Origin of the sequence: Agrobacterium sp. 33MFTa1.1, from assembly GCF_004328495.1 — a bacterium.
Taxonomy (GTDB): domain Bacteria; phylum Pseudomonadota; class Alphaproteobacteria; order Rhizobiales; family Rhizobiaceae; genus Agrobacterium; species Agrobacterium pusense.
The window spans coordinates 848,633-904,178 of record NZ_CP036358.1 but is presented as its reverse complement, the minus strand read 5'-3'; the positions used below and the strand labels follow the sequence as shown (position 1 = coordinate 904,178).

The 55,546-nt window shown below is 58.4% G+C and carries 56 protein-coding genes, 5 tRNA genes and 1 pseudogene (1 of these 62 only partly in view); 32 read left to right on the top strand and 30 right to left on the bottom strand.

The features are described 5' to 3' along the window. The 7 genes from EYD00_RS04605 to EYD00_RS04575 all read right to left on the bottom strand — a co-directional run. Positions 1-1,089, bottom strand: the 5' portion of a protein-coding gene (locus EYD00_RS04605; protein ID WP_004441317.1) for an NADH-quinone oxidoreductase subunit D. 102 nt of this gene lie to the left of the window's left edge; the window shows 1,089 of its 1,191 coding nt (coding positions 1-1,089); its start codon is at positions 1,087-1,089; its stop codon lies off the left edge, out of view. A 1-nt stretch (position 1,090) separates the two neighbouring features. Continuing rightward, positions 1,091-1,519: a GFA family protein gene (locus EYD00_RS04600; RefSeq protein ID WP_004441314.1), complete on the bottom strand. Its 429-nt coding sequence runs from the start codon at positions 1,517-1,519 to the stop codon at positions 1,091-1,093. Continuing rightward, complete coding sequence (locus tag EYD00_RS04595; protein WP_004441311.1) at positions 1,516-2,118, bottom strand: NADH-quinone oxidoreductase subunit C; 603 nt, start codon at positions 2,116-2,118, stop codon at positions 1,516-1,518. Before EYD00_RS04595 ends, EYD00_RS04600 begins: the two co-directional genes overlap by 4 nt. Before the next feature lie 20 nt (positions 2,119-2,138). Next, entirely contained in the window at positions 2,139-2,723 is a 585-nt protein-coding gene (locus EYD00_RS04590) for a NuoB/complex I 20 kDa subunit family protein (protein ID WP_003496467.1), read from the bottom strand. After that, a complete protein-coding gene (locus EYD00_RS04585) occupies positions 2,714-3,079 on the bottom strand; it encodes an NADH-quinone oxidoreductase subunit A (protein WP_003496469.1) in 366 nt (121 codons plus the stop codon). The genes EYD00_RS04590 and EYD00_RS04585 overlap by 10 nt, the downstream gene beginning before the upstream one ends. A gap of 435 nt (positions 3,080-3,514) precedes the next feature. Continuing rightward, positions 3,515-3,591, bottom strand: a tRNA-Asp gene (locus EYD00_RS04580). 41 nt (positions 3,592-3,632) lie between these two features. After that, positions 3,633-3,709 (bottom strand) — tRNA-Asp (locus tag EYD00_RS04575). Positions 3,710-4,156: 447 nt separating this feature from the next. Between EYD00_RS04575 and EYD00_RS04570 the strand changes: the two genes are divergently transcribed. Continuing rightward, positions 4,157-4,232 (top strand) — tRNA-Val (locus EYD00_RS04570). Between the two features lie 322 nt (positions 4,233-4,554). After that, a complete protein-coding gene (locus EYD00_RS25850; RefSeq protein WP_006697989.1) occupies positions 4,555-4,692 on the top strand; it encodes a hypothetical protein in 138 nt (45 codons plus the stop codon). A 192-nt stretch (positions 4,693-4,884) separates the two neighbouring features. Here EYD00_RS25850 and EYD00_RS04565 read toward each other — a convergent pair whose 3' ends face one another. The 5 genes from EYD00_RS04565 to clpP form a co-directional block, all read right to left on the bottom strand. Beyond that, the gene (locus tag EYD00_RS04565) at positions 4,885-7,083 is read right to left on the bottom strand and encodes an esterase-like activity of phytase family protein (RefSeq protein ID WP_004441305.1); all 2,199 of its coding nucleotides are present in this window, start codon (positions 7,081-7,083) and stop codon (positions 4,885-4,887) included. Positions 7,084-7,424: 341 nt separating this feature from the next. Next, positions 7,425-7,700, bottom strand: coding sequence for a DNA-binding protein HupB (hupB, locus tag EYD00_RS04560; protein ID WP_003502360.1), 276 nt, complete (start codon positions 7,698-7,700; stop codon positions 7,425-7,427). Positions 7,701-7,985: 285 nt separating this feature from the next. Continuing rightward, entirely contained in the window at positions 7,986-10,403 is a 2,418-nt protein-coding gene (gene lon / locus EYD00_RS04555) for an endopeptidase La (protein WP_004441301.1), read from the bottom strand. A gap of 414 nt (positions 10,404-10,817) precedes the next feature. Continuing rightward, on the bottom strand, positions 10,818-12,095 hold the full coding sequence (gene clpX, locus EYD00_RS04545) for an ATP-dependent Clp protease ATP-binding subunit ClpX (RefSeq protein ID WP_003521528.1): 1,278 nt from the start codon (positions 12,093-12,095) through the stop codon (positions 10,818-10,820). 292 nt (positions 12,096-12,387) lie between these two features. After that, positions 12,388-13,020: an ATP-dependent Clp endopeptidase proteolytic subunit ClpP gene (gene clpP, locus EYD00_RS04540; RefSeq protein WP_004441299.1), complete on the bottom strand. Its 633-nt coding sequence runs from the start codon at positions 13,018-13,020 to the stop codon at positions 12,388-12,390. A gap of 447 nt (positions 13,021-13,467) precedes the next feature. Here clpP and EYD00_RS04535 point away from each other — a divergent pair, with 447 nt between their 5' ends. Together EYD00_RS04535 and EYD00_RS04530 are read left to right on the top strand one after the other, a co-directional pair. After that, positions 13,468-14,715 (top strand): GGDEF domain-containing protein, encoded by a 1,248-nt coding sequence (locus tag EYD00_RS04535; protein ID WP_004441298.1) that lies wholly within the window; start codon positions 13,468-13,470, stop codon positions 14,713-14,715. A 78-nt stretch (positions 14,716-14,793) separates the two neighbouring features. Continuing rightward, on the top strand, positions 14,794-16,041 hold the full coding sequence (locus EYD00_RS04530) for a cytochrome P450 (protein ID WP_004441295.1): 1,248 nt from the start codon (positions 14,794-14,796) through the stop codon (positions 16,039-16,041). Between the two features lie 12 nt (positions 16,042-16,053). Here the strand turns inward: EYD00_RS04530 and EYD00_RS04525 are convergent, their stop codons facing one another. After that, complete coding sequence (locus tag EYD00_RS04525) at positions 16,054-16,824, bottom strand: SDR family NAD(P)-dependent oxidoreductase (protein ID WP_162471989.1); 771 nt, start codon at positions 16,822-16,824, stop codon at positions 16,054-16,056. Between the two features lie 89 nt (positions 16,825-16,913). Here EYD00_RS04525 and EYD00_RS04520 point away from each other — a divergent pair, with 89 nt between their 5' ends. Continuing rightward, a complete protein-coding gene (locus EYD00_RS04520) occupies positions 16,914-17,228 on the top strand; it encodes an ArsR/SmtB family transcription factor (RefSeq protein ID WP_004441293.1) in 315 nt (104 codons plus the stop codon). 23 nt (positions 17,229-17,251) lie between these two features. On the opposite strand, the gene EYD00_RS04515 is transcribed toward EYD00_RS04520, so the two are convergent. The 3 genes from EYD00_RS04515 to EYD00_RS04505 all read right to left on the bottom strand — a co-directional run bounded on the left by EYD00_RS04515 (position 17,252) and on the right by EYD00_RS04505 (position 19,403). Continuing rightward, positions 17,252-17,596 carry a cupin domain-containing protein gene (locus EYD00_RS04515; protein WP_004441292.1) on the bottom strand — a complete coding sequence of 115 codons (345 nt, stop codon included), beginning with the start codon at positions 17,594-17,596 and terminating at the stop codon, positions 17,252-17,254. Positions 17,597-17,611: 15 nt separating this feature from the next. Beyond that, positions 17,612-18,895: an O-acetylhomoserine aminocarboxypropyltransferase gene (locus tag EYD00_RS04510; RefSeq protein ID WP_004441291.1), complete on the bottom strand. Its 1,284-nt coding sequence runs from the start codon at positions 18,893-18,895 to the stop codon at positions 17,612-17,614. 73 nt (positions 18,896-18,968) lie between these two features. Then, positions 18,969-19,403 carry a CoA-binding protein gene (locus EYD00_RS04505; protein ID WP_004441290.1) on the bottom strand — a complete coding sequence of 145 codons (435 nt, stop codon included), beginning with the start codon at positions 19,401-19,403 and terminating at the stop codon, positions 18,969-18,971. Between the two features lie 895 nt (positions 19,404-20,298). On the opposite strand from EYD00_RS04505, the gene EYD00_RS04500 reads away from it, so the two are divergent. The 6 genes from EYD00_RS04500 (at position 20,299) to EYD00_RS04475 (ending at position 25,264) form a co-directional block, all read left to right on the top strand. Further along, on the top strand, positions 20,299-21,135 hold the full coding sequence (locus EYD00_RS04500) for an EamA family transporter (RefSeq protein WP_004441289.1): 837 nt from the start codon (positions 20,299-20,301) through the stop codon (positions 21,133-21,135). A gap of 251 nt (positions 21,136-21,386) precedes the next feature. After that, on the top strand, positions 21,387-21,851 hold the full coding sequence (gene rplM, locus EYD00_RS04495) for a 50S ribosomal protein L13 (protein ID WP_004441288.1): 465 nt from the start codon (positions 21,387-21,389) through the stop codon (positions 21,849-21,851). A 2-nt stretch (positions 21,852-21,853) separates the two neighbouring features. After that, positions 21,854-22,321 (top strand): 30S ribosomal protein S9, encoded by a 468-nt coding sequence (rpsI, locus tag EYD00_RS04490; protein ID WP_003521540.1) that lies wholly within the window; start codon positions 21,854-21,856, stop codon positions 22,319-22,321. A 130-nt stretch (positions 22,322-22,451) separates the two neighbouring features. Next, the gene (gene speB / locus EYD00_RS04485; protein WP_034495766.1) at positions 22,452-23,405 is read left to right on the top strand and encodes an agmatinase; all 954 of its coding nucleotides are present in this window, start codon (positions 22,452-22,454) and stop codon (positions 23,403-23,405) included. A 70-nt stretch (positions 23,406-23,475) separates the two neighbouring features. Further along, positions 23,476-24,408: an N-acetyl-gamma-glutamyl-phosphate reductase gene (gene argC, locus EYD00_RS04480; protein WP_004441284.1), complete on the top strand. Its 933-nt coding sequence runs from the start codon at positions 23,476-23,478 to the stop codon at positions 24,406-24,408. Positions 24,409-24,418: 10 nt separating this feature from the next. Next, positions 24,419-25,264, top strand: coding sequence for an aminoglycoside phosphotransferase family protein (locus EYD00_RS04475; RefSeq protein ID WP_086133883.1), 846 nt, complete (start codon positions 24,419-24,421; stop codon positions 25,262-25,264). 6 nt (positions 25,265-25,270) lie between these two features. Here EYD00_RS04475 and EYD00_RS04470 read toward each other — a convergent pair whose 3' ends face one another. Continuing rightward, complete coding sequence (locus tag EYD00_RS04470; protein WP_168183784.1) at positions 25,271-26,374, bottom strand: COX15/CtaA family protein; 1,104 nt, start codon at positions 26,372-26,374, stop codon at positions 25,271-25,273. 140 nt (positions 26,375-26,514) lie between these two features. On the opposite strand from EYD00_RS04470, the gene EYD00_RS04465 reads away from it, so the two are divergent. After that, positions 26,515-26,727 (top strand): DUF2842 domain-containing protein, encoded by a 213-nt coding sequence (locus EYD00_RS04465; protein ID WP_004441278.1) that lies wholly within the window; start codon positions 26,515-26,517, stop codon positions 26,725-26,727. A 97-nt stretch (positions 26,728-26,824) separates the two neighbouring features. After that, positions 26,825-28,057 carry a polysaccharide biosynthesis GNAT family N-acetyltransferase UppA gene (gene uppA, locus EYD00_RS04460; RefSeq protein ID WP_004441276.1) on the top strand — a complete coding sequence of 411 codons (1,233 nt, stop codon included), beginning with the start codon at positions 26,825-26,827 and terminating at the stop codon, positions 28,055-28,057. Between the two features lie 8 nt (positions 28,058-28,065). Here uppA and uppB read toward each other — a convergent pair whose 3' ends face one another. Next, on the bottom strand, positions 28,066-30,333 hold the full coding sequence (gene uppB / locus EYD00_RS04455; protein WP_004441272.1) for a polysaccharide biosynthesis protein UppB: 2,268 nt from the start codon (positions 30,331-30,333) through the stop codon (positions 28,066-28,068). Positions 30,334-30,543: 210 nt separating this feature from the next. On the opposite strand from uppB, the gene uppC reads away from it, so the two are divergent. The 6 genes from uppC to EYD00_RS04425 all read left to right on the top strand — a co-directional run bounded on the left by uppC (position 30,544) and on the right by EYD00_RS04425 (position 36,340). Beyond that, entirely contained in the window at positions 30,544-31,116 is a 573-nt protein-coding gene (gene uppC, locus EYD00_RS04450; RefSeq protein WP_004441270.1) for a polysaccharide export protein UppC, read from the top strand. Positions 31,117-31,132: 16 nt separating this feature from the next. Then, positions 31,133-32,275 carry a polysaccharide biosynthesis type 4 glycosyltransferase UppD gene (uppD, locus tag EYD00_RS04445; RefSeq protein ID WP_034496223.1) on the top strand — a complete coding sequence of 381 codons (1,143 nt, stop codon included), beginning with the start codon at positions 31,133-31,135 and terminating at the stop codon, positions 32,273-32,275. 220 nt (positions 32,276-32,495) lie between these two features. Then, on the top strand, positions 32,496-34,049 hold the full coding sequence (gene uppE, locus EYD00_RS04440) for a polysaccharide biosynthesis glycosyltransferase UppE (protein ID WP_034496225.1): 1,554 nt from the start codon (positions 32,496-32,498) through the stop codon (positions 34,047-34,049). Then, complete coding sequence (gene uppF / locus EYD00_RS04435; protein WP_004441266.1) at positions 34,046-35,287, top strand: polysaccharide biosynthesis O-antigen ligase family protein UppF; 1,242 nt, start codon at positions 34,046-34,048, stop codon at positions 35,285-35,287. The genes uppE and uppF overlap by 4 nt, the downstream gene beginning before the upstream one ends. Positions 35,288-35,364: 77 nt before the next feature. Next, positions 35,365-35,514 carry a hypothetical protein gene (locus tag EYD00_RS04430; RefSeq protein ID WP_004441264.1) on the top strand — a complete coding sequence of 50 codons (150 nt, stop codon included), beginning with the start codon at positions 35,365-35,367 and terminating at the stop codon, positions 35,512-35,514. A gap of 175 nt (positions 35,515-35,689) precedes the next feature. Then, positions 35,690-36,340 carry a hypothetical protein gene (locus EYD00_RS04425; RefSeq protein WP_004441261.1) on the top strand — a complete coding sequence of 217 codons (651 nt, stop codon included), beginning with the start codon at positions 35,690-35,692 and terminating at the stop codon, positions 36,338-36,340. Positions 36,341-36,403: 63 nt separating this feature from the next. Here the strand turns inward: EYD00_RS04425 and EYD00_RS04420 are convergent, their stop codons facing one another. Next, a complete protein-coding gene (locus EYD00_RS04420; protein ID WP_004441259.1) occupies positions 36,404-36,940 on the bottom strand; it encodes a DUF1269 domain-containing protein in 537 nt (178 codons plus the stop codon). Between the two features lie 230 nt (positions 36,941-37,170). Between EYD00_RS04420 and EYD00_RS04415 the strand changes: the two genes are divergently transcribed. The 3 genes from EYD00_RS04415 to EYD00_RS04405 all read left to right on the top strand — a co-directional run bounded on the left by EYD00_RS04415 (position 37,171) and on the right by EYD00_RS04405 (position 38,060). Next, positions 37,171-37,247 (top strand) — tRNA-Pro (locus tag EYD00_RS04415). Positions 37,248-37,385: 138 nt separating this feature from the next. After that, the gene (locus EYD00_RS04410; RefSeq protein WP_004441257.1) at positions 37,386-37,646 is read left to right on the top strand and encodes a hypothetical protein; all 261 of its coding nucleotides are present in this window, start codon (positions 37,386-37,388) and stop codon (positions 37,644-37,646) included. Positions 37,647-37,856: 210 nt separating this feature from the next. Further along, entirely contained in the window at positions 37,857-38,060 is a 204-nt protein-coding gene (locus EYD00_RS04405) for a hypothetical protein (protein ID WP_004441254.1), read from the top strand. Positions 38,061-38,252: 192 nt separating this feature from the next. Here the strand turns inward: EYD00_RS04405 and EYD00_RS04400 are convergent, their stop codons facing one another. Both EYD00_RS04400 and EYD00_RS04395 read right to left on the bottom strand, forming a co-directional pair. Then, positions 38,253-38,807 (bottom strand): dual specificity protein phosphatase family protein, encoded by a 555-nt coding sequence (locus EYD00_RS04400; protein ID WP_006697968.1) that lies wholly within the window; start codon positions 38,805-38,807, stop codon positions 38,253-38,255. Between the two features lie 138 nt (positions 38,808-38,945). Next, on the bottom strand, positions 38,946-39,533 hold the full coding sequence (locus tag EYD00_RS04395) for a YqaA family protein (protein ID WP_004441250.1): 588 nt from the start codon (positions 39,531-39,533) through the stop codon (positions 38,946-38,948). A 513-nt stretch (positions 39,534-40,046) separates the two neighbouring features. On the opposite strand from EYD00_RS04395, the gene EYD00_RS04390 reads away from it, so the two are divergent. Then, positions 40,047-40,691 carry an exopolysaccharide biosynthesis protein gene (locus EYD00_RS04390; protein WP_004441247.1) on the top strand — a complete coding sequence of 215 codons (645 nt, stop codon included), beginning with the start codon at positions 40,047-40,049 and terminating at the stop codon, positions 40,689-40,691. Positions 40,692-40,696: 5 nt separating this feature from the next. Here the strand turns inward: EYD00_RS04390 and EYD00_RS04385 are convergent, their stop codons facing one another. Continuing rightward, a complete protein-coding gene (locus EYD00_RS04385) occupies positions 40,697-40,969 on the bottom strand; it encodes a hypothetical protein (protein ID WP_004441246.1) in 273 nt (90 codons plus the stop codon). Positions 40,970-41,146: 177 nt separating this feature from the next. Between EYD00_RS04385 and EYD00_RS04375 the strand changes: the two genes are divergently transcribed. Next, positions 41,147-41,221, top strand: a tRNA-Asn gene (locus EYD00_RS04375). Between the two features lie 99 nt (positions 41,222-41,320). On the opposite strand, the gene EYD00_RS04370 is transcribed toward EYD00_RS04375, so the two are convergent. Continuing rightward, positions 41,321-41,725: a DUF2934 domain-containing protein gene (locus EYD00_RS04370; protein WP_004441244.1), complete on the bottom strand. Its 405-nt coding sequence runs from the start codon at positions 41,723-41,725 to the stop codon at positions 41,321-41,323. 170 nt (positions 41,726-41,895) lie between these two features. Here EYD00_RS04370 and EYD00_RS04365 point away from each other — a divergent pair, with 170 nt between their 5' ends. Further along, entirely contained in the window at positions 41,896-42,135 is a 240-nt protein-coding gene (locus EYD00_RS04365) for a hypothetical protein (RefSeq protein ID WP_004441242.1), read from the top strand. Between the two features lie 49 nt (positions 42,136-42,184). Here EYD00_RS04365 and EYD00_RS04360 read toward each other — a convergent pair whose 3' ends face one another. The 3 genes from EYD00_RS04360 to EYD00_RS04350 all read right to left on the bottom strand — a co-directional run bounded on the left by EYD00_RS04360 (position 42,185) and on the right by EYD00_RS04350 (position 43,703). After that, the gene (locus EYD00_RS04360) at positions 42,185-42,628 is read right to left on the bottom strand and encodes a TIGR02594 family protein (protein ID WP_004441240.1); all 444 of its coding nucleotides are present in this window, start codon (positions 42,626-42,628) and stop codon (positions 42,185-42,187) included. A gap of 113 nt (positions 42,629-42,741) precedes the next feature. Then, on the bottom strand, positions 42,742-43,299 hold the full coding sequence (locus EYD00_RS04355; RefSeq protein ID WP_004441238.1) for a methylated-DNA--[protein]-cysteine S-methyltransferase: 558 nt from the start codon (positions 43,297-43,299) through the stop codon (positions 42,742-42,744). A gap of 134 nt (positions 43,300-43,433) precedes the next feature. Then, positions 43,434-43,703 carry a DUF982 domain-containing protein gene (locus EYD00_RS04350; protein ID WP_004441235.1) on the bottom strand — a complete coding sequence of 90 codons (270 nt, stop codon included), beginning with the start codon at positions 43,701-43,703 and terminating at the stop codon, positions 43,434-43,436. Between the two features lie 188 nt (positions 43,704-43,891). Between EYD00_RS04350 and EYD00_RS04345 the strand changes: the two genes are divergently transcribed. The 4 genes from EYD00_RS04345 (at position 43,892) to sseA (ending at position 48,679) form a co-directional block, all read left to right on the top strand. Continuing rightward, complete coding sequence (locus EYD00_RS04345) at positions 43,892-45,331, top strand: cryptochrome/photolyase family protein (RefSeq protein ID WP_034495773.1); 1,440 nt, start codon at positions 43,892-43,894, stop codon at positions 45,329-45,331. A 122-nt stretch (positions 45,332-45,453) separates the two neighbouring features. Beyond that, positions 45,454-46,491: a cysteine synthase A gene (locus tag EYD00_RS04340; protein WP_004441231.1), complete on the top strand. Its 1,038-nt coding sequence runs from the start codon at positions 45,454-45,456 to the stop codon at positions 46,489-46,491. A gap of 12 nt (positions 46,492-46,503) precedes the next feature. Continuing rightward, positions 46,504-47,241, top strand: a complete 738-nt coding sequence (locus EYD00_RS04335) for an alanyl-tRNA editing protein (protein WP_004441230.1) — start codon at positions 46,504-46,506, stop codon at positions 47,239-47,241. Between the two features lie 16 nt (positions 47,242-47,257). Then, positions 47,258-48,679: a 3-mercaptopyruvate sulfurtransferase gene (gene sseA, locus EYD00_RS04330; protein ID WP_004441229.1), complete on the top strand. Its 1,422-nt coding sequence runs from the start codon at positions 47,258-47,260 to the stop codon at positions 48,677-48,679. Between the two features lie 70 nt (positions 48,680-48,749). Here sseA and EYD00_RS04325 read toward each other — a convergent pair whose 3' ends face one another. Both EYD00_RS04325 and EYD00_RS04320 read right to left on the bottom strand, forming a co-directional pair. Next, a complete protein-coding gene (locus EYD00_RS04325) occupies positions 48,750-49,394 on the bottom strand; it encodes a dihydrofolate reductase family protein (protein ID WP_004441228.1) in 645 nt (214 codons plus the stop codon). Between the two features lie 54 nt (positions 49,395-49,448). Beyond that, positions 49,449-50,336: a DUF4344 domain-containing metallopeptidase gene (locus EYD00_RS04320; RefSeq protein WP_004441227.1), complete on the bottom strand. Its 888-nt coding sequence runs from the start codon at positions 50,334-50,336 to the stop codon at positions 49,449-49,451. Between the two features lie 162 nt (positions 50,337-50,498). Between EYD00_RS04320 and EYD00_RS04315 the strand changes: the two genes are divergently transcribed. From EYD00_RS04315 to EYD00_RS04305, 3 genes and pseudogenes are all read left to right on the top strand, one after another. After that, positions 50,499-50,966, top strand: a complete 468-nt coding sequence (locus tag EYD00_RS04315; RefSeq protein WP_004441226.1) for a DUF1203 domain-containing protein — start codon at positions 50,499-50,501, stop codon at positions 50,964-50,966. 99 nt (positions 50,967-51,065) lie between these two features. Further along, positions 51,066-51,401, top strand: a complete 336-nt coding sequence (locus tag EYD00_RS04310; protein ID WP_004441225.1) for a PilZ domain-containing protein — start codon at positions 51,066-51,068, stop codon at positions 51,399-51,401. 207 nt (positions 51,402-51,608) lie between these two features. Continuing rightward, a pseudogene (locus EYD00_RS04305) lies at positions 51,609-53,597 on the top strand (bifunctional 2',3'-cyclic-nucleotide 2'-phosphodiesterase/3'-nucleotidase). Between the two features lie 42 nt (positions 53,598-53,639). On the opposite strand, the gene EYD00_RS04300 reads toward EYD00_RS04305, so the two are convergent. Together EYD00_RS04300 and EYD00_RS04295 are read right to left on the bottom strand one after the other, a co-directional pair. Then, the gene (locus tag EYD00_RS04300; RefSeq protein WP_034495776.1) at positions 53,640-54,182 is read right to left on the bottom strand and encodes a DUF2087 domain-containing protein; all 543 of its coding nucleotides are present in this window, start codon (positions 54,180-54,182) and stop codon (positions 53,640-53,642) included. A 273-nt stretch (positions 54,183-54,455) separates the two neighbouring features. Further along, on the bottom strand, positions 54,456-55,424 hold the full coding sequence (locus EYD00_RS04295; RefSeq protein WP_004441221.1) for a LysR family transcriptional regulator: 969 nt from the start codon (positions 55,422-55,424) through the stop codon (positions 54,456-54,458). Positions 55,425-55,546: the final 122 nt, after the last annotated feature.

Here is a 55,546-nt window from a genome sequence, read left to right as displayed (position 1 = left end):
GGCATAGCCCGGAGCGCGGATCTTGCAGCGGTAAGGCTTGTTGGAACCATCGGCAACCACATAGACGCCAAACTCGCCCTTTGGCGCTTCGACGGCGGCGTAAACTTCGCCAGCGGGAACGTGGTAACCTTCGGTGTAGAGCTTGAAGTGGTGGATCAGCGCTTCCATCGAACGCTTCATCTCACCGCGCTTGGGCGGAACCACCTTGCCATCCAGCGAGGAGACCGGGCCGATGCGGTGCTTGCCGGACAAAAGCTCGACGCACTGCTTCATGATCTTCACGGATTCGCGCATTTCCTGCATGCGGATCAGGTAACGATCATAGCAGTCGCCGTTCTTGCCAACAGGGATGTCGAATTCCAGATCGGAATAGCACTCATAAGGCTGCGAACGACGCAAATCCCAGGCAGCGCCGGAACCACGCACCATCACGCCCGTAAAGCCCCAGGCAAAGGCATCTTCCAGCGAGACGACGCCGATATCGACGTTACGCTGCTTATAGATGCGGTTATCCGTCAGGAGGCCCTCGATATTGTCGAGGACGGTGATGAAGGGATCGCACCACTTGCCGATATCGTCAACCAGTTCCGGCGGCAGGTCCTGGTGAACGCCGCCCGGACGGAAATAGGCCGAGTGCATGCGCGCGCCACAGGCGCGCTCATAAAACACCATCAGCTTTTCGCGCTCTTCGAAGCCCCAGACCGGCGGCGTCATCGCGCCCACGTCCATGGCCTGCGTGGTCACGTTCATGATGTGCGAGAGGATGCGGCCGATTTCCGAATAGAGAACGCGGATCAGCTGGCCGCGCATCGGGATTTCGAGGCCGAGCAGCTTTTCGACGGCGAGCGCGAAAGCGTGCTCCTGGTTCATCGGCGCGACGTAGTCGAGACGATCGAAGTAAGGAACGGCCTGCAGATAGGTCTTCGTCTCGATCAGCTTTTCGGTTCCGCGATGCAGAAGACCGATATGCGGATCAACGCGCTCGACGATTTCGCCGTCCAGTTCCAGAACCAGACGCAGCACGCCGTGCGCGGAGGGATGTTCCGGACCGAAGTTGATCGTGAAGTTGCGGACGTTATGCTCAGTCATTCTAGTGCTCCGCCGAGGTGATCATGGCGATGAATTCGGGGCCGGTCATGTTCTGCGTGATCTCAGCGAAGGAATAGCTCGAAGGCTTTTCATCCGTGAAAATCTGCGACGCGAACCTGAAACTGGAAGGGTTGTCAAAAGCCTGCAGCGACACGGCAAAATGCTTGCCATCCTTGGAACGCCACATCAGCGTGCTGCCGCAATTCTTGCAGAAGCAGCGCTCGCCCCACTCCGACGAGGAATAGACGCCGAGGCTCTCTTCGTTTTCGACGGAGATATCAGCGCATTCGACAGCCAGAAACGCGCCGCCGGACCAGCGGCGGCACATGGAGCAATGGCAAACGCCGAATTCGCGGGCGCCGATGACGGCCTCAAGGCCGACGGCGCCGCAAAGACATTGCCCATGTTCTGTCGCGGAGACCTGGCTCATTGCTTGGCCTTTTCGTCGCCAGGAAGAACGTAATCGGTCCCTTCCCAAGGGGAAAGGAAGTCGAAGTTACGGAATTCCTGCTTCAGCTCGACCGGCTCATAAAGCACGCGCTTCAGAACGTCATCGTAACGCACTTCAACAAACCCGGTAACCGGGAAATCCTTGCGCAGCGGGTGGCCTTCGAAACCGTAATCGGTGAGAATGCGGCGAAGGTCCGCATGGCCCTCAAACGGAATGCCATACATGTCCCAGGCTTCACGCTCGAACCATTCCGCACCCATGTAGACGGAGGTCGCAGAAGGAACGCCCTCGTCCTCCTCCACCTGCAGCTTGACGCGGACGCGCAGATTCTGGCGCGGCGACAGCAGGTGATAAACGACATCGAAACGCTTTTCGCGCTGCGGCCAGTCAACGCCGCAGATATCGATGATATTGACGAATCCGCACTGCACATCGTCGCGCAGGAAGGTCAGAAGCGCGATTACGCTTTCAGGCGTCGTGTTCAGCGTCAGCTCGCCATAGGCGATATCGGCCGACACCACGAGTGAACCGCGCGCTTCCTTAACGTAAGCAGCAAGATCGTTGAGAGCTTCGCTCATTCTAAATCCGTCCTTTGCCCTTAGCGCTCGATCGTACCGGTACGCCGGATCTTTTTCTGCAGCAGAAGCACGCCGTAAAGCAGCGCTTCAGCCGTGGGGGGACAGCCCGGAACGTAGATATCCACCGGCACGACGCGATCGCAGCCGCGCACGACGGCGTAGGAATAATGGTAATAACCGCCGCCATTGGCGCAGGAACCCATGGAGATGACGTAACGCGGCTCAGGCATCTGGTCATAGACCTTACGCAGAGCCGGAGCCATCTTGTTGGTCAGCGTGCCGGCGACGATCATCACGTCCGACTGGCGCGGCGAGGCGCGCGGGGCGACACCGAAGCGCTCCATGTCGTAACGCGGACCGGAAGCCTGCATCAGTCCTTCGACGGCGCAGCAGGCGAGACCGAACTGCATCCACATCAGCGAGCCGGTACGGGCCCAGGTGATCAGTTCGTCAGTCGAGGTGACGAGGAAGCCCTTGTCGGCCAGCTCGTCGTTGATTTCCGTGAAGTAGGCATCGTTGCTGCCAACCGGCTTGCCGGTGGAGGGGTCGATGATCCCCTTCGGCTGCGGCGCGACGAGCGTGCTGTTGTTCTGGCTCATGCCCATTCCAGCGCTCCCTTCTTCCACTCATAGATAAAGCCGATGGTGAGAACGAGGAGGAACACCATCATCGACCAGAAACCGAACCAGCCCATCTCACCGAAAGACACCGCCCATGGGAACAGGAACGCGACTTCGAGGTCAAAGATGATGAACAGAATCGACACCAGATAAAAGCGGATATCGAACTTCATGCGGGCATCGTCGAAGGCGTTGAAACCGCACTCGAAAGCAGAGAGCTTTTCCGGGTCCGGCGCCTTGTAAGCGACAGCGAAAGGCGCGATCAGAAGCGCCAGGCCGATGACAAGAGCGATACCGATGAATATTGCGATCGGAATGTAGGAACTGAGGAGTTCAGTCATGGTCTCTTCCCTGCCCGGCCGGGTGCCGGGCCTGCCTTTGTGACCTTAGTCTCAAAGAGCGGACAAATATGTTGCAACGCCAAAGTGGTTAGCGCAGCCGCGCCCTCTCTGCAAGAGTTTAGGCACCATTTCAAGACACCTGCCGCATTGATTGGCAACAATATTGCCGGAATTGACGCAAATTTGGGCCACATTTCCGACCTAAGCCCCTCAAATACAATAATAATCGATTGAAGGACGCAACCGCAAAAAAGTCACACGATTTTTACGCCCAAACGTTGGCGAAGTGACGATATCGGGAAATCGAAACTTGACTAATAAAAGCAGGAAAAATCCCGCGGGAAACGGCCGGAATCAGAGACCGGAATCGCCGAAGACAAAGCCGCGCAGACCGCGCATCGATTGTTCAGATGGAGACATTTCAAGAAGGAGAAATGGCGCGAGTGACGGGGCTCGAACCCGCGACCTCCGGCGTGACAGGCCGGCACTCTAACCGACTGAGCTACACCCGCGCTCCACAGACATTCATCTGCGTTTTTTCCGAGGAACAGGATGGCGCGAGTGACGGGGCTCGAACCCGCGACCTCCGGCGTGACAGGCCGGCACTCTAACCAACTGAGCTACACCCGCTTATCCTGACGGACAGAACCTTGGTTCCGCCGTACGAACCAGCCTCGGCTGTTCGTTGAGCGGCTAACTACGGCGTTCGTGCGGGGGTGTCAAGCAGGTTTCACGACAAAAGAATAAGCTTTTTCATTTTGATCAGGAAAAACCCTGGGGCCTTTTATCGACGCTCCGGCAAATGCCCTGTTTTGCGGGCTTTTCCCAACGAAAACAAAAAACTTGTCCACAGCCAGCCGCTTTATCAACGTCATTTCTACGGGGCCGTCATGACGTCATTGGTTTCTGAATTTACCAAAAAGCCCGCAGTTCCCGGCTTTTTACCCCTCCCCTTCGGTGGAGGGAAAAACCTCCCCGAAAAAAAACAAAAAAACTTCACAAAAGCCCTTGCGGTTTTTTTCCGATCCGAATACATCACGGCCACCGACGCGGCGGACATGATCCGCAAGACGCGAAGGGCGATTAGCTCAGTTGGTAGAGCGCCTCGTTTACACCGAGGATGTCGGGAGTTCGAGTCTCTCATCGCCCACCATTCCTTCTCACAGTGATTTAAAGCAGCCGCGCCGATCGCGGTTTGAACCGTACGCGGTTGCGCTTCACCATGTATGCTTGGCTTCGATGCGCAGCCCCTGCCCTCGGTGGCATGGAAGGGGCCATGGTCGCGCGTTACTGCGGTGTAGAATCACATTTCCCAGTTGCCGCGCCGTGCCAAACCGGGACTTTCGTTTCAGATTCGCACAGCCGCAGCCATCCCTGTTTCACCCCGCAACATACCGAAAAATAAGCAGATTTAGAATTTTTAAAGAGATTTGGGGCATTGTTTTCAGGCCGTTTCATGATGAGCGGTGGAACTGATGGATGAAACCATGTCACTCGACGCGTTTGTTACACTCGCGCTTATTGCGCTGCCTGTTTACATTTTTTTCCGCTGGGTCCAGCAGGATTCGGAGAAACCAGATATTTCCAAAAACAAGAATTCCATGGGGCGGTGATCCGGGCGCTGGGATCGCACCATTATCCCGGACGACCTCCGGAGAGAACTTTCGATCACCGATGCGAAGCGGCAATACCTTTTGAGGGCTTGCATATGACGTATCGTATAAACGCCCGGCATTCAGACCCATACCGCATTAAAAAAGCCGGGCTATGCCCGGCTTTTTCCGTTGCGGCGCTGTCGTGTGCAATCAGTTGATCGCCTTCATCTCGACCTTGAAGAACAGCGTCTCGCCGGAAGAATCATCGACGCCGTCATTATCTGTCACGGCATAGGCCGTTCCCGCCTTGTCGAAGGTGAAGCCTTCCAGCTTGTCGACGACATAGCCGTTGGTCTGGGCCTTGAGGTCCGGCAGGAAGTCATGGGCTTCCTGCTTGGTGACCAGCGGCAATTCGCCACCGATCTCGCCCGGCTTCAGGTCAGCAATCGCCACGCGGTAGAGCTTCTTGATCTTGGCCTTGTCACCGATCTGGTTGTCGCGCTCGACGATATAGACATTGTCGCCCTGTGCGGTGATTTCGGACAGGCCGACCCAACCGGCTTCGGTCTTATCGAGCGGGTAGCGCACGGCGCCCCATTCCTTGGATTTCGGATTATAGGAGACGAGCTTGACGAAGCCCTTCTCGTCGGTGCCCCATTCGCGCTGCACGGCCATCCACAGCGTCGCGTCATCGCCCTTGCCGATCATGGTAACGCCTTCGAAACCGAAGCGGGTATCGCCGGCGAGCAGTTCCTTTGGCAAGGCGATTTCGGCCTTGATTTCGCCCTTGGCATTGACGTTGTAGAGCGCATGCGGAACAAGCTTGGCGCTGTCGCCTTCGGAGGCCAGCCAGAACCCGCCCTTGCCATCCAGCGTGATGCCTTCGATGTCAAGCTTCTGCGCCGCAATGCCGTCGCGCTTGACACGCAGCACGTTGGTGATGGTGGCGGGCTTCTTGGTCGCGTCGATGGTGTAGATCGACGGCTGGTTACCATAGACCGAGTCGGACACGGCATAGAGGATGCCAGGCTTCTCGGCATCGCCTACCAGACCCGAAAGAGCGCCCCAGCCGATAGGCGCACCATCGACAGTGGCGGATACCAGCTGCGGATAGGCCAGCTCGCCCTCGGCGCGTTCATAGATCATGACATGCGAGCGGGCGCCGCCGTCTTCCACCAGATCGGCCTCATTGGCCGTGACGAGGAGGTTGCGCGCGGGGATGGCGACAGCGCCTTCCGGCGAAATGCCTGAAGGCAGGAGCTGCGTTAGCTGCGGCTCTGCGCCGGTATCCTTATAAACAGCGGCAATGGAAGCGCGCTCGGCAAGCACGAAGAAGTACTTTTGACCATCAAAGGTCGCCGTTTCCAGACCCTCCGGCTCGATGCCCTTGGCCTTAGAGCGTTTTTCCGGATAGTGGCCAATGGCCGCTACCGCGTGCTCGAGCAAAGCGCCGGCTTCATAAAGGAGCTTGCCGGTCTTGTCGAAAATGGTGAAGCCGCGTGCACCGCCCTGCCAGTCGCCCTCGTTGGCGATGACGATACGGTCATTGTCCAGCCACTTGACGGCGTCAGGTTCGCGCTTGCGGCCTTCCTGCTTGTCGGTGAATTTCAGCTGGCCATCGGTCTTGGTGTCGATGCCTTCCAGATTGACGGTGCCGGCAGAGAAATGCGTCTTCACCGTGCCGGTCTTGCCGTCGATGATGATGATATGGTTGTTTTCCTGCAGCGTCAGAGCGATCTCGCCATTGGCATTGATCGAGACGAATTCCGGCTCCGGATCCTCAGGGGAAATCTCGGCGAGACCGGTAACGTCGATCTTCTTCAGCGTCGCGCAGTCGGCAACGCCGTCCTTCAGGCCGACGGTGACGAGATAACCGGCTGGCATCTGCGGCAGAGCGCCTTCGTTCACCTCTTCATCACGTTCGTTTTCGATAGCGATGGCGGCAAAGGTTTTATCCGGAGACACCGCGACCGAATCCGGTTGACCGCCGAGATCACAGCTCGCCTCGATCTTCTTGGCAGCGATATCGACAGTCACGAGCTTGCCGGAGGGCTTGGCGCGGTTTTCCGAGGTATTGACGCCGGCGAGAACCTTGAGACCGGCCACGGCAACGGAGGTCGGCTCACCTTCCAGCAGCAATGCGCCGCCGGCCTTGGGAGCCTTGGCATCGGTGATGTCGATGAAGCCAATGCCCCCGAGCGGGCTGTCCGAATAGATCAGCGTCTTACCGTCTTCGCTGGCGGTGATGATTTCAGCCGAGGTCAGGGACTTGGCGTCCTTGTCCGCGGGCAGGTTCTTCGCTACCGGGAAAGAAGCAATGCGGTTAAAAACCGGCTCTGCGGCCGCCGGAAAGGCTGCAGATGTAAGTAGAGCCGCGGTCAAGGCCATCTGAGAAAATCGGAACGCCATTTTATCCCCCTTGGGTCCAGAAATATCCCAAGGCTTCTGCGTCACGGACATGACAGTGGCATGACACTTCATGGCCCGGAATCAAAAAGCCCGGCCGCAAAGGCCGGGCTTTCGTGTTTATGCGCATATTCCGTATATCGAAACGCCGTGTGTCCGGATGGAGGCTACACAGGCACGCCCGACTTTCATTCCATACCATTCGGCATAAACGGCGCCGCTCGAAAGAACTTTCGAAAGGCACGCTCCTTAGACCGGTTGATGGCGTGAGCGCGTCAAAACATGCTTCCTCGTGAACCTGAAAAGCCGCCGCCCGCCGCGGGCGTTACGGCTTTCCGGAAACCTTACGAGTTGACGGCGTCCTTCAGGCCCTTGCCTGCGGAGAACTTCGGAACGTTGCGAGCCGGGATATCGACTTCAGCACCCGTGGAAGGGTTACGGCCCTTGGAGGCTTCACGACGGCTGACGGAGAAGCTGCCAAAGCCGGCGAGGCGGATATCGCCACCGTTCTTCAGTTCGCTCTGTACGGTTTCGAATACGGCATCAACAGCGGAAGCAGCATCTGCCTTCGTGAGACCAGCCTTTTCGGCAACAGCAGAGACGAGCTCGTTCTTGTTCATGTTTCCACCCCTTTCAATGGTTTGAAACGACTCAAATTAAGCCGGCGCAGAATACGTTCGTATCCGCGCGCAGCAACTCAAAAGCGCTGGAATCGCCTGAAAAACAAGGGGTCTGCGGTTTTTTTCACAAAAAAGGCCGACATTTCTGCCGGCCTTCCCCATAATCGTGCCAATTTCGCATCACTTGCGCCGACCTGAAGCCGTATCTTCGTCGTGAAGCCTAACGCATTGAATCTACGCAGGACCTGTCGCGAGCACCGATTCCGGCCCTCGCGACGACGCGTCTCAATGCGCGATGGTCTGGCTGCCGTCATCAACGCCTTCGACCGTTGCGATCACCGGCGTCTCGATGCTGCCATCCCACTCGATGGGCTCCGGCTGGCGGATGAGGGCGTGCTTGATAACCTCGCCCATGCGCGACACCGGAATGATTTCCATCTCGTTCTTCACATTGTCCGGAATCTCCGCCAGATCCTTGGCGTTTTCTTCCGGGATCAGCACCTTCTTGATGCCGCCGCGAAGCGCTGCAAGCAGCTTTTCCTTCAGGCCACCGATCGGCAGAACGCGACCACGAAGCGTGATCTCGCCTGTCATCGCCACGTCCTTCGAGACCGGAATACCGGTCATGATGGAGACGATCGCGGTTGCCATGGCAACACCGGCGGACGGACCGTCCTTCGGGGTTGCCCCTTCCGGAACGTGCACGTGGATGTCGCTCTTGTCGAAGCGCGGCGGCTCGATGCCGAAGTCCACTGCGCGCGAACGGACATAGGATGCCGCCGCCGAAATGGATTCCTTCATCACTTCCTTGAGGTTGCCGGTAACCGTCATGCGGCCCTTGCCCGGCATCATCACCCCTTCGATGGTGAGCAGCTCACCGCCGACTTCCGTCCAGGCAAGACCCGTTACGACACCGACCTGATCCTCGCGCTCGGCCTCGCCGTGGCGGAACCGCGGAACGCCCAGATAATCCGGAACGTTTGCTGCGGTAACCTCAACAGACTTGACCTTGCCCTTGATGATCTCGGTGACAGCCTTGCGCGCCAGCTTCATCAGCTCGCGTTCGAAGCTGCGCACGCCCGCCTCGCGGGTGTACTGCTGGATGACAACCATCAGGGCATCATCGGTGACCGAGAATTCTTCCGGACGCAGGGCATGTTCCTTGATCGCCTTGGGCAGCAGGTGACGCTTTGCGATTTCGCGCTTTTCGTCTTCCGTGTAACCGGCGATGCGGATCACTTCCATACGGTCCATCAGCGGGCCGGGAATGTTCAGCGTGTTGGCCGTGGTCACGAACATCACGTCGGACAGGTCGTATTCCACTTCCAGGTAGTGATCCATGAAGGTGGAGTTCTGTTCCGGATCGAGAACCTCGAGCAGTGCCGACGACGGATCGCCACGGAAATCCATGCCCATCTTGTCGATTTCGTCGAGCAGGAAGAGCGGGTTTGCCTTCTTGGCCTTCTTCATCGACTGAACGATCTTGCCCGGCATGGAGCCGATATAGGTGCGGCGGTGACCGCGGATTTCCGCTTCGTCACGAACGCCACCCAGCGCCATGCGCACATATTCGCGGCCGGTCGCCTTGGCGATCGACTTGGCGAGCGAGGTCTTGCCGACGCCGGGCGGGCCGACGAGGCACAGGATCGGGCCACGGATCTTCGTCGCACGGGCCTGCACGGCCAGATACTCGACGATACGCTCCTTGACCTTGTCCAGACCGAAATGGTCCTGATCCAGGATCTTCTCGGCATTGTTGAGGTCCGCCTTGATCTTGGACTTCTTGCCCCAGGGCAGACCAAGCAGCCAGTCCAGATAGTTGCGCACGACAGTCGCTTCCGCGGACATCGGGCTCATCTGGCGCAGCTTCTTCATTTCCGCTTCGGCCTTTTCCTTGGCCTCCTTGGAAAGCTTTGTCTTGGCGATGCGCTCTTCCAGCTCGGCCATCTCGTCACGGCCGTCCTCGCCGTCGCCGAGCTCCTTCTGGATCGCCTTCATCTGCTCGTTCAGGTAATATTCGCGCTGGGTCTTCTCCATCTGGCGCTTGACGCGCGAGCGGATGCGCTTTTCGACCTGAAGAACGGAAATCTCGCCTTCCATGAAGCCAAGCGCCTTTTCAAGCCGCTGCTTCACGCTGACGGTTTCCAGCATTTCCTGCTTTTCGGTGATCTTGATCGACAGGTGCGAAGCGACCGTGTCGGCGAGCTTCGAGTAATCATCGATCTGACCGGCAGCGCCGACAACCTCGGGCGAAATCTTCTTGTTGAGCTTCACATAGCTCTCGAATTCCGAAACGACCGAACGCGAGAGCGCCTCGATCTCGACCGGATCTTCGGCAGGCTCCTGCAAAGGCGTCGCAGACGCTTCGTAGAAATCCTCGCGACCGGTATAGCTGTCGATCTGGGCGCGGCCCTTGCCTTCCACCAGCACCTTCACGGTGCCATCGGGAAGTTTCAGAAGCTGCAGGACATTGGCGACCGTGCCGACCTTGTGGATGGCTTCAGGCGCCGGATCGTCGTCGCTGGCGTTGATCTGGGTAACAAGCATGATCTGCTTGTCGGAGCCCATGACTTCCTCGAGCGCACGGATGGATTTTTCCCGCCCGACGAACAGGGGAACGATCATATGCGGGAAAACGACAATGTCGCGCAGGGGAAGTACCGGATAGGTACCGCCAGATGCCGCAGACGTGATGTTCGTCATATCATTTCCTTTCCATGGTCCCTTTCGGGACACTTTGCCGAACGTCTTGGGGGCGTCCGGCATATTCATTTCTCGAGACTGAAAGTGGAGTTTCGAAACACCGATTTCAAGTCGTCGGAGCAGACGGCCTTACGCGACGGCAGGACCGTGAAATTCAACAAAACTCAGCGCTGGCTAATACTACCGACATTTCCGGTTATCCTCGAGGGCTCAGGAACCGGGTCGCCGACGAAATTCACATTTCCGTCATATCGCGCTGCAAATCAGTTGTAAGACTTTATCAGCAAAGCGCAATCCGCTCCAAACGCAAAATCGGGCTTCGTCAAGTTAGCCGCAAGTTTCGTAAGACCCATCTAATAGAAAAGGCCCGCACGGATGCGGGCCTCTGATTTCATCAAACATCACAGCAGCCGATTACGCCGAGACGTTGGTCTTTTCTTCCTGACGGTCCGCATAGATGTAGAGTGGACGCGCAACGCCGCTGACGACGTCATTGGAAATGACCACTTCGCGCACGCCCTCCAGCGTCGGCAGTTCGAACATGGTGTCCAGCAGGATCTTTTCCATGATCGAGCGCAGGCCACGGGCACCGGTCTTGCGGGTGATCGCCTTGCGGGCGATTTCGCGCAGCGCGTCCTCGTGGAAGGTCAGCTCGACGTCTTCCATCTCGAACAGGCGCTGGTACTGCTTGACCAGAGCGTTCTTCGGCTCGGACAGGATCTGGATCAGCGCATCTTCATCCAGGTCTTCCAGCGTCGCCAGGACGGGCAGACGGCCGATGAATTCCGGAATGAGGCCGAACTTCACCAGATCTTCCGGCTCCAGCTCGCGCAGCACTTCGCCCACACGACGGTCGTCTTCCGCCTTGACGGTCGCACCGAAGCCGATCGAGGTTTTTTCGCCCCGGGCCGAGATGATCTTGTCGAGGCCGGCAAAAGCGCCGCCGCAGATGAACAGGATGTTGGTCGTGTCCACCTGCAGGAACTCCTGCTGCGGATGCTTGCGGCCGCCCTGCGGCGGAACGGAAGCGACCGTGCCTTCCATGATCTTCAGAAGCGCCTGCTGAACGCCCTCGCCCGATACGTCGCGCGTGATGGACGGGTTGTCCGACTTGCGGGAAATCTTGTCGACTTCGTCGATATAGACGATGCCGCGCTGGGCGCGCTCGACATTGTAATCCGCCGCCTGCAACAGCTTCAGGATGATGTTTTCCACGTCCTCGCCGACATAACCGGCTTCGGTCAGCGTCGTTGCGTCCGCCATGGTGAAGGGAACGTCGATGATGCGGGCGAGCGTCTGGGCAAGATAGGTCTTGCCGCAGCCCGTCGGGCCGACGAGCATGATGTTCGACTTCGCCAGCTCGACATCGCCATTCTTGGAGGCGTGCGCGAGGCGCTTGTAGTGGTTATGAACGGCCACGGACAGGATTTTCTTCGCCTGCTTCTGGCCGATGACGTATTCGTCGAGGATCTTGATGATGTCCTGCGGGGTGGGCACACCCTCGCGCGACTTCACCATAGACGTCTTGTTCTCCTCGCGGATGATGTCCATGCACAATTCGACGCATTCATCGCAGATGAATACCGTCGGTCCGGCAATGAGTTTCCGGACTTCGTGCTGGCTCTTGCCGCAGAATGAACAATAGAGTGTATTCTTAGAGTCGCCGCCGTTGCTGCCGCTGACTTTGCTCATATCTCTTTCCTTCCAGCACGCCGCAGGTCCGTCAAACGGATCGCGGTCAACTTACCGCCCGCAGATACGGCCGCCCTTGGGGTGCATCGCCGTATCCGCCTCGTTTCCCGGGGTACTAACCGTATCAGATACAGGAGCTGATAACCGGCGGCAACGAATTCCCCATTAAACCAAAGGCCGCGTCATAAAAAATCAACATAGCCTTTATATATACTAATATCGCTTTCTGTTCCGGTTGAAAGCCCCGAAATTACTTTTGCGGGGTCAAACAAACGTCAAAAAGCGTCGCGCCTCAATTCGCGACGGCGCCTTCGATTTCCTGGCGCGAGGTCAGGATCTTGTCGATCACGCCCCAGTCCTTCGCCTCGTCTGCATCCATGAAATGGTCGCGATCAAGGGTTTTTTCAACCTCTTCGAGCGTGCGGCCGGTATGCTTCACGTAGACTTCATTGAGGCGGCGCTTCATCTTGATGATGTCGCGGGCGTGGCGTTCGATATCCGAAGCCTGACCCTGGAAGCCGCCCGATGGCTGGTGCACCATGATGCGTGCGTTGGGGGTGGCGAAACGCATTCCCTTTTCACCGGCAGCGAGAAGCAGCGAACCCATGGAGGCAGCCTGGCCGACGCAGAGCGTGGAGACCGCAGGGCGGATAAACTGCATCGTATCGTAGATCGCCATGCCGGCGGTCACGACGCCACCTGGCGAATTGATGTAGAGCGCAATTTCCTTCTTCGGGTTCTCGGCCTCGAGGAACAGCAGCTGCGCGCAGACGAGCGACGCCATCTGGTCTTCCACCGGGCCGGTGAGGAAAATGATGCGTTCCTTGAGAAGACGGGAAAATATGTCGTAGGAGCGTTCGCCGCGATTGGTCTGCTCAACGACCATCGGCACCAGAGCCATGGCGGTATCAACTGGATTTTTCATGTCCGTCCTTTGTCAACTCTGCCCGTTGCGGAAACCGCCCCGGAATCACTTCTAACCTTCATACTCCCTACATAGAGTGTCCCTGCCCCGTACTTCAAGACACGAAGCCGCATATCCTTAACGGCTCAACAGCGTTTGCAGGGCTTCGGAGGCCGGCCGCGGCGGGCTTTTGCACCCGTTCGTCCCGGCCGCAGCCATTTGTCTCCCCGCCATCAATTTTTTACCAAGACTGGCGAGGACCAAAAAAATGTACTTCATGCACAGATATAACTTCTAACCGGCAAGAACTCGTTAGTATTTGCTGCTGATACTGAAAAACGAATTTCGGTTCCCATCGGCGAACAGCCCTATCCGGGCGAAATGGCAGCTCAACAATTCAGCGGGAATAACGCACGTCGTGCGAGCTTCTCCGCTTTTGCCGCATGATGGCGCAGATAGGATTTTGCAATGCTGGATGCAAAGACGAGCACGCTACTATGGGCGGCGGAGACGTTCACCCTTGCCGTGCTTTTGGGAACGCTGTGGCTGCACCGCCCTTCCCGCCGGCACAATCTCTATTTCGCCGCCGGCTTTCTCGCCACCGGCTTCGGCACCGTCATGGTGGCGTTTCGCGGAGATATTTCCAGTTTCCTGTCCATTCAGGTCGGCAACGCGCTGGCGCTTTCCGCCTTCGGCTTCTGGCTCGCGGGCCTCTTGTCCCTGGAGAAGCGCAAGCTCGCTGGCTGGATTGCCATTCCGGCCCTCCTGTGGATCGCCGGAATGTTCGTCCCACCCGTGCGAGAAAACATGGTGGCCCGGATCCTGCTTTATCACGCCAGTGCGGCCACGGGCTATTTCATGCTCGCCGGTGTGCTTCTGGCAAATGGCGAGCGCAGGTCGCGCAGCAGAAAAGTTCTGGCGACGATTCTGATCCTGCAGGCTTTTGCCGGCGCCGTCGTCGCCTCCATTGTCATCCCGGCCAATGCGGCCGCGCCCAACGCCATTCCGCTGACATCGGCGCTCGCTTTTTCCGGCATGCTCGGCTTCACGGCCATCATCATGATCAGCGCCAAGATCATCATGGAGGATACGGAGCTTCGTCTCCACCGGCTCGCCATGACCGATCACCTGACCGGTGTCCTTAACCGGCGTGGTCTGCTGGAGGAGTTCGACCGCATCAAGAAGCGCTCACACGGCTCCAGCCGATATGTCGCGCTTGTTCTCTTCGACATCGACCATTTCAAGAAGATCAATGACAGATACGGCCACCAGTCCGGCGACGCCGTCCTCGTGCATTTCTGTCAAATCGCGCAACGCGCGATCGGCGACCGCGGCCTTTTCGTGAGGATGGGCGGCGAAGAGTTCGCGCTGGTGGCGGAGGTCGAAAGCCCCTCCAGCACCGTCACGCTTGCCGAATCCATCCGTAACAATCTGCTTCTTTCGAAAATCACCTCACGCGGCGAACCCATCAAGGTGACGACCAGCGTCGGCATATCCGAAGCGATGATCAAGGACGCCGAGCTGAATGTGATGATGACCGAGGCCGACCGAGCGCTTTATGCCGCAAAGAAAGCCGGGCGCAATCGGACCGTAATCCACGTAAATTCGGCCAATGTCGTCGTGCCCGCCTCGGACCGTGACGAAAACCCTATGGATAACAATGCCGACCGGCAGGTCGCGGCGCTGAACCGGATATCCGCAATTGCCAGCCGGTGAAGGTGTAACCATTTGGTGACATATGAAGGAACGCCTGCCGCCCTTCCCAAAGCGCCAAGCGCGGAATAAACCATCAGCATGACAGCGACGTTTCCCTTTCTCAAAATCGATTCCGCCACCCGCCACGTTTCACTCGATGCGCGCGACCCAGCTTTTTACAACGATCCGAACCCCGTCTACGCCGCCCTGCACGCGCAATGTCCCACTTTCTACTGGGAAGAGCAGCGGCAATGGTTTTTCACCTCTTATGACCATGTCAGCTCGCTACTGCGCGACCGCCGGTTTGGACGACAGATCCTGCATGTGGCAAGTCGTGAAGAGATCGGCCTGCCAGAGCCGCTTGAGCATGTGAAGCATTTCGACCTGGCCGAGCAGCATTCGCTTCTGGAACTGGAGCCGCCGGAGCATACGCGGCTGCGCACGCTGATCAACCGCGCCTTCGTGTCACGGCATGTCGACAAGATGAAGCCGGAGATCGAGGAACTCGCCAACCGGCTGATTGACGCTTTCGAAGAGAAGGGCGAGACGGAACTGCTTTCCTCCTACGCCGATATCATCCCGGTAACGATGATCGCCCGGATGATCGGCATTCCCGAGGAAATGGGGCCGCAGCTGCTGAAGTGGTCGCATGCCTATGTCGGCATGTACATGTTCAAGCGCACACCGGAAGACGAGCTTCTGGCCGACAGGGCTGCGAAGGAATTTTCGGATTATGTGCGCAGCGTGATCGCCGAGCGGCGGGCCAAGCCTGAGGACGACCTGCTGAGCCACATGATCCATACCGAGCACAAGGGTCAATATCTGACCGACGACGAGCTGGTGTCCACCACCATCGTCCTGCTCAACGCGGGCCATGAAGCGACCGTTCATCAGATCGGCAATTCCGTGCGTATCATTCTGGAGAGCGGGATATCGCCGCAGACCTTGTTCAGCGACGAGGCCGCCACGGAACGCACGGTGGAGGAAACCCTGCGGATCTGCGCGCCGGTGCACATCTTCCAGCGATGGGTTCTGGAGCCGGTCGAGATTGACGGCGTGCAGTTCAAGCGCGGCGACAAGGTGAGCCTGATCCTGGCTGCGGCCAACCTCGATCCGTCAAAATTCCCTGATCCACTGACCTTCCGGCCGGAGCGCAACGAAGGCGCCAATGTCTCCTTCGGCGCCGGCATTCATTTCTGTATCGGCGCGCCATTGGCAAGACTGGAACTGAACCTTGCCCTGCCACTGCTTTTCAAGCGCCTGCCGCGCCTGAAAATTGCCGAGCCGCCCAAGGTCAAGGATGTCTATCATTTCCATGGGCTGGAGCGGCTCGATCTCAGCTGGTAGCGTGTGCAGGCCTTAAATCTGGGCCAGACCGCCATCGACCGAAAGCTCGACGCCGGTGATGTAACTGGCCTTTGAAGAGGCCAGAAACAGAACGGCCTCAGCGATCTCGTCGGGGTCGGCCATCCGGCCGATCGGCGCGGCATCCTTCAGATAAGCCTCGAAACCGGCGATCTTTTCTTCATCAAGCTTCAGGCCGTTTTCCATGATCGGCGTGCGGGTCACGCCCGGGCTAACCGTATTGACGCGGATGCCCCGCGCCTTGAGGTCGTTGGCAAAACTGCGGGCGAATGAGCGAACGGCCGCCTTGGAAGCATTATAGGCGCTCAACCTCTCCAGGCCCTTGTTGCCGACGATCGACCCGGTGAGCACGATCGAGCCGCCATCGCGCAGGACCGGCAGCAATGTCTGCACGGTGTAGAAAACGCCCTTGACGTTGATGTCGAAAATCCGGTCGTACAGCGCCTCGTGGGTATCACCGAGGTCATTGTTCTCGGCGATGCCGGCATTGGCGACGAGCACGTCCACCTTCCGGCCATCGGCTTCAATGCGCGCCTTGAGCCGCTCCAGATCGGAGAGCTTGGCAACATCGGACGCGAAGCCGATCGCCCCCTGCCCGAGCCTGGCGACCGCTGCCTCGAGATTGGCGGTATTGCGGCCTGTCACGTAAACGGCGGAGGCTCCGCCTTCCAGAGCCAATCTCGCGACGGAAAAGCCGATTCCAGTCGACCCACCGGTGACGACCACGACCTGCCCACTGAATAATCCAGACATTGCAAACTCCATGAATGTCGTAATTTCCGAATAACCATAATTCGGTATTTCGGTTTTATTGAAATATTGAAGCTTGTCAATCCATGTGCTAGAGGCGGTCCATGGCTCAGTTTTTTCATCCCGCACGCGAAGACATTTCGCTCACGGCCGTGCTCGCCGCTCTTGGCGAACCGGCACGCATGGGCATCATCCGAAAATTATGGGGCTCCGAGACCGGACAGAATTGTGGAGCCGCAGCACCCTGCCAGGACATGCCGCGTTCAACCCTTTCCAGCCATATGCGGATCCTGCGGGAGGCAGGCTTGATTCGAACCCACAAACAGGGTGTCGAGAATATCAGCGTCGTCCGTGTCGACGATTTGGAAGCCCGCTTTCCCGGGCTCCTTCAATCCATCATCTCGTTCGACCAGCTATAGCGTGACCGAGCGGATTTCCGCCGTCACAGCCTGATGACATAGTCTTTTCGTGTTGTCTCCACGACTTCCCAGGTGCCGGTAAAGCCGGGCCGCAGCACAAGCCTGTCGCCCGGTCTGAGGTCACGCGGGGGCCCGCCATCCTCGGTCAGGATGGAATGGCCCTCGAGGATGCTGAAATATTCCCATTCGTCATAGACGACACGCCATTTTCCGGGTGTGGATTGCCAGATGCCGGCATAAATTCCGCCCTGCGCTTCCTCCAGATTCCATGTGGTGAATTTGGGGTCGCCGGAGATCAATCGCTCCGGCGCTGGCGCACCATGCTCTGCTTCGAGGGGAGCATCTTCGAATGTCAGTAGGTTGCTCATCGCGACGCCGACCTCTCAGACTTTTGCAAGCGATTGTTCAAGATCGGCAATGATGTCGTTGACATCCTCGATTCCGACGGACAGACGCACCACATCCGGACCGGCGCCGGCCGCCGTCTGCTGCTCCGGCGTCAGCTGGGCATGGGTGGTGGAAGCCGGGTGGATGACAAGCGAGCGCGTGTCACCGATATTGGCGAGATGGGAGAATAGCTGCAGCCCTTCGACCAGTGCCTTGCCGGCCGCATAACCGCCCTTGACGCCAAATGTAAAGACCGAACCCGCGCCCTTCGGCGAGTAACGCTGCTGGAGGGCGTGATTGTCGCTTTCCTCCAGGCCGGCATAATTCACCCAGCCGACCTTGGGATGTGCCTTAAGCCATTTGGCGACGGCAAGCGCATTGTCTGAATGGCGTTGAACGCGCAGCGGCAGGGTCTCAATTCCCGTGAGAATGAGGAAGGCGTTGAAGGGCGAAATCGCCGGGCCGAGATCGCGCAGGCCAAGCACGCGGCAGGCGATGGCAAAGGCGAAATTACCGAAAGTCTGGTGGAGCACGACGCCGGAATATTCGGGCCGGGGCTGTGACAGGGCCGGAAACCGGTCAGTTGCCGACCAGTCGAAGGTTCCGCCGTCAACGATGATGCCGCCCATGGAATTACCGTGGCCTCCGAGGAATTTCGTCAGCGAGTGCAGTACGATGTCTGCACCGTGTTCCAGCGGTCGCAGCAGATATGGGCTTGCCATCGTGTTGTCGACGATCAGCGGCAGGCCGTGCCGATGGGCAACTTCGGCAATTGCGGCGATATCCACAAAGGTGCCGCCTGGATTTGCAAGGCTTTCTATGAAGACGGCGCGCGTGCGCTCATCGATCTGCTGTTCGAAACTGGCGGGATCGGTGGCGTCGGCCCAGCGAACCTGCCAGTCGAAACCTTTGAAGGCGTGGCCGAACTGGTTGATCGATCCGCCGTAAAGCTGACGGGCGGCGATGAAATTGTCGCCGGACTGCAGCAGCGTATGAAAAACCAGCAATTGTGCGGCGTGGCCGGAGGCGACGGCAAGCGCTGCGGTACCACCCTCAAGCGCGGCCACACGCTCTTCCAGAACCGCCTGAGTGGGGTTCATGATGCGGGTGTAGATATTGCCGAACTCTTTCAGCCCAAACAGGGCGGCGGCATGATCCGCATCACGGAAAGCGTAGGCCGTCGTCTGATAGATGGGTGTCGCCCGTGCGCCGGTCGTAGGATCAGGCTGTGCGCCCGCATGGATGGCCAGCGTTGAAAAACCGGGATTGCTGCTCGGCATGATGTTTCCTCCAATGGAATTCTGGAGGGATCATAATGCCTTGACGCCAAATGATAAGCCCAATCCGTACCAACTATCGTGCGATATTGAGACGCGGATACTCAATTGCCGGGCAACGGTTCATCACCACGTCAATGCCATAAGCCTCGGCCTTGGCGGCGGCATTATCGTCCCGCACGGATAGCTGACCCCAGATCACCTTTGGGCGTTGCGGCAGCAAGATCGCCTCGTCGACAATCGCGGAAAGATATTCCGGCGCACGAAACACATCGATCATATCAACAGCCTCGGGAATATCGGCCAGCCGGGCATAGACCGCCTGTCCCAGTATCTCCTTGCCCGCCTGACCCGGATTGACCGGAAACACGCGATAGCCCTTGGACAGCAGGAAGCGCATGACGCCATGGCTCGGCCGATCCGGATTGGGCGAAGCTCCCAGCAGGGCGATGGTTTCGACATTCGCCAGGATTTTCCTGAGGTAATCCGCTTCGTAAGTATCATGCTGCATGTCAACTTATTCCTTTGGCATACCACCTGATCCAGAGAGGCGCAGGCGTCTGGAGCGTTGCTTCAATGCCCACCAGCCTCTCCTCTCCCGCATGGTTCCAGCGCCGGCAACCTTCACGCCGTTTCATGCGATGCCATTCTCATCTGGGACGCTCCGGTCTTCTCCGGAACCCCGAAAGCGCAACAAACAATATCTCCGCCGGATCGGCACTCTGCAACCCCGTTTTCATCCACGCAAAATGATTTCACAAAATCGCGCACACACCGGATGTATTGAGTATTTTCATCCACTTTTCAAAAATTGCGCCGAACGGCCATCGAAACAGGGGAAAACAACATTAGCGTGCATTCCATGCGCTCTTCGTCTCCTGTTTGTTTTCATTCCGTTCACCGGTTATTTAGCCGCGACTAATTTTCAAAAAGTTATTTCGTAAACCAACCATTCTATAAGTCTGCAACGTTATAGTGGAGTTTCGATGGGGATTCTGAAATTTATTTTCATTGATGATCATACGATTTTAGTCGCCCGCACGCTCATTTGAAACGCCAGGCGCAATACCGACAACTGGGATAAATGGTGTGCTCTGTCATTTTTCAAGGAAATCCGCAGCGCGAGGCAGAGCCGCAAGCCGTGCATCAGACGTTATTTTCCGGATTAAATCAGAAGCAGGAAAGCGTGTCTCATGCGCGATATTGGATCTCGTTTTTTCATGACGCATAGAAATCAAAAATTTGACGCGTGTCATAATCCATAAAAACAAGCCCGTAGGCACGGGATTGGGGACGACCTCGGCGAGGCAATTGAAAGCGTACACCTACCCGTCCGGAAAATGACTTCCAGTTTCTGAGGCCAATGCTGTAGATTGCCCGAAAAGCCCGCGAGCGAGTCTCTGACTGTGACATTCGACATTCTTATTCTGGTGCTTCTGGGCGCAATGCTGCATGCCGGATGGAATGCGCTGGTCAAATCCGGTTCCGATAAATCGCTGGACGCCTCGTTGATTGCGGCGGGGGCTGCAGCCTGTTCGCTGCCGTTTCTGCCTTTCCTGCCGTTTCCCTCGCCAGTCGCCATTCCCTTCCTGATCGCCTCAGCCGTCCTGCAATTCGCTTATTTCCGCCTTGTCGCCGCCGCCTATACGATCGGCGACATCGGCCTTGTCTATCCCGTCATGCGCGGCGTGGCACCCTTGATCGTGGCGGCGACGAGCAGCCTGTTCCTGAGCGAGATTTTGAGCCCGCTGGCGATTGCGGGCATCGGCGTCATCTCCGCGGGGATCCTGACGCTTGCTTTCGAGGCAAGGCGCGGGGGCGGAAAGGCGATCATGGTCGCCCTGCTCAACGCTTTCGTGATTGCATCCTACACCTTCGTCGACGGTGTCGGCGCAAGGCTTTCCGGCAACGCCATCTCATACACGCTCTGGATGTCTCTGCTGCCACCCGTGCTGCTGTTCGGTTTCGCGTTTTACCAGCGGGGCGCTGGCCCCGTCGTCCAGCATGTCCGGCGCAACTGGTGGCGTGGCCTTATCGGTGGCGGCGGCTCCATACTCTCCTATGGGCTGGCGCTCTACGCCATGACCAAAGCGCCTGTTGCCGTCGTCGCAGCACTCCGGGAAACCTCCATTCTTTTCGCGCTGGTGATATCAGTGGTGATCCTGAAAGAACGCGCCAGCATCTGGCGCTACCTTGCCGGAGGCATCATTGCAGCGGGCGTTCTGGTGATGCGGCTGGGGTAAAACGAGGTCAGATGATGGGGTAAAATAATACCCCATCACCAACCGTTTGTTTTTACTTGGTTATTTTTGCGACCTCCAAAATCGATCATATTGACGCTTTCGTTCGCGCACCGTATAAGCGCGCCAGATCGGATTCCAGCCGGAATAGGGTCATTTGCGGTAGCCCTTATCGGCAACCAAACCAAGCAACAAGAAACGCCCGTATGCTCTTCATGAAGAGGATGACGGGTCCACGTTAGAAAGTGAAATTCATGTCTACTTTCGTTCAGAAGCCCGCTGAGGTGGAGAAGAAGTGGGTCATCATCGACGCCGAAGGCCTCGTTGTTGGTCGCCTCGCCACCATCGTTGCAACCCGCCTGCGCGGCAAGCACAAGGCTACCTACACCCCCCACGTTGATGATGGCGACAACGTCATCGTCATCAATGCGGAAAAGGTTGCCCTCACCGGCAAGAAGTATTCCGACAAGAAGTACTACTGGCACACCGGTCACCCGGGTGGCATCAAGGAGCGTACGGCTCGCCAGATCATCGAAGGCCGCTTCCCGGAGCGCGTCGTTGAAAAGGCCGTCGAGCGCATGATCCCGCGCGGTCCGCTCGGCCGTCGTCAGATGAAGAACCTGCGCGTTTACGCCGGTTCCAACCACCCGCACGAAGCACAGCAGCCGGTCGTTCTCGACGTTGCCGCGCTCAACAAGAAGAACGTAAGGAGCGCCTGATAATGGCCGATCTTTCCTCTCTGAAAGACCTCGCCCCGGCTTCGGAAGCTTCGGCTCCCGTGCATGTCCGCAAGGTTGATACCCTCGGCCGCTCCTACGCGACCGGCAAGCGCAAGAACGCCGTAGCCCGCGTATGGGTCAAGGCGGGTTCTGGCAAGATCATCATCAACGGCCGCGATTTCACCACGTATTTCGCACGTCCGGTTCTGCAGATGATCCTCCAGCAGCCGATCGTTGCCGCTGCCCGCACGGGTCAGTTCGACATCATCGCCACCGTTGCCGGTGGTGGTCTGTCCGGTCAGGCCGGCGCCGTTCGTCACGGTCTGTCCAAGGCCCTCACCTACTTCGAACCGGGCCTGCGCTCCGTTCTGAAGAAGGGTGGCTTCCTGACCCGCGACAGCCGCGTTGTCGAGCGTAAGAAGTACGGTAAGGCCAAGGCCCGCCGTTCGTTCCAGTTCTCGAAGCGCTAATCGCTTCCAGGAACGGTTCGTTCAGAACTTCGAAAGGCGGGGCTTCGGCTTCGCCTTTTTTCATGGCCTCCTCCCTTGTTTTTTCATCGGGAAGACAGCAACCTCGGCGCAAATCGCAATGGGGTGATCAATGCCGGCCAAAACCATCGACCATGCCTTCACCGCAATGTCCCTGACATCGGCCGCCACGGACCCGACCCATGCCGGTGTCCTCTCCTTCATGCGGCGCAAATATACCAAGAACCTCAAAGGCGTTTCGACTGCCGTGTGGGGTATTCCCTTCGACGCGGCGACCTCCAACCGTCCCGGCGCACGTTTCGGGCCCCAGGCGATCCGCCGCGCCTCGGCGATTTTCGATAATGATCCGCAATATCCTTTCGCGCGCGATCTCTTCGTCCATATGCCGACCATTGATTATGGCGACTGCCTGCTTGACTACGGCAACCACTGGAAAACGCCTGACACGATCGAAAAGGAAGCGCGCAGGATCATCTCCAAGACGGATTACCTGCTGACGCTCGGCGGCGATCATTTCATCACCTGGCCAGTGCTGAAAGCGCATGTGGCCAAGCACGGCCCACTCGCGCTGGTGCAGTTCGACGCGCATCAGGATACATGGTTCGACGATGGCAAGCGCATCGACCACGGCTCCTTCGTGGCCCGCGCCGTGCGCGACGGGCTGATCGATGCCGACCGCTCGATCCAGATCGGCATCCGCACCCACGCGCCTGACGATTTCGGCATCCGCATTCTTCACGGTTACGAGGTGGAGGACATGCGGGCCAGCGATATCGCGTCGCTGATCGTCAAGCACACGGGCGGTATGCCCACCTATCTCACCTTCGATATCGATTGCCTCGATCCCGCCTTCGCGCCGGGAACCGGCACACCCGTCGCCGGCGGGCCGACCAGCGCTAAAATTCTCTCCGTTTTGCGTGGGCTTGGCCAGCTCGATATTCGCGGCTCCGACGTTGTGGAGGTGGCACCCGCCTACGACCATGCGGATATTACCGCCATTGCCGGAGCGACCGTTGCGATGTATATGCTTGGCCTGCGTGCCGAACGGCTGGCCAAGGCTGGCTGACAAAGACGACGGCACTTGCCAAACTGATTCCGACTACCCTCGCAACCCTCTGAAAAGTCAGGACAAGGACATGACAGCGAAGATCTTCATCGATGGCGAACACGGCACCACGGGTCTGCAGATCCGCACGCGCCTTGCCGGTCGCCGCGATATCGAGCTGCTGTCCATTCCGGAAGCCGAGCGCCGCAATGCGGCGATGCGCGAGGATATGCTCAATAGCGCCGACATTTCGATCCTCTGCCTGCCGGACGACGCGTCCCGGGAAGCGGTTTCCATGGTGGCTGGCAACAATAATGTCCGCATCATAGATACCTCCACCGCTTATCGCGTTCATCAGGACTGGGCTTACGGTTTTGCCGAAATGGATAAGGACCAGGGCGAGAAGGTTCGCTCTGCCCGTCTCGTCGCCAATCCCGGCTGCTATCCGACTGGTGCGATCGCCCTTATTCGCCCGCTGCGGGCCGCTGGCCTCCTGCCCGACGGTTATCCTGTCAGCGTCAATGCGGTCTCCGGCTATACTGGCGGCGGCAAGCAGATGATTGCGCAAATGGAAGACCAGAGCCGCGACGACGCCATCAGTGCCAATAATTTCCTTTATGGCCTGACGCTCAAGCACAAGCATGTGCCTGAAATGACCATTCACGGCCAGCTTGACCGCGCGCCGCTGTTTTCGCCCTCCGTAGGTCGCTTCCCGCAGGGCATGATCGTCCAGGTGCCGCTGTTCGCCGCCGACCTTAAGGAAGGCACTGATATCGAAACGATCCATGCGGCACTCACCGCCCATTACGCCGGGCAGGATATCGTCAGCGTCGTGCCTCTGGCCGAGAGCAAGGGGTTGGCGCGTATCGATGCCGAGGAATTGGCTGGCAAGGATACGATGAAGCTCTTCGTCTTCGGCACCGAGGGCGGCGAGCATATCAACCTCGTCGCGTTGCTCGACAATCTCGGCAAGGGTGCCTCCGGTGCTGCCGTGCAGAACATGGAACTGATGCTTTCCGCATGAGACGTTGCTCGTGACCATGACCACGCCCTCTTTTCCGGCCTCGTGGAATATCGAGGCCGTAAAGCAGATTGCGGATACGCCTGCCGGGGTGGTCTACGAGCTTGTGCGCGATGACGGTTCCCTTGCGGTCGCCAAGGTTCTGAAGAAGAAAGTATTGACGGACAGCCTTCGCGGCGCGGATTTCATCGAATGGCGCGCCGGGATCGGCTGCGTGGAGTTGCTTGACCGCTCCGATGATATTCTTCTGATGGAACATGCTGGCACGGAGACCCTGCGCGACGTGCTGTTCCGCGACGGTGACGACGATTCCACCACGGAAATCGCAGCGGAAGTCCTGCTTCGATATCACCAGCCGTCCGAGCAGCCGCCGCCCTCAAGTCTGCTGACGCTGCCTCTCTATTTCGAAAGTCTGTTCCGCAAGGCCGAACAGGATCGTTCCGACGGCATCGACAGCGCCTATATCGAGGCCGCCACGCTTGCGCAGGAACTGATCGGCCAGCAGCGGGATATCAAGCCGCTGCATGGCGATCTGCACCATGAGAATATCATGCGCAGCGATCGCGGCTGGATCATCATCGATCCCGCTGGCCTGATCGGCGATGCGGCGCTCGATGTCGCCAACATGTTCTCCAATCCGCTCGACCGTTTTGACCTCACCCGCAGCGAAGCGCGCATCGCCTCCATGGCGGCGATTTTTGCGAAGGCTCTCCAACGGGACGAACGGCTATTGCTGCAATATGCCTTTGCCTATGGCTGCCTTTCTGCCGCGTGGCATGAAGAGGACGAAAATGCGGAAGAACGCGACAACGAACTCGCTGTCGCGGCAACCATTAAGGCCGTCCTGAAACAGTTCTGAGCGAGTTCAGTCCCTGACTTCAACCGCAACTGGCGGCGGATATTCTCCAATGAATCCGCGCCAGTGGGCAACCGCAAAACCGAGCACGACCAGCGCCATGCCCTGATGGGCGAGCGCGACATGAATATCCACATGCATGAGCAGCGTGGTTACTCCCAGCGCCGCCTGAATGCAGACGAGCACGAAGAACAGCACCGAGCGGCGGGCGTGCGGCGTACCGGGCAAGGCGCGCGCCATCGATGCCATATGCCACAGCGTGGCGGCAAACAGCGTATAGGCGCCCAGGCGGTGAATGAACTGCACCGTCTTGGGGTTTTCGAAGAGGTTGATCCACCAGGGCTGCTGCAGGAAGAGATCGCCCGGCACCAGCGAACCATCCATCAGCGGCCACGTATTATAGGACAGGCCGGCATTCAACCCCGCCACCAACGCGCCGAGATAGATCTGGAAGAGACAGAGCACCGTCAACAGCGCGGCAAAGCCCCTGCCCGTCTTTTCGTCGGTGGCCTCGGGGGAATGATGGGACAGGCCGCGCAAAATCCACATGCAGCCCGCAAAGATGAGGCAGGCGATGGTCAGATGTGTGGCAAGACGATATTGCGAGACATCCGTGCGGTTGACGAGGCCGGAAGAGACCATCCACCAGCCGATGAAGCCCTGGAAGCCGCCAAGCGCCAGTAGACCGACCAGTGGTAGCCGGAGGCGCTTTTCGACGCGGCCTGTCAGCCAGAAGAAGGCGAGCGGCAAAGCGAAGATGAGGCCGATGGCGCGGGCAAGCAGGCGATGCGCCCATTCCCACCAGAAGATCGTCTTGAACTCGTCGAGCGACATGCCCTTGTTGATTTCCTGATATTGCGGAATGCGCTTGTAGAGCTGGAACTCCTCTTCCCACTCCGCAACGGAGAGCGGCGGTATCGCGCCATGGATCGGTTTCCATTCGGTAATCGACAGGCCGGATTCGGTCAGGCGGGTTGCGCCACCAACGAGCACCAGACAGAAGAGTGTGAAAAGCACGAGGCGCAGCCAGACGCGCAGCAGGCGGCGGTCCTTTTCCTGCTTCTGCAGGGCAGCCTGCACCACCATTTCCGCGGAACCATTGGCCATCGTCATGCCGCTCGAACTCATCTTTCAGTCTCCTTCATACAGCCATGTTGATTAGCCCCAACCGGCACCACAAAACAAGGCCTCAGGGTTTGCGGCATCCGGTCGCGGCGCTATAGTCATGCACCTGTTCAATCACGGAAGATTTCATGCACCCTCGCCTCAGATCGCTTATCGGCACCATCGTCATCATCTGCCTCGTCGTCGTTTACGCCGTGGTGGCGACGGCCATTGCATCGGCGGCGCTGGCGCAATCGCCCTGGTGGGTGCATCTCGCTTATTTCGTGCTGACAGGAATTTTGTGGATTTTGCCGGCGATGCTGATCATCAAATGGATGGCCGGGCCAAAAAGACAGGGCTAATGCGGGACCACCGCGTGACACCTTAAGGTCGCAATTTTATAAACCGATTGTTTGCCGCTCAAAGATATAGTCCGACCGAAACAACCGGAGAGAGTGGATGGCGGCTGAGGGGCCGGTCTTTACCAGCGACGAGCAAGCGCCGACCGCCGTGCAAAACGAGCGGCGGGGCGCTGACCGTCTGTCGGTCGATCTCGTCGATGACGCTTCCACCATCCATGTCGATTGGAAGCGGCTGGAAAACGATCCGCTCAACTCCCTGCATCAGGGTTTTGGGTGGTGCTCCATCTGGGCACAAACGCAGGACAGCGCGCTTCTGACGCTTCGCGGCCGGCAGGGCGGCAAGACGATCTTCCTGCTTCCGCTTGAAATCGTGTTGGAGGGTGGCATTCGCAAGGCGCGTTTCCCCGGCGGCCGTTTCAACAATATCAATACCGGGCTTTTCGACCCCTCCTTTGCCGAACAGGCCGGAGAGGAAATCGCGGCGGCGATTGCCCGCGAGGCGCGGAAGCTGCTGCATGGCCGGGCCGACATTCTGGCTTTGCAGAACATACCGCTGACGTGGCGCGGCAGGACCAACCCCCTGTCGCATCTAGCTTCGGTCGAAAACCAGAATCCGGCCTTCCAGCTTCCGTTGCTCGAAAGTTTCGAGGCCACGCTCCGGCAGGTCAATGCCAAGAGACGGCGGAAGAAATTCCGGATCCAGAGCCGGAGAACCGAGGAAATGGGCGGTTACAGCCATGTGATCGCGCATTCTCCACAGGAAAGATGTGAATTATTGCAGGCCTTCTTTCGGCAGAAAGCCGCCCGTTTTGCATCGCAGGGCATTCCGGATGTCTTTCGCGACCAATCGGTAAAGGATTTTTTTTACGACCTGGCCAATGTTCCCGAGACGGGCACAGACAGTCTGCTGGAGCTGCATGCCATTCGCCTGCACGGCGAGAACGAGGGCGTCATCGCCGCAATAGCCGGTCTTTCGCGCAAGCAGGACCACATCATCTGCCAGTTCGGTTCGATCGATGAATCCGTTTCGGAACTCAGCCCCGGAGAATTGCTGTTCTGGCTTATGATTGAAAGGGCGTGCCACCAAAGGGCTGCGATCTTCGATTTCGGGGTCGGCGACCAGCTCTACAAGCGCAGCTGGTGCCCGCTTTTCACCGTGCAGCACGATATATTCCTGCCGATAACGGTGAAAGGTCGCGTCGCCGCAGCAGCCTATGTCGCGATCGCCCGAACGAAAAGCCTGATCAAATCCAATCCGGCTCTCTATGCGCTCATTCAGCGTTTCCGCGCCGGCCGGCCGACAGCAGCTTCGACAAGGGGTCTCGACTGAACAGCCGGTCAGGCCGCGCTCAGGTGGTCCGGCTTTCGCATGCCGGTCATCGGCAGAGCCTGCTCGTAGCCATGAGCAACCAGTTCTTCGAGCGTTTTCTCCAGCATCTCCCCGTCCTTGTCTGGAACCGAGACAATGATTTCTGCCGGCAGATTGCGCAGCATTTTTTCGAGGCTCGAAATCTGCACCGCTCCACACTCCACAAGCACCGTGTCGTAAGCGTCGGAAAGCGCACCGAGGATCATCGTCAGGCGGTCCAGAGCACGCATCGCCTCGCGGGGCTGCGCATTGCCGCGTGGAACGATATGCGCATCTGACAGACGGTCGCCGTGAATGGTTTCACCGAAGGCGGCCGCTCCTGCCAGAAGGTCCATGACACCGGGAAGTCCGGCCTCGGGCGACATCAGCCGTGTCGGGCAGGCGGATGCCGTCATGTCGACGAGAACGACCGAACGCCCCATTTCAGACAATGCGCGCGCCAGCATGACGCTCGTGGTCGAACCGCTGTCACCGGCCGGAGATACAATGGCGGCGACGGGTTTGGCGAGCCGTGTGGACAGAAAGCCCGCCACGGCGTCGATCGAAAAGTCACTGGCGGCATCGGCATCCTCATCCACCACCGCCTCTTTCGCAGCCGCGACATCTTCTGCCGCCAATACCGGCGGCATGGCAGTGGCTGCGGGCGGGTCACGCCGTTTCTCTTCTACGGCGACGGGCTGTTGTGCCGCAACCGGCATGGCGCGGACGCCCGGCGCCACATTTTCAGCAGGTGCCGGCGCCGGCTGCTCAGGCGCATCCGTCGTCTCATCCGCTTCAACCGGCCCGCGTGCAGGTGGTGGCGGATCGGAAAGTGGTGGAACCTGACTTCTTCCGACCGGTTTCAGCGCCCTACCCGTAAAGAGTTCCACCAGCATGACGACAATGCAGGACAGCAGAAATGCTGCGAGCGTGACAACGATGGTGATGGCACCGGTTTTCGGGAAATAGGGTTCGCGTGGCTCAACTGCCGTCGAAATCACACGCGCATCGGCCGGCGTGGAATCCGCAGAGCCAGCCCTCGACGTCGCCTCGCGATAGCGGGCGAGATAGGTTTCCAGAAGCTGCCTCTGCGCGGATGCTTCCCGCTCCAGGTCGTTAAGGCCCACCTGCTGCTCACCGGCACGCACGCTTTCCGATTTCAGCACGTTCAGTTGCTGCACCAGTTGCCGCTCCCGAAGGCGTGAGACATTGGCCTCATTTTCGAGACTTGCCAGCACCTTGCGGGTTTCCTCCTGAATTTGCCTTTCGATGCCATCGAGCTGGTTGCGCAGCGCCCTTATGCGGGGGTGGCCTTCCAGCAGCGAAGACGAAAGATCGGAAATCTGGCTGCGGATGTTGGTTTCGTTTTCCTTCAGCCTCTGGATGGTGGGAGAAGCGACGACATCGGGAAAGGTATCGAGAGGACGACCGCTGGCAAGCGCGTTGCGCACGCCTTCTGCGCGCGCCTCCGCATTGGCGCGCTCGCCGCGGATACGGCCGAGTTCCGTGGAGATGTCGCTCAGCTGACGTGTGGCGAGCGTTTCGCCCTGCCCGGCCGACAAAAGATCGGAGGAGGCACGATAATCCGCGACCTTCTTGTCCGCCTCCCGCACCTTTTCGCGCAGCGTGGCTATTTCCGGCTCAAGCCAGCGCGCTGCTTCCGTGCTGGTATCGAGCTTCGCGCCGCTTTGCAGCGCGAGATAGGCCTTCATCATCTCGTTCGGGATGGCCGCAGCGAGCTTCGGGTCCTCTGAAGAAAACTCGACCGTGATGACACGAGAACTCTCGACCTGATAGACCTGCAATTTCTCGCGGAACGCCTTCAGCACCCGCTCTTCAGGCAGAACCTGAAGTGGATCCTTCTTGACGCCGACGGCAACCAGCAGGCTCGAAACCAGCGAAGGATGCGCCTCCGGATCGAATTCCTCGAGTTCATAGAGCTTCATGTCCCTGGCGACCTGCTTGATGAGGTCGACGGACTGCAGGATCTGCACCTGGCTGGATACTGTCAGTTCGTCCAGCACTGGCTCGGCCGGCGCGTTGGACTGCTGGGAAGCGCCAAAGGAAGCAGCACGGGATTCAATGAGCACGCGCGCCTCGCCCTTATAGGCGGGCGACATCATGCTGGAAACGACAAAGGCGGCGCCGCCGGCCAGCAGCGTTATGGCCGCGATTCTTCCCCGACGCCGCCATATGGCCGCGACGAGTTGCGCAAGATCAATATCCACATCCCTGTCGTCAATGCGATCGCCGTTCATACGGGCTCCGTAACCGAGATAAACCTCGGGCGCTCAAATAAAGATGGTCAATTTTCGCGAAGTTTAAGTCTTGCGGGTAACACAACCGTTAATCACCGAGACTCCGACGAAATAAAGCCGATATTACCGGGCCTGACGCTGCGCGTTTACCGTGCATTAACCCTAACAGAACGATAAGAATGATCAAAGTTCGACTCGGAGCCAGATGAGATGCCGCTCGCCGGATCACGACATGTCACCGCACTGACGTTTGCCGTTCTGACGGCCCTTTCCGGCTGTTCGGCCTATCAGCCTGCGCCGCGGTCATTCAATGAGGCCGCACTGCAACCCTATCACGTCGACAGCGGCGACAGACTGCGTATCAACGTGTTCGAACAGGCCGGGCTGACAAATACCTATACGGTCGATCAGGCGGGCTATGTCGCCTTCCCTCTCGTCGGCCAGGTGCCCGCGCGGGGCAAGACGCTGCCACAGCTGGAAGCCGCGATCGCGGCCAAGCTTCGGCAGGGATATCTGCGCGATCCCGATGTCACGATCGAGATAGATCGTTATCGCCCCGTCTTCATCATGGGCGAAGTGGGCCGTCCTGGCCAATATTCCTATGTGCCGGGCATGACGGTGCAGAACGCCATCGCCATTGCCGGCGGCTTCAGCCCGCGCGCCAATCAGGCAGATGTCGACGTCACCCGCAAGATAAACGCGGAAGTGATGACGGGCCGGATCGGTATCACCGCACCCATTCTTGCGGGTGATACCGTCTATGTACGTGAACGCTTCTTCTGAAAGGGGCGCGGCGAACGTGTCGGACGACGGCCCTCCCCTGCGCATCATTCACTGTTTTCGTTCGCCGGTGGGCGGCGTTTTCCGCCATGTGCGTGATCTTATCGAGGAACATGTCAGGCAGGGCCACAAGGTTGGCATCGTCTGCGACAGTTCCACCGGCGGCGCGCATGAGGAGAGGCTTTTCGCGCAGATTGCGCCGATGCTGGAGCTCGGCCTGACGCGCCTGCCCATCCGGCGCTCCATTACCCCGGGCGATCTGCTGGCGCTTTGGAAAGCCTACAAACACATCAAAAGTTTGCGGCCGGACATTCTGCACGGGCACAGCGCCAAGGGTGGCGCTTTGGCCCGGCTGATCGGCTCATTGCTGCGGGCGAACAGGTATCGCGTAGCCCGCCTCTATTCACCGCACGGCGGAAGCCTGCATTATGCCCGCAACACCCTGAAAGGACAGCTCTTCCTGCGGCTGGAGCGGTTTCAGGAACGGTTCACCGATGCGCTCTGTTTCGTCTGCAAGTTCGAGCAGGCGGCCTATGAAGCCAAGGTTGGCAAACCGCGCACCCGTACCGCGATGATCTATAACGGCGTACAGGAAAACGAGTTCGAACCCGTCCCCGCGCAAGAGGGCGCGGCGCATTTCCTCTATATCGGCATGCTCCGTGACCTTAAGGGGCCTGACCTCTTCATCAAGGCCTTCGCGGAAATGGAGCGCGGCATCGGCCGGCCGATGTCCGGTGTCATCGTCGGCGATGGGCCGGACAGGGACAAATACGCGGCGATGATCGACAAGGCCGGTCTTTCCCGGCGCATTTCCATGCATGCCGCCATGCCCGCCAGACAGGCCTTCGCCCTGGCCACGACGGTGGTAGTCCCCTCTCGCGCGGAGGCCATGCCCTATATCGTGCTGGAGGCACTTGCAGCGGGAAAAACGGTCATCGCCTCCGATGTCGGCGGGATTCCCGAAGTCTTGGGAGAAGAAAGCGACGCGCTCGTCCCGGCCGGCGACGTCGAGGCGCTGGCGAGGGTCATGGCCAGGGATGCCGAAGATGCCGGTTGGGCGAAACGGATCATGCCCCACCCCGACAGCTTCAGGGCGAAGTTTTCGACGCCGGTCATGGCGGATGACATGATGAAGCTCTATCGCGACCTGCTGTTGCTCTAAAATCATTTCAAAGACACGATTTTTGATTGTATATTCCGTCATCCTCAAGAAACCCATCATAAACGTTTCTTAGCATGTTTCGGCTAGTTTCCAGATCGTGGAGCGCCGTGCGTCCGTCCGGATGCATCAGGCCCGCTCCACCACTTTGAAGTTGCGTATCGTCCGGTCGGAAATCGATGCCGATTTTCGCGCCGATGCGCTGGAGGGTGCGGACCAAGCAATGACCAAGGCTGACAAGGATAGACTGCAATTCGATCTGGCGTCGTTGCGCAAACAGATTTCCGAGCAAGAGGCCAACGGGCCTTCGACATCGGAAGCCGTCGTTCTCAACCCTCTCGCACGGCAGATTGCCAACCAGCTTCGCGGCGGCAATCACTCCCCGAACATGGTGATAGGCCAGTTGCGGCTTCTGGAATTCACCATGCTCGTGGTGATCGCCGCCATCATCAACGGCGTCGCCGCCGATCGGGGTATTGAGACCTTCTTGGCGGTTTTTGGCGGCGGCGTACTGGGGGCCGCGCTCTGCGTCTTTCTTCTTCAGGCCGGCGACTGTTATCAGTTGCCGACGCTACGCACGCCACTGTCGATGTTCGCTCGCATTCAGGGCGCGGTCTGCCTGTCCTTCGTTGGCACAGCCTGTTTCCTTCTCCTCTTTTTTCCCGATGCGCTGCATTCCTGGCAAGCCTTCGGCATCTGGTATGCAATTGCCGCGATCGCCATTTTCACCGGACGACTGATCCTTGGCTTCGCCATCCGCCACTGGGGCCGCAATGGCGTCATGGAACGCCGGGCGGTCATCGTCGGCGGTGGTGATGCTGCCAAGGATCTCATTCGCTCGCTCGAGCAGCAATCCGACAACGACATCCGCATCTGCGGCATTTTCGATGACCGGCAAAGCGCGCGCTCTCCCGACATCGTCGCGGGTTACCCCAAGCTCGGCACTTTCGCCGAACTGGTGGAATTCGCCCGCCTGACCAAACTGGATATGCTGATCATTGCCCTGCCGTTAAGCGCCGAGGCACGCATTCTCCAGCTTTTGCGCAAGCTTTGGGTGCTCCCGGTCGATATCCGCATTGCGGCGCATGCCAACAAGCTGCGCTTTCGCCCGCGTGCCTATTCCCACGTCGGCAAGGTGCCGATGCTTGACGTTTTCGACAAACCGATCCGGGACTGGGATTCCGTCGCGAAGCGGCTGTTCGACATCACCTTCAGCCTCATCGGCATCGCCCTTCTGTGGCCGGTCATGGTGGGCGCGGCAATCGCCGTCAAAACGACGTCCAAGGGGCCTATCCTCTTCAAGCAGAAGCGCCATGGCTTCAACAATGAAACCATCAACGTCTGGAAGTTCCGGTCCATGTATACGGAACTCAGCGATCCGACCGCAAAAAAGGCCGTCACCAAGAACGATCCGCGCGTAACGCCCGTTGGCCGCTTTCTGCGCAAGTCCTCGATGGACGAGCTGCCGCAGCTTTTCAACGTTCTTCATGGCGACCTGTCGCTGGTCGGGCCCCGCCCGCACGCGGTTCATGCCCAGACCGGCGACCTGAAATATACCGAAGTGGTGGAGCATTATTTCGCAAGACACAAGGTCAAGCCCGGCGTAACCGGTTGGGCCCAGATCAATGGCTGGCGCGGAGAAATCGACCATGGCGACAAGATCAAGTTCCGCACCGAATATGATCTCTATTACATCGAGAACTGGTCGCTGTTTCTCGATCTCAAGATCCTGTTCCTGACGCCGATCCGGCTGCTCAAATCGGAAAACGCCTATTGACCCACACCGGTTACCAGCACGCCCCGGATTTCGATGCGCCTTTGGCTGCCATGCGGCTCATCGGTTCGTTCTTCATTGCCTTCGGCGTGTTTCTTTCCGGCTTCGTTATCTCCGAGCCAGCGCCCTATGAGCTGATGATGGTTGGGCAAGTGGCCCTGTGGTTTCTGCTTGGCCTGCGACTTTCACGCACCGTCGTCCTGCTGCTGTGCCTGTTGCTCGCCTTCAATATCGGCGGATATCTCTCGCTCACCACCATGGCCGACCTGGATGAGGGGCCGCTTTATCTCGCCGTTTCGACATTTCTGGCGCTGACTTCGGTGTTTTACGCGGCAATCATCGAGGACCGATACCAGCGGCTGCTTTTGATTTTCCGGGCGTGGCTGGCGGCGGCGGTGATCACCTCCCTGCTCGGCATCATCGGCTATTTTCACGCCATTCCGGGCTTCGAAGTCTTCACCCTTTACGATCGCGCCAAAGGCGCCTTTCAGGATCCGAACGTCTTCGGTCCCTTTCTGGTGACACCATCGCTTTATCTCATCTACGGCCTGCTGACCGGCAAGACGATGCACGCACCCTGGCGAATCCTCGGCCTGCTGATCCTGTCGCTTGGCGTGTTCCTGTCGTTTTCGCGTGCGGCCTGGGGGCTGTTTCTGTTTGCCACCGTACTGCTCGTCTTCGTCATGATGCTGAAGGAACGTACGGCGGCGTTTCGCCTGAAAATCCTCGTGCTGTTTCTCATCGCCGCCGGACTGATGGTAGCGGCTGTCCTCATCGCGCTGCAGTTCAAACAGGTGGCCGATTTGTTCTCCAGCCGCGCCTCGGCCGTGCAATCTTATGATGGCGGCCATCTGGGACGGTTCGCCCGCCATTATCTCGGTTTCCTGCTGGCGATGGAACATCCGCTCGGTATCGGCCCGATGGTGTTCGACAATATCTTTCCAGCAGCCGAGCACAATATCTGGCTGAAAAGCCTGACGACACATGGCTGGTTCGGCTTCGTCATCTATCTCGTCCTGATCTGCTGGACCATCGCCGCCGGTTTCAGACATCTCTTGCGCCCGCGCCCGTGGCAGGCCTTCCTGATCATTTCGTGGGTGGCGTTTGTCGGGCATGTGATGATTGGTGCTGTCATCGATACCGACCACTGGCGACACTTCTTCCTGCTGCTCGGCATATTGTGGGGTTGCATGGCACTGGAAAAACGCGAAGGCCTGCGCCGGCGCGCGGTTGGCGCATAAACAGCTGACCTTACGGAACCTTCCACGATTTCATGCGTTTAGCCCCCGATTCTGATTGTCAAACGGGGAGACATCTCATGACGCAGACCAATAATCTCTATTTCATCATCGGCGCGCTGATTGTCGTCATCGCAGGCCTTGGCATTTACGTCTGGCATGAAGAAAGCAAGCCCAAGGGGATCGAGATGAATATCGGCCCGAATGGTGTTTCCGTTCAGGAAAACTGAGCCGCAAGCGTCGCGCAAAGTCCGACCATTAAACCGGGTGCGTTCCAGCTAAAAAACGGCCGGAACGCACCCGGTCTTCTTATGAAAGAGGACAAATGGCGGGAATCGCAGATTCACGCCGCGCCGGCCCGGTACGGATGATGCGTATCTGGTCCGATCATGGACATCCCGCGCAATGGTCTCCTCCATCGACCTTTCCACACGTCTCACCGCCACCAAACTGGCCCTCAAGGCCATCAGGGAACAGGAAGACAACTCCGCCGCGACTTCCACATCATCACGGACGACGCTCCTCAATTCCTATGGCATCGACACCACCACCTCCACCTCTTCCAGCAATACGCGGCTGACGCAGCTTCTGGCGCAATATGCACGAACCTCGGGCAATGAGGCGGAGAGCGGTGATACGGACAAGACGGCCGCTTCCGGGGACATCACCCAGGCGGACTTCATGAAGGATCTGAAAGCGACGCTCGAAGAACTGTCCGGGGATCCCGCCAAGGCGGCGCAGGCCAAGTCGATGCTGGAAGCATTGGCTGCCGGCACGCTGACGGTGTCCGACCCGGCGGACGGCGTAAAGATCAAAGCGTGGGATGTGACAGACGACCCCAAGACCGCCTCGAAACCCGCCACAGCGATCGCAACGGCGGGCTGGAGCGACTTCCTGAAGGATCATCTGAAACGCGATGGAGCGGCCTATGCAAAGGGCGCCAACGGGGCTTATATCGATGGCATTTCCGGCGACAACGCGTTTTTTGGCAGTGTCGGCAGCCGTTATTATTATCTCACCTGGCCGCAGGCTAAGGACGGCACACTCACCGTTTGACAGCAATGGCTGACGCAGAAGCGCTGCGACATCGATGATGCCGCAGCGTTGCTTTTATCCGTTTCAGGCAACCGGTGTAGCGGGCTGATGGCTCCCGCCCGAAAGTGCTTTCTGTAGTTCGGCTTCCTGCTCCGGCGAGAGTGATGTTTTGATAACCCTGCCGCGCAGCCCTTCCAGTTCCGCCAGAACCTTTTCCGGCTGCACCTTTCGGATCAATACGAAAAGAGCCGACGACCCGTTTGGAATGGTCTCGCCCAGGGATTTGATGAAATCGTCATCGATGCCGTAATCCGTCAGCGAGCCCGCAAGCGCGCCCGTTCCCGCGCCGATGGCACCGCCGATCGCAAATCCCGCCAGCGGGTTGAGGAACAGGAGGCCAACGAGGCCGCCCCACAGGCCACCGGACAGAAATCCGGAACTTGCGCCGATCGCTGTCAGGTTGACGCTCTGCTTCAGATGAACCTTGCCATTTTCATCGCGAACCACGACAACGGCATCTTCCAGATCGACCAAATACTCCTTCTTCAGGCTCGCAAGCTTCAGAAGGACCCGGTCGGCCTCTTCCGTTCCGTCAAAACCGACAACGACAAGTTCGGACATTGTTTGTCTCCCTGAGTTTCAATTCCGCTGCGAATGAACGTTAAAGATCGCGGCAGGTTCCGGCCATGATGAAAAGATGATGTGTCAGGTGTTTGACAGCCACGCAGCTGGCAAAACGCGGTGCTCCATTGATCCCATTCCCGCAGTCCACATCCTTTGTTCGTTTTTTTTAGAAAAGGCCATTTTCCGCTTGCGCCCTAACAGGCTTCTATATAAACGGCTTTCAGGTTCGGAGCGTAGCGCAGCCCGGTAGCGCACTTGACTGGGGGTCAAGGGGTCGTGGGTTCGAATCCCGCCGCTCCGACCATTAAATCAGATAGATAGCCAGTTCCCCCAGAGCTGGCTATATTTGTTTTAGCGCTCCAGTAGCGAGCGTTTTGCGCAAGTTTCAAACATCCCGTTCGGGTGTGCATTTATTCAAGCCTTGAAAACGAAGTGTGCTGAGATGGCAAAAAAACCGAAAATAGAACACTCGGAATTTTCAGGCGAGTTTGAAGACGAGGGTATCACTGTCCTTGTTGACATCTACCGGCCCGCGGGCACCCAGCAAGACTGGACCCTGGAGGTTATCAGCGAGCACGACGATGTCACCACCTGGGACGAACCTTTCGCAACCGATAAAGACGCATGGGAAGAATTCCTGGCTACTTGCGAAAAAGACGGGATTCGCAGCTTTCTGGATAGCGAGGATCCTTCGGTCCATTAACCCATCGGGCGACGCCGCGATTGGGTTGGGTTAAAGCTCCTGTAGGACCCCAGGCTCACCGGCCCATTTTGCTTAGGTGCTCACCGACAAATTCTACAAAAAAAGCGGGCGCGATATGCCGTCGCCCTCCGTCAAACGACGATGTGCATTGCCGTGTTGACTCTCTGCTAAAATTAGAACATTTAGTGAACAAAAGAGAGGTCACCTACCATGTCCGACGCTAAAAAGATCACTCCCATACGGCCTGACGACATAGCGGGATACGTCATCCAGTGTCATGACGGTGATGCAAGGGCGGCCGTCGAGGCGCTACTCGGCGAAATCGAGCATTTGCAGGAGCAGCTGTCCCTTGCTGTCGCCATCATGGGAAAAGGATATACGCGCGGGTGGACGCCGGACATGGAGCGCGATTAGAAATCGCCTTATCCACAGCTGGTCTCCGATACCCATGACGCGGTCAAGTCGCACAGATTCCACGCTCCGATAAAAGCTTCCCCTGCCGACAGAGAGCCGAAGCGCGGGTGGACAATTCACAGAAGCATTACAGCCAATGGCGCTTCAGAAACGGGGCGTTATCAGTTACTTCCCGACCGGTCGAAGCCTTGCTCAATATTCATTGGAAGCGATGGCAAAGTCGTCAGTGATCGGCATATCCTCCACATTTTCCCAGGTCCGGTCCATGGCATAGGTTTGCGAGAGATAGGGAATGCCGATGTGGCCATAGCGAACCGAGAGCTGACTTTCTGCTTCCTTTTCTCCAAGACGCGCGACGCGACTGAGATAAAGCGCGGTCGCGAGGCCCGTCCTGTCCGCACCCGCCTTGCAATGAATGAGAATCGGTTTCGGCGCGTCGCGCATGATCGCGACCAGCTCGTTTACCTGGCTCATGTTGAGCTCCTGGCTCGCGGACATGCCAAAATCAATATGATTCAATCCGAGTTTGCGCGAGGTCTCGACCTCATCCCGGTACCACGCCTGGGATTCATTTGACCCGCGCAGATTGATCACAGTCCTTATTCCGTGATCCTTGGTGTAGCGAACAAGTTGCTCGCTGCTCGGCTGGTTGGAGCGATAAAGCTGCCCGGCCATCACCTCGTGGAAGTTGCCGAGGAGTTGAATGGCATAGAGATATCCGCCTGCCGCAAGCACGACGAGGCCCATGCCCCCAAAGGAGCACTTCCAAAATCTTCGCATAATAAAACGGTTCCCTGATTGGACAGGGGAACCGATACAGGTGGATTCTGACAGTAGGCTGAAAGTTATGCGACAGTATTATAAGAGTAGAAAAATTGCTTTCGATCAACGCACGAAAACGTAAACCGCGTAGATGGCGATAAGTGCCGCCGCCGCGGCGGCCGTGATGGCGCCGAGGCGTTTTTCGATGAAATGGCGGACCGATTCACCGTATCTCTGCAGCAAACCGGCAAGGATGAAAAAGCGTGCGCCCCGCGTGACGACCGCCGACAGAATGAACAGGCCAAGGCTGATATTGGCCGCGCCCGACAGAATGGTAACCACCTTGATTGGCGGCAGGTGCGCGAGGCCAGATGTCACCAGCAGAAGAACGATGGTTTCATAATCCACCGAGTTCTTCAGATGCTCGAAGCTGTCGAGCTTGCCGTAAAATTCAAGAATCGGCCGGGCAATGCTCTCAAACGCATAATGACCGAGGAACCAGCCCGCTATGCCGCCCAGAACCGAGGCGACCGTGGCCACGAGCGCGTAAAACATCGCTTTTTTCGGCTTCGCCAATACCATGGGCAAAAAAAGCACATCGGCGGGAACAACGAAAACGGAGCTTTCCACGAAAGCCACGATTGCCAGCCACCACACGGCGGTTTTGCGCGCGGCGAGCGCCATCGTCCAGGCATAGATGTTTTTCAGCATTTTCATGTCCCCGGGGAAGAATGGTCAGGAGGCAGACGGAGGCAAGACACAGGCGGAATTTCACCCGGTCAATCAACGGCAGGCGGCGGGTCCGGAAACCCGTCACGAAGCAGGATTAGAGACAACTCAAGAGAATGGCAAATGTTGGAAGATTTATTTTTGCATCGCGGAAAATGAAAAAGTCCCACGATTCCAATCCATACCGGAGACTGGTTGCTGCGATGCGAAATTTCATCTCTAGGTAGATGAACTCGCCTTTTTGCTGTAGAATAAGAGGTGGCGGGAAGAGGAGGAAGTTATCATGGACTATGTCAACTTCGTTACATCAATCAATCCGGTCATACTTGTCATTCTGCTGGTGGTTCTTCTTGCAGGTGCCTATAGCAACTGGGTTTCGCATTAGATCTTTCGGACGGCATGACCAAATGTGAAGAGGCCCGTTTCCATCTGTGATAGGCATCGGGCCGGAGGAATGGTATCAATCCCGGAGTTGAACAACTACCGGGAAGCGGCATGTCGAACGAATTCGCATTCACTGATACGTCTGAAAAGCTCAGCACCACGCTTGAAAAGCTGATAGGAAAACTGCAGGGCCAGACGATCACATTGCGCGAATTGATGGAAGCGATCGGTGAACAGGGCCTGCTGCTCATCTGCGCCATAGCCTCCCTGCCCTTTCTGATCCCGGTTTCCATTCCCGGAGTCAGCACCGTTTTCGGCGCCGCAATCATTCTCGTCAGTCTCGCGATCACGCTGAACCGCCTGCCATGGCTGCCGGCGAAAATTCTTGACCGGCAGATGGAAACGGCAAAGCTGGTCCCGGCGCTGCAGAAGGGTGTGGCGATCGTATCGAGACTGGACCGCTTTATCCGTCCACGCATTCCGGCACTGACGACGGGCGTCATCGCCAACAGGATAAATGGCCTCGCCCTGATGACGGCGGGCGTGCTTCTGATGATGCCGCTCGGCTTCATTCCCTTTTCCAACACCCTGCCGGGCATTGCGATCCTGCTTTTCTCAGCGGGCATGATCCAGCGGGACGGCGTCACGGTGCTGGGCGGTTACCTCTTTCTGGGGCTGACGACGATTTATTTCGCTGCACTCGCCTATGCCGCCTTCTGGGCAGGCCAGGGCATCAGCAGCTCCATCGGGGCGTAGGAGGACTACTGTCGGTCGCGGGGCTCCCGCCGGTTCCGCCGCGATGCCCACCAGATCACCAGCCTTCGCCGTTGGCGACGAACAGCCGGCAGGTCGTGGGAAAGCACGACGAGGCCGACGGGAACCATCCAGAAACCCAGAATGGGCAAAAAGCCCAGCGTCCCGCCCACGACCAGCGCCGAACCCGTTGCGATCCTGCCGACGCGCGAACGTGGCATGGCAAGGCTCCATTTTCCGAGACTGAGACGACCCGTTCTGTGGTCGATTCCGAATTTCATTCCAATCCGCCCTTCAGCATCTGGCCTGTGGATAATTTTTTCAGCGTCGATAAGCCCGGAAAATCGGGACTCCGGAGGGATAAAACAAGAGGAATGCGTTTTTTTTTGAAAAAAGCGCTTGGCAAATCGGAAAAGCATTTGTATTACCCCGCTCACACCGCGCCAAGCAGCGCACGTTCCCTGGTAGCTCAGCGGTAGAGCATTCGACTGTTAATCGACAGGTCGCCGGTTCGAATCCGGCCCGGGGAGCCATTTTTCTCAAAAGCGTGTCAGCCGAGCGAAGTGCAGCTGCAATTCGCCCAGCGTGAACTGGAAGTTTTCGTGACTTCCTGCTGTGCGGCCGTCAAGCCATCAGCTTTTCTTGACCGCCCGTTTTGTTGCCTTCGTGGCGTTGGTCAATGCCGGTGGATCGCTGGCCGGAAAACTCTCCTCAAGGCTTTCGGTCAAATCGTCTTCCTTGTTCTTGTCCGTGGATTTCTGCTCTTTCTCCAGCGATTTTACCGCAGGAGATTTTGCCTTTGTCGAATTGGCTTTTTTCGTGGGCGACTTTTTTGCAGGCCCCTTCTCCGCTGACGCGGTGGTGGAAGCGGACTTCTTCACGCCATTTCCGCTTTTGGGTTTTGCCGGTTCCGCCTCCGCGGAGATTTCCCGTTCCGCCTCGATCCAGTGTCTTTCATGATGCCCGTCGGGTCTTCCTTCCCTCTCCCATATTGCGCGCGCTTTTTCACGGATTGCGGCTTCGCGGTCGTGGCTCATAACGGACCTCCCTCTTTGCGTTGCACCAGCTTCAATTGTGCCATTGAAAAAACAAAAAAAGCCAGAGTTAGTTCCGCATCGACCTGCGACGAATGAGCATTTTGGCGAGAAAGGGAACCGGCATCGGCTGCCGAGCGTTTGGCCTGCAGAAACCAGCAGGAGATCGCTTCATGAACACCCCGCAGAAGCCGAAAACCGAACCGCTTGATATTGAAGACGACGACGTTGCGCGTTTCGAGACAGACAGCGAGTTGAAAGACAAGGAAGGCGAGATTTATCCGGACGAGAGCATGAACCTGCGTGCACGCCGGCAGGCTGCAAGGCAGCACGAGGATGCTTTCATTGTCGCCACCGATCTGGAGGACGACGACCAGCGCGAGGCGGCGCCAGGCACGAGAGAACAGCCTTAAAAGGAAAAGGCGGGTCGAGGCCCGCCTTTATCAAGGAAATGCAGGGAATTTATCGCCGAACCGAAACGATGGCCTTGCGGTTAAAATTCGAGACCTGCACCCTGCCCGATTGGTTGCCGCCCAGGATTTGTGCGGTCTTGCCGCTCATGCTCTTTAGAATACCAGCATGATATCCCCGGCCGTTGCGGATGACGACGACATCACCGGGCTTTGCCTGGCCAACCGGGACGGCATAACCGAAGGAACTCCAGGATTTCGCAAATCCGTAGGATTTGGGTGATTGCCGGCCGGCCTTGCTGGCTACGGCATGCAGGAAAAGGCCGCACCACGGCGTACTTCTCGGATTTGCCCCAAGAATGTTCTTGAGGCTCTTGTTGTTCTTGGACTCATGCAGCCCGGTGTATTTCTCAGCCTGGTTCAGCATGCCAGCCGAGGCCGGTGCCACGACTGTAAAAGACAAGGCAACGGATAGAATTAACGCGGATACTCTCAAACGTCTCGCCCTTATGTTAGCGGGCGTTCGTGTATTGTGACAATTTAGCGACAATTTGACGAGAAATGGGCAGAAATCAGACGCCTATTCATGCGGGCTGATCTGTCATTGCTTCAGAACAGGCTGCCCTGCGCATCATCCGCACGGCTACGGCCGGCATTTTCAAGGTCCAGCATCCGCAATTTGGTAGTGGTTCCGCCCGGTGCGGAGAAGCCGCCAAGCCTGCCACCTGCGGCAAGGACCCGGTGACACGGAATGATCAGCGGCACCGGATTTTTCGCCATTGCCTGGCCGACGTCGCGTGCTCTCTCCATGCCAAGACCGAGTGTCTTCACGATGCCGCCATACGTCGTCGTGTTGCCCCAGCCGACCTGTCGCGCGACGGCATAGACGTCGAGAAAAAATCGTTCCTGCCCGGCGAGATCAAGGTCCACGGCCTTAAAATCGATTGCCTCACCGCCGAAATAACGGGTGATCATCGCAATCACCTCACGTGTCCGCGTCTCGGGAACGGCGATGGAGGCGGACGGCAGGCGCTTCTGAAGGAGCTTTTCCGTTTCGCCGGCGTCCGCTCCCGGCAATTGCAGACGCACGATACCTCGCCCCGCCCATGCGAGGCCGCAATGGCCAAGCGCCGTTGGAAAAACAATATAGCCGTAGTGGCTGCCCATCACCGTCACTCATTCGCCTTTACGCCTGCACGATGCCATATCCCGCATTCGAAACAACCCGTTTCCTGCCACACAACAAAAAAGGCCACCCGTTTTGGGCGGGTGGCCTTTCACACGTCAGTTCCAAAATCGGCTCAGGATGCGATTTTTTCCGGCTCCTCAACGAGGCAACGCGCCTGCCGGCTGGCGGCGACGAAGGCCGTGCGGGCTATCTCTCCCCCCACATCGCCCATGAGCGAGGCGCGGCACAGGCGAAGCGCCTGTTCGTGCGCCTTGTCTCCCCGCTCGGGCCACTCATGTTGGAGAAAATCGAAGGCTTCGTAAACGCCTGTGAAAATTCGAGGGGCACCGTTTTCAAGGGAGATGGTAACGGGCTTTTCCCACTTAACGTCATTCAGCAACATTGATTGCACTTCCATGCTCTATTAACCCGCGACAAACGCCGGCTCCTCCAGTTGGTTCCCTTCACCTGCGGTTTCAAGAGCGAAAAAATAACCCTCGAGAAACCATGTGCCCCATCTTTCCATTCTAGCCGATTTGCGGAACAAAGCGTTTCAACACTCGTTCAAACGGAAGTGAACCGGGCCCTCCCATGCAGACAAAAGCCTCTCCCGTCATCGTGTGGTTCCGCAAGGATCTGCGCCTTTCGGACAACCTCGCTTTGCTTGCGGCGGCCGACCATAAAGGTCCCGTCATCCCCGTCTATATCAGGGAAAAATGTTGCGGCGCGCTGGGGCGTGCGCAGAAATGGTGGCTTCACCACTCGCTCACTGCGCTTCATGCCGCGCTCAAGAAAACAGGCAGCCGCCTCGTGCTTGCCAGCGGCGACGCCGAGGAGGTTTTGCGCAGGCTGATCGCGGAAACCGGCGCAGACACCGTATTCTGGAACCGCCGCTATGATCCTGAAGGTATTTCGACCGACAAGACCCTAAAACGCGCGCTCCGGGATAAAGGCCTGACGGTACGAAGCTTTTCCGGGCATCTGCTGCATGAGCCATCGAAGCTGCAGACCAAATCCGGTGGTCCCTACCGGGTCTATACACCGTTCTGGCGCGCTCTGGAGGGCGGCGAAGAGCCCCACGCGCCTGCGGATGCGCCAGACAGACTCAACGCGCCCAGGAACTGGCCAAGATCGGAAACGCTCGACGAATGGCAGCTGCTGCCCAAAAGGCCTGACTGGGCAAGGGAGTTTAGCGATATCTGGACGCCTGGCGAAGACGGGGCCCGGGAGAAGCTCTCCGATTTCATTGACGGCGCACTGAAAGGTTATGAAGAGGGCCGTGACCTGCCGGCGAAGGACGCGACTTCCCGGCTTTCACCGCACCTCGCATTAGGAGAAATCTCACCCGCCACCGTCTGGCATGCGACGAAGGGACTTTCCCGCCACATCGCCTCAAACGATATCAGCCGTTTTCGCAAGGAAATCGTCTGGCGGGAATTCTGCTATCACCTCCTGTTTCATTTTCCCGAGCTGGACGAAAAGAACTGGAACGACAGTTTCGACGCCTTCAACTGGCGGGACGATGACAAATCCTTCACGGCCTGGACGCGCGGCATGACCGGCTATCCGATCGTGGATGCCGGGATGCGGCAACTATGGCGCCACGGCACGATGCATAACCGCGTCCGCATGATCGTGGCGTCCTTCCTCATCAAGCATCTGCTGATCGATTGGCGCAAGGGTGAGAAATGGTTCCGCGATACGCTCGTGGACGCCGATCCGGCCTCCAATGCCGCCAACTGGCAGTGGGTGGCGGGTTCGGGAGCGGATGCCTCGCCATTTTTCCGCATCTTCAACCCTATCCTGCAAGGCGAAAAATTCGATGGGGACGGCGATTATGTCCGCCGTTTCGTACCGGAGCTCGCAAGGCTAGAACGCAAATATATTCATAAACCATTCGAGGCCCCGAAAGAGGTGCTGACCAAAGCGGGCATCACGCTCGGGGAAACCTACCCGAACCCCATTGTCGACCATGGCAGGGCGCGGGAGAGAGCACTTGCTGCCTATGCCAGAGTGAAGAAGAAGACATAAAACTGGGTATCGGCAAAATTTTGCGTGGCGAAGCCGAAGCCGGGAAGATAATTTCTTGCCTTGAAGCGGTTGTAACGGGACATAACGGCACCTAATTTCCGCTCAGACAAGAAGGCTCAATCATGACCATTCACCCCTCTGCGCTCAGTGCCATCGGCAATACGCCGCTCATCCGTCTGAAAGCTGCTTCTGAAGCGACGGGGTGCGAAATCCTCGGCAAGGCGGAATTCCTCAATCCTGGCCAGTCCGTAAAGGATCGCGCCGCGCTCTACATCATCCGCGACGCCGAAAGGCGCGGACAATTGCGCCGGGGCGGCACCATCGTGGAAGGCACGGCGGGCAATACCGGCATCGGCCTTTCGCTGGTCGCCAATGCGCTCGGTTACAGGACGGTCATCGTCATTCCCGAAACGCAGAGCCAGGAAAAGAAGGACGCGCTGAAGCTTCTCGGCGCAAAGCTGGTCGAAGTCCCGGCAGCTCCCTACTCCAACCCGAACAATTACGTGAAAGTCTCCGGCCGGCTAGCGAGACAGCTTGCGGCGACGGATGAGAACGGCGCGATCTGGGCTAACCAGTTCGACAATATCGCCAACAGACAGGCTCATATCGAGACCACTGCTCCCGAAATATGGGACCAGACGGATGGCAAGGTCGACGGTTTCATCTGCGCGGTCGGCTCCGGCGGAACGCTGGCGGGTGTGGCGGACGGCCTTCGCGATTTCAATCCCGACATCAAAATCGGCCTTGCCGATCCCGAGGGAGCGGCCCTCTACGAATTCTATAAGAATGGCGTCCTGAAATCGGAAGGCACCTCCATCACGGAAGGCATCGGGCAAGGGCGCATCACCGCCAATCTCGAGGGTTTCACACCGGATTTCTCCTATCGCATTCCGGATGCGGAAGCGTTGCCCATCCTTTTCGATCTGGTAACGAAGGAAGGCCTGTGCCTCGGCGGCTCCACCGGCATCAATATCGCCGGCGCAATCCGGCTTGCCCGTGAGCTTGGTCCGGGGCATACAATCGTGACGATACTTTGCGACTACGGCAATCGTTATCAGTCGAAGCTCTTCAATCCAGAGTTCCTGCGGTCCAAGGGCCTTCCTGTTCCGCTGTGGCTGGCGACGAAAACCGATATTTCGGTTCCGTACGAAACCGTTTGAGGACATGCCGAAATGCCTGTGAATGCCCTGTTCCGTGACGATTTTTATCTTTCCACCGCAGAAGCGATCGTCACGGCGGTGCATGAGGACGGCGGCATCGAGTTCGACCAGACCTGTTTTTATGCCACCTCGGGCGGCCAGCCTGGCGATACCGGCTTTCTCGAGCGCGCTGATGGTTCGCGCATCGCGCTCGGCATTACAAAGCATGGCACCGACAAGAGCGTCATCATCCATGTCCCGCTTGAGGATCAGCCGTCTCCTGAAGTCGGGGAAAAGCTGACGCTGCATGTGGACTGGCCGCGTCGTTACAAGTTGATGCGCATGCACACGGCCTGCCATCTGCTCTCCGTCGTCTGCCAATGGCCGATCACGGGAGCAGCCGTTGGTGAGGACGAGTCGCGTGTCGATTTCGACATGTCGGAGACCATTGACAAAGACGACGTAACCGCCAGGCTGATGGAACTGGTGAGAGCCAATCATCCCGTTTTCCTGCAATGGATCACGGACGAGGAGCTTCAGGCCAATCCCGGCATCGTCAAATCCAAGAACGTGCGCCCGCCAATGGGGCTCGGTCGGGTCAGCCTCGTCTGCATCGGCGAAAATTCCAGCATAGACAGCCAGCCCTGCGGCGGCACCCATGTATCCGAAACGCAGGAAGTAGGCGATATTCACATTGCCAAGATAGAAAAGAAGGGCAAGGAGAACAGGCGGTTCCGCATTCGTTTCGGCGCGCCTGAAGCTGTTGCCTGAGATCGGGAGAGACATCGTGAGCACGGATAAGAGCCGTTTCGTCGTTTCGGCGGACTGGGTTGAGAAACAGCTCGGCACGCCCGGGTTTCGCATCGTCGATGCCTCCTGGTATCTGCCGGCGCATAAGCGCAACGGCGCAGAAGAATATGCGGCAGGTCACCTTCCTGGCGCCGTGTTCTTCGATCAGGATAAAATCGCCGATCACACGACCGGCCTGCCGCACTCCCTGCCCTCGCCTGAATTTTTCGCGGAACAGGCCGGCGCGCTCGGCCTCAGCGAGACCGATACGATCGTGGTCTATGATGGTCCGGGCTTCTTTTCCGCACCCCGCGTCTGGTGGATGCTGCGGGTAATGGGCGTGCGCAAGGCCTATGTGCTGGATGGCGGACTGGACGGCTGGAAGCGCGAAGGCCGGCCGCTGGAAACCGGCGCGCCGGAAATTGAGCCCACAATCTTCACACCCGATTTCAACGAAAAACGTGTGACCTCGCTTGGCACCATGCGCGGTATTGTCGACAGCGGCGAAAAGCAGATTGCAGATGCCCGCGGTGCCGGCCGCTTTACCGGCGAGGAGGCCGAGCCGCGTGCGGGCATGCGTTCGGGCCATATGCCCGGTGCACGCAGCCTGCCGGCGACAGCCTTTTCCGAAAACGGCCACTTCAAGGACCTTACGGCAATCCGCAAAATGGTGACCGATGCCGGCATCGATCTTACGAAGCCCGTCGTGACGAGCTGCGGTTCGGGTGTGACGGCGGCCGTCATTACCCTGGCGCTGGAATCGCTCGGTCATCAGGACAATTCTCTCTATGACGGCTCATGGTCGGAATGGGGCGGATTACAGGACACGCCGGTGGTTACCGGTCCGGCGGATGCGATCCCCACGCTGTCGCACGGCCCATTGAAGGCGCACGTGACGCAGCTCGAAATGACGGCACCGCCGAAGGTCAGCCTGCCGATCCCCGTCAACATCCAGACGGCGCTGATGCGGGTCAACAATATTCCCCTGCATTTTTACCGCTATCTGTACTGGCGGGTTGGAAAGCGATGGCATTGGCAAAAGCGCATGCGCATGAGCGATGCTGAACTTTCAGCCATCCTACGCGATCCGAAAAACAGCGTTACGGTTCTTTATATGAACGGTGCGCCCGCCGGTTTCTTCGAGCTGAACAAGACAAGCGACGAGGTGACAGAGCTTTCCTATTTCGGGCTGCTCGAAGAAGCGATCGGCGCTGGTGTCGGCAAGTGGTTCCTGTTGCAGGCGCTTTACGCCGCCTGGCAGGACAATCCGCAGCGGGTGACGGTGACGACCAACACGCTCGACCATCCGCGCGCCTTGCAGCTCTACCAGATGATGGGCTTTTCGCCCGTGGGCACCTATGAGGCCTGGGTGGAGCCGTTGGCCGATACGGAGCTCTTGGAGATATCGCTACGCAATTGAGGGGTAGCGGTTTACGCGCCTTATCATCCCGTGTCGTTCACGGGAGGGATGGTAAAATGGGACGCGGCGCTCACGCTTTGTCGATAATCAGATGTGTCGCGCCCTCGCCCGCCACCGCTCCCGTGCAGCGGTAACCGAGGGCGGGCCAATCCATGCCTTCGAATAATGGCTCGCCGCGCCCGAGAAAAACCGGCGCCAGCGCCAGATGCAGCTCATCTATCAGGCGCGCCGTCATATATTGCCGGATAGTGGAAACCCCGCCGCCGATGCGGACATCCCTGCCATTTGCCGCCGCCAGCGCCATGTCGAGCGCCGCCTCGATGCCGTCGGTCACGAAATGGAAGACAGTACCGCCCTGCATCGTCAAGGACGGTCGCGCGTGATGCGTCAGGACGAAGACTGGAACATGATAAGGCGGCTCGTCGCCCCACCAGCCTTTCCAGTTTTCATCCGGCCACGCGCCGCGCACCGGCCCGAACATGTTGCGGCCTAAAATCCATGCTCCGATATTTTCAAAGCTCTTTTCGGAAAATTCCTCGTCGGTGCCGGTCGAGCCGCCGTCTTTACCGAACATGCGGTGAAAGGTGCGGGTCTTGAAGGCCCATTGGTGCAACTCTTCACCCTTCACACCCAGCGGGTTCTGCAGACTTTGATCTGGTCCTGCCCCATATCCGTCAAGCGAGATGGCGAAATTGCGAACGACAACCTTCGGCACGGCACTCTCCTCCATCATGAGGAGGCCAGGCTATCCGCGACTGCAACCCTGGCCTCAGATTTCCCGTTCCAGATTAACCGCGGCAGTTGGGATCTGCCCGCCGGCTGCGCCCTTGTCTTCGGTGACCGTGTTCAATAGATGATCGGCAATGAGTTCCGCCTGGAACTTGCCGAGTTCATAACAATAGGTGATCTCGCGCTTTTCCGCCGACCAGTAGACATCGGGGCGACCGCAGGACTTGGCCGTCAGCTTCACGTCCCCTTTCAGGCCATAACCGCCAAAGCTGCGGCTGATGAGATCGAGGACCTTCGATTCCTTGATCATGATGGCATAGGGTTCAAGTTCCGGATCGCGCGGCGGCACGTAGCTGACGGAGAACCTGGAAGGCGTCTGACTACGGTGGGGCGCGAGAAAATTCTCCCAGGCCGAAGCGACCGCCGGATAGGCCGCGGCGCATTTGTCAAATTCGGCATTGGGAAGCCCCATCATGGCGGCGAGGTCGCCATAACCGTCCTTGTCGCGGCCCACCATCAGGCAGGCCATGTTGCGGTCGCGGCTCCTGTCGGGCACCAGCGCGGAGAAGACAGGGGCTTCGTGCTCAGGAAGCGTCTCCGCCTCACGTGCGAGATACCAGCTGTCGGTGGCGTTCACGAGCGCGGTGTCAAGCCATTCTTCATTGGCCTGCAGGATCAGCGTTCCTGCCAGTTGGTCGGCCGGGGCCTGCACACTTGCCGTGTCCGCCGTGCCGAAATCCGAGATCAGCATGCGCGCGCCCTCGTGATAGAGCGAAAAAATCGCGTTGCCGATGACGAAATTGACCGCCTGCTGGAGCTGATCGTCGGACAGGCCGTCGAGACCGGAGGCGACCTGCGCCTCGGCATCAATCGGAGCCGTCAACGATACGAAAGCCAGCGGAACGGCGGCCAGAAAACGACGGAACATAAAATCAGACCTTCCGGGAACGAGGAGCGTCACTGATTCCCGAACCTAACGAGTCACGCAATGGGCTGGTTGCATCAGCTGTCAAGAATCGGGTGGATAGCAGCGCGTTTCGGGACCATAGCTGCAAAGAAGCAACGCCGATCCCAGCCAGAAGAGGCCGCCATGACCAATATCGTTTTCACCGCAATGCCGGCTAAGGACGCCGAGGATTTCCGCGCGGGCGCCGCCGATGCCTATGGCAATCGACCGGAAACAGCCGTTTCTCCCGGCGGCATGCCGTGTCGCCACTGCCTCGACCAGATCGGCGCGGGTGAAGCCATGCTCGTACTCGCCTACCGGCCGTTTCCCTCGCTGCAGCCCTACGCCGAGACTGGGCCGGTCTTCCTGCATGCCGAAGCCTGCGATCGTTATCCACTGACAGATATCCTTCCGCCGATGCTGGACAGCCCCGATTATATCGTGCGCGGATATGGCGACGATGACCGTATTGTCTATGGCACGGGTGCGGTAACGGCCACCGGCGAGATCGCCTCGCGGGCGCGGGCACTTCTGGGGCGCGAAGACGTCGCCTATGTCCACGTCCGTTCCGCACGAAACAACTGTTACCAATGCCGTATCGCCAAAGCATAATCACAGCATTGTCTAGAATTTTAACCGAACGGCTAAACGGGTTTCAAACTTTTACAGGTTAATCTGCATGCATCGGAAACAATTGATTTGAGTAGCAAAATGACAAACAACCTCAATATGGCGACCCGGACCGCGCCTCGCAGCAAGACAAGGATCTTTGCGACTGTGCATTATTTCAGCCAGTCGACCAGAGGACGTGTCGTCGATCTGTCGGCAACCGGAATGGCGCTCGAGCTGGACGGGCCTTTCGCTGCCGCCAAGGGTAGCCGGGTCAAGGTGCAGAGTGAGGATCTGGGCTTCATCGAGGGCGTCGTGCAGTGGCAACACATGAACCGTCTTGGTCTGCAGCTCAAGCTTTCCACCAACACGCTGGCGCAGCTCTCTTCCTATTTCCGTTTCTTCCACGAAGACGTGAAACCGACACTGGCCCGCTGATCCGGAGCATTACAATGCGCGGAACAAATGACGCGCATTTTCCAGTGCGGCGGAACCTGCGCCGCACGTCACTGACAAAAAATTTATCAAACGGTTGAAAACCGGCCCATCTGTCATGGGCCTGTCATTTTGGTGATGGACTCCTCTGCGATTGCTTCTACCCTGTCGTCTTTAAAGACAGAGCAAGCTTCATCCGAAGGAGTTCCCATGTCGTCGCTTCTCGCCCTCCAGCCCATTACCCGGCGCTCGCTTCTGGGTGGCATTGCAGCCACTTCGGCGCTGGTGATGTTGCACCCTTTTGCTGCGCGTGCGGCGGCCAACCAGGCGCATCTGCGCATCATGGAAACGACCGATATCCATGTTCACGTCTTTCCCTATGATTATTACGCCGACAAGCCGAACGACACGATGGGTCTGGCGCGCACTGCCTCGATCATAGACACCATCCGCGCCGAAGCCGGGAACTCGATGCTGGTGGATAACGGCGACTTCCTGCAGGGCAACCCGCTCGGCGACTACATCGCCTATGAGCGCGGCATGAAGGCCGGCGACAAGCACCCTGTCATCAACGCCATGAACGTGTTGGGCTACGATTGCGGCACGCTCGGCAACCACGAATTCAATTACGGTCTCGACTATATGTCGAACACGCTGGCGGGCGCCGGTTTCCCCTATGTCTGAGCCAACCTCACCAAGGGGCAGCTGGCTTCCGATCCGAAGAACGACGAGCTGTTCTTCAAGCCCTATGTCATTCTGGAAAAACAGATCCGCGATGGCGGCGGCGTCACCAGCCCGGTCAAGGTCGGCATCATTGGTTTCGTGCCGCCTCAGATCATGATGTGGGATTCCAAGAATCTCGAGGGCAAGGCGCAGACGCGTGACATCGTCGAGGCGGCGAAAGCCTGGGTGCCTGTCATGAAGGAGGAAGGCGCGGATATCATCATCGCCCTTTCCCATTCCGGCATCGACGGCAAGGGCCAGACCGAGCGCATGGAAAACGCATCGCTGTATCTCGCAGCCGTTGAAGGCATTGATGCGATCTTCACCGGCCACCAGCACCTTGTCTTCCCCGGCCCGAAGACCTGGGACGGCATCGAGGGTGCTGATGCGGTCAAGGGTACGCTGATGGGCAAGCCGGCGGTCATGGCCGGCTTCTGGGGCTCCCATATGGGCCTTATCGACCTGCTGCTTGAAAAGGATGGCAAGAGCTGGAAGATCGTCGACTTCACCTCAGAAGCCCGCCCGATCTACCATCGCGATGAAAATCGCAAGGTCGTTGCTGACTATACCGAAAAGCCGGAGGTTCTCGCCGCAGCCAAGGTGGATCACGAAGCGGCCCTTGCCTATGTGCGCCGCCCGGTCGGCAAGACATCCGCGCCGCTCTATTCCTATTTCGCGCTGGTGGCAGACGATCCGTCCGTGCAGATCGTCTCCAACGCCCAGACCTGGTACATCAAGGACATGCTGAAGGAAGGGCAGTATAAGGATCTGCCCGTGCTTTCGGCAGCGGCCCCCTTCAAATCGGGCGGTCGTGGCGGCGCGGATTATTACACCGATGTCCCCGCCGGTGACATCGCCATCAAGAACGTCGCCGATCTCTATCTTTATCCCAACACGGTGCAGGCAGTGCTGATCAACGGGGCGCAGGTGAAGAACTGGCTGGAAATGTCCGCCGGCATGTTCAATACGGTTGAGGCCGGTGCCAAGGATGCGCCACTGCTCAACCCAGACTTCCCGTCCTATAATTTCGACGTGATCGATGGCGTGACTTATCAGATCGACATTTCCAAACCGGCGAAATTTGACAAGGACGGCAAGGCGGTCAACCCGGACAGCAACCGCATCGTCAATCTGCAGTTCAATGGCAAGCCGATCGATCCCGAACAGAAATTCGTGGTTGCCACCAATAATTACCGTGCAAGCGGCGGCGGCAAATTCCCCGATATCGCCGGCGACAAGGTGATCTTCGTCGCGCCCGATACAAACCGCGACGTGATCGTGCGCTATATCATCGATCAGGGCACCATCAACCCGTCCGCGGATGCCAACTGGTCCTTTGCACCGGTGGAAAACACCACCGCCGTCTTCGAGACCGGGCCCAAGGGACGCCATTACGCAGCCGACATCAAGGGCGCCAGGATCGAGGATGCCGGCGACGGCGCGGAAGGTTTCGCGAAGTTCCGCCTGATTCTTTAACGACCGTGCCCTCCCGGCGACCTGTCGCCGGGAGGTATTTTCCTAGTCGCGCCCAGCCAACGTGCGTAACAGCATCGGCAGTTCCTGCGGCGGCTTCTGTTCGACACGCCGATAGTCGCTGCCGTCACGGTTACGGCGGATGAGTCTCAGGCCAACCATGTCGCGCCTCAGCATTGCCGCATCCCCGAACAGGTGCAGGCTATCCAGAAAGCTGCTGAATTCTCGCTCGGAAAAACTCTGCCCGGCGGGAATTTTTGCCCAGAGATACCAGAGGCACAGTTCCTGATGCGACCGGCGGGCCGGCCATTGCATCAGCCGGCCGGCGGCATCAAAGACACGAACGGTCTTCAGCACCCTGCCCTCATTGACGGCTGGCAGCAGCTCAGGCTGAGCGGTTGTGCTTTCGGCGGAAGAGATGCGGTCAGCGCGCAGATGCTGGAAATTTCGAAAACCGGCAGCCCGGCTCAGAAGATTGAGCATCTCCACATGGCTCGGCTGGCGGTCCAGCCTGCCGATCTGCGCGCGCACGGATTTGGCAAAGGTCGAGAGATCGGCGATATCAATGGAAAGGATCGAACGTGGCATGACTTACCCTCAAGTGCCATTCCGAAAAGGTGTCGCTGATCGCCGGCTTCCGACAAGGCACGGGATAAGTGCTGTCAAACCATAAATATGCAGGTTTAGCTTCCCATGCGGGACGGCGATGCCTCGGTGAACTGCAGACCGTGATTAGGTATAGGCAGGCGATCCGCCCACGTCAATTGGTCTCTGCTGGCATAGCGCCGAGGTTGCCGCGCGTTTCCTCTCCCAGCCGGGGCAAGAAGCAGGCCCGGCCGGTCCACATATAATTAGCCAATATCACTCAGCGGCGACAGCAATGGTCCTCTGTTTGCTGGCAGCAAGCATACCGTTGAAATCCTTATGATTCGGGCAGGCGGACAGGCGCTGCTGAAAAGCCTCGGCGAGCCATTGCCCCGCCGGACCCGCAGGCGAATCCACCCGTCGCAGTGCAAACAGCGGATATTCCCCCTGCTCATAGGCCTCGAGTTCGAGCACCTTGAGGCTGCCATTGGTAAGATCGTTGCGGACGATCGATGCGGGCAGACCGCCCCAGCCGAGACCGCCCTTGATAAGCTGGTATTTGGTGGCGATGTCGCTGACCCGCCATGTCTTGTAGGAGAGAACATTGAAATCGCGGCCCTTGGTCAGGCCGGAGGCATCGGTGACGACAAGCTGAACCTCCTCGCGCACGTCGGCGAGAACCAGCGGGCGTTCGATCTGCGCCAGCGGGTGATCCGACGCGACGACCGGCAGCATGAAGGAATGGCCCACCTTTTCGACGACGAGCTCATCATCCTGACGCAGCATCGCCCCACCAATGCCGATGCCTGCCTTGCGGGAGAGCACCATGTCCATGACCATGCCCAGCTCGCCAACATTGAGGCTGAGGGCTACGGTTGGGAATTGCCTGCGAAAATCCCGCAGCACAGCCACCACGGCCTCCGCCGGCACCATGGTGCTGATAGCTACGGAAAGTTCCGCTTCCAGCCCCTGTTTCAGCCCCTTGGCACGGGCACGCATTTCCTGCAGGCCAGCGACGATGCGCCTTGCATCCTCCAGCATGGCGCGCCCTTCGTCCGTCAGCTTCGGCTGGCGCACACCGTTGCGCTCAAAAAGCGTAACCTCAAGCTGCGCTTCGAGATTGGCGATGGTGTAACTGACCACCGACTGGGCACGATTGAGCGCCCGCGATGCGGCGGAAAAACTGCCGGTCTCGGCAACCGTCAAGAATACCTGCAATTGATCGAGCGTTGGGTTCGCGTCCATGTCCCATCCATTTCATCGATAGATTGCTTCCACATTATCACAGTTTTCTTGATGGCAGTAATTTTTCATATAGAGCGCAAAGGCAGGGCATCGTGCTCTCCCGCCCTCCCAAGGCGCCCGTC

Coding starts and splice junctions, on each gene's coding strand:
- EYD00_RS04525 (WP_162471989.1), bottom strand. CDS start 16,824: ATGGAGTTTGCAATGTCTGGATTATTCAGTGGGCAGGTCGTGGTCGTC.
- EYD00_RS04420 (WP_004441259.1), bottom strand. CDS start 36,940: ATGTCCGAACTTGTCGTTGTCGGTTTTGACGGAACGGAAGAGGCCGAC.
- EYD00_RS04600 (WP_004441314.1), bottom strand. CDS start 1,519: ATGAGCCAGGTCTCCGCGACAGAACATGGGCAATGTCTTTGCGGCGCC.
- hupB (WP_003502360.1), bottom strand. CDS start 7,700: ATGAACAAGAACGAGCTCGTCTCTGCTGTTGCCGAAAAGGCTGGTCTC.
- EYD00_RS04465 (WP_004441278.1), top strand. CDS start 26,515: ATGCACCCTCGCCTCAGATCGCTTATCGGCACCATCGTCATCATCTGC.
- EYD00_RS04405 (WP_004441254.1), top strand. CDS start 37,857: ATGTCCGACGCTAAAAAGATCACTCCCATACGGCCTGACGACATAGCG.
- EYD00_RS04565 (WP_004441305.1), bottom strand. CDS start 7,083: ATGGCGTTCCGATTTTCTCAGATGGCCTTGACCGCGGCTCTACTTACA.
- EYD00_RS04595 (WP_004441311.1), bottom strand. CDS start 2,118: ATGAGCGAAGCTCTCAACGATCTTGCTGCTTACGTTAAGGAAGCGCGC.
- EYD00_RS04345 (WP_034495773.1), top strand. CDS start 43,892: ATGCAGACAAAAGCCTCTCCCGTCATCGTGTGGTTCCGCAAGGATCTG.
- EYD00_RS04470 (WP_168183784.1), bottom strand. CDS start 26,374: ATGACGATGGCCAATGGTTCCGCGGAAATGGTGGTGCAGGCTGCCCTG.
- EYD00_RS04535 (WP_004441298.1), top strand. CDS start 13,468: ATGCTGGATGCAAAGACGAGCACGCTACTATGGGCGGCGGAGACGTTC.
- rplM (WP_004441288.1), top strand. CDS start 21,387: ATGTCTACTTTCGTTCAGAAGCCCGCTGAGGTGGAGAAGAAGTGGGTC.
- uppE (WP_034496225.1), top strand. CDS start 32,496: ATGACCAAGGCTGACAAGGATAGACTGCAATTCGATCTGGCGTCGTTG.
- EYD00_RS04310 (WP_004441225.1), top strand. CDS start 51,066: ATGACAAACAACCTCAATATGGCGACCCGGACCGCGCCTCGCAGCAAG.
- EYD00_RS04520 (WP_004441293.1), top strand. CDS start 16,914: ATGGCTCAGTTTTTTCATCCCGCACGCGAAGACATTTCGCTCACGGCC.
- EYD00_RS04355 (WP_004441238.1), bottom strand. CDS start 43,299: ATGGGCAGCCACTACGGCTATATTGTTTTTCCAACGGCGCTTGGCCAT.
- EYD00_RS04530 (WP_004441295.1), top strand. CDS start 14,794: ATGACAGCGACGTTTCCCTTTCTCAAAATCGATTCCGCCACCCGCCAC.
- EYD00_RS04430 (WP_004441264.1), top strand. CDS start 35,365: ATGACGCAGACCAATAATCTCTATTTCATCATCGGCGCGCTGATTGTC.
- EYD00_RS04315 (WP_004441226.1), top strand. CDS start 50,499: ATGACCAATATCGTTTTCACCGCAATGCCGGCTAAGGACGCCGAGGAT.
- EYD00_RS04515 (WP_004441292.1), bottom strand. CDS start 17,596: ATGAGCAACCTACTGACATTCGAAGATGCTCCCCTCGAAGCAGAGCAT.
- EYD00_RS04395 (WP_004441250.1), bottom strand. CDS start 39,533: ATGCTGAAAAACATCTATGCCTGGACGATGGCGCTCGCCGCGCGCAAA.
- EYD00_RS04425 (WP_004441261.1), top strand. CDS start 35,690: ATGGTCTCCTCCATCGACCTTTCCACACGTCTCACCGCCACCAAACTG.
- EYD00_RS04505 (WP_004441290.1), bottom strand. CDS start 19,403: ATGCAGCATGATACTTACGAAGCGGATTACCTCAGGAAAATCCTGGCG.
- EYD00_RS25850 (WP_006697989.1), top strand. CDS start 4,555: ATGGATGAAACCATGTCACTCGACGCGTTTGTTACACTCGCGCTTATT.
- rpsI (WP_003521540.1), top strand. CDS start 21,854: ATGGCCGATCTTTCCTCTCTGAAAGACCTCGCCCCGGCTTCGGAAGCT.
- EYD00_RS04365 (WP_004441242.1), top strand. CDS start 41,896: ATGAACACCCCGCAGAAGCCGAAAACCGAACCGCTTGATATTGAAGAC.
- uppA (WP_004441276.1), top strand. CDS start 26,825: ATGGCGGCTGAGGGGCCGGTCTTTACCAGCGACGAGCAAGCGCCGACC.
- EYD00_RS04400 (WP_006697968.1), bottom strand. CDS start 38,807: ATGGGCCTCGTCGTGCTTGCGGCAGGCGGATATCTCTATGCCATTCAA.
- EYD00_RS04320 (WP_004441227.1), bottom strand. CDS start 50,336: ATGTTCCGTCGTTTTCTGGCCGCCGTTCCGCTGGCTTTCGTATCGTTG.
- uppB (WP_004441272.1), bottom strand. CDS start 30,333: ATGAACGGCGATCGCATTGACGACAGGGATGTGGATATTGATCTTGCG.
- EYD00_RS04410 (WP_004441257.1), top strand. CDS start 37,386: ATGGCAAAAAAACCGAAAATAGAACACTCGGAATTTTCAGGCGAGTTT.
- EYD00_RS04510 (WP_004441291.1), bottom strand. CDS start 18,895: ATGCCGAGCAGCAATCCCGGTTTTTCAACGCTGGCCATCCATGCGGGC.
- EYD00_RS04340 (WP_004441231.1), top strand. CDS start 45,454: ATGACCATTCACCCCTCTGCGCTCAGTGCCATCGGCAATACGCCGCTC.
- EYD00_RS04590 (WP_003496467.1), bottom strand. CDS start 2,723: ATGGGCATGAGCCAGAACAACAGCACGCTCGTCGCGCCGCAGCCGAAG.
- EYD00_RS04350 (WP_004441235.1), bottom strand. CDS start 43,703: ATGTTGCTGAATGACGTTAAGTGGGAAAAGCCCGTTACCATCTCCCTT.
- EYD00_RS04585 (WP_003496469.1), bottom strand. CDS start 3,079: ATGACTGAACTCCTCAGTTCCTACATTCCGATCGCAATATTCATCGGT.
- lon (WP_004441301.1), bottom strand. CDS start 10,403: ATGACGAACATCACGTCTGCGGCATCTGGCGGTACCTATCCGGTACTT.
- clpX (WP_003521528.1), bottom strand. CDS start 12,095: ATGAGCAAAGTCAGCGGCAGCAACGGCGGCGACTCTAAGAATACACTC.
- clpP (WP_004441299.1), bottom strand. CDS start 13,020: ATGAAAAATCCAGTTGATACCGCCATGGCTCTGGTGCCGATGGTCGTT.
- uppC (WP_004441270.1), top strand. CDS start 30,544: ATGCCGCTCGCCGGATCACGACATGTCACCGCACTGACGTTTGCCGTT.
- EYD00_RS04385 (WP_004441246.1), bottom strand. CDS start 40,969: ATGAAATTCGGAATCGACCACAGAACGGGTCGTCTCAGTCTCGGAAAA.
- EYD00_RS04390 (WP_004441247.1), top strand. CDS start 40,047: ATGTCGAACGAATTCGCATTCACTGATACGTCTGAAAAGCTCAGCACC.
- EYD00_RS04370 (WP_004441244.1), bottom strand. CDS start 41,725: ATGAGCCACGACCGCGAAGCCGCAATCCGTGAAAAAGCGCGCGCAATA.
- EYD00_RS04295 (WP_004441221.1), bottom strand. CDS start 55,424: ATGGACGCGAACCCAACGCTCGATCAATTGCAGGTATTCTTGACGGTT.
- EYD00_RS04335 (WP_004441230.1), top strand. CDS start 46,504: ATGCCTGTGAATGCCCTGTTCCGTGACGATTTTTATCTTTCCACCGCA.
- EYD00_RS04300 (WP_034495776.1), bottom strand. CDS start 54,182: ATGCCACGTTCGATCCTTTCCATTGATATCGCCGATCTCTCGACCTTT.
- argC (WP_004441284.1), top strand. CDS start 23,476: ATGACAGCGAAGATCTTCATCGATGGCGAACACGGCACCACGGGTCTG.
- speB (WP_034495766.1), top strand. CDS start 22,452: ATGCCGGCCAAAACCATCGACCATGCCTTCACCGCAATGTCCCTGACA.